This window comes from Flexibacter flexilis DSM 6793 (assembly GCF_900112255.1).
GTDB classification, from domain to species: domain Bacteria; phylum Bacteroidota; class Bacteroidia; order Cytophagales; family Flexibacteraceae; genus Flexibacter; species Flexibacter flexilis.
In genome coordinates this window covers 57,672-115,342 of sequence record NZ_FOLE01000004.1, presented here as the reverse complement: position 1 = coordinate 115,342, position 57,671 = coordinate 57,672, and the positions used below count along the sequence as shown (strand labels likewise).

49 protein-coding genes (2 of these 49 cut by a window edge) are annotated in these 57,671 nt (G+C 41.7%); 28 read left to right on the top strand and 21 right to left on the bottom strand.

The genetic code is table 11. From position 1 onward, the window contains the following. The 4 genes from BM090_RS08175 to BM090_RS08160 form a co-directional block, all read right to left on the bottom strand. Positions 1-8, bottom strand: the beginning of a protein-coding gene (locus BM090_RS08175) for an ATP-binding protein (protein WP_091510602.1). Its footprint begins 2,203 nt before the window's first position; only the first 8 of its 2,211 coding nucleotides appear in the window; its start codon is at positions 6-8; the stop codon falls past the left edge of the window. A 215-nt stretch (positions 9-223) separates the two neighbouring features. Next, complete coding sequence (locus tag BM090_RS08170; RefSeq protein WP_091510599.1) at positions 224-1,057, bottom strand: MBL fold metallo-hydrolase; 834 nt, start codon at positions 1,055-1,057, stop codon at positions 224-226. Between the two features lie 84 nt (positions 1,058-1,141). Further along, positions 1,142-2,581 (bottom strand): hypothetical protein, encoded by a 1,440-nt coding sequence (locus BM090_RS08165; protein WP_091510595.1) that lies wholly within the window; start codon positions 2,579-2,581, stop codon positions 1,142-1,144. Between the two features lie 342 nt (positions 2,582-2,923). Then, a complete protein-coding gene (locus BM090_RS08160; RefSeq protein ID WP_091510592.1) occupies positions 2,924-3,895 on the bottom strand; it encodes a hypothetical protein in 972 nt (323 codons plus the stop codon). Positions 3,896-4,051: 156 nt separating this feature from the next. On the opposite strand from BM090_RS08160, the gene BM090_RS08155 reads away from it, so the two are divergent. The 5 genes from BM090_RS08155 to BM090_RS08135 all read left to right on the top strand — a co-directional run bounded on the left by BM090_RS08155 (position 4,052) and on the right by BM090_RS08135 (position 9,960). Continuing rightward, positions 4,052-4,753 (top strand): VIT1/CCC1 transporter family protein, encoded by a 702-nt coding sequence (locus tag BM090_RS08155; RefSeq protein ID WP_091510588.1) that lies wholly within the window; start codon positions 4,052-4,054, stop codon positions 4,751-4,753. A 58-nt stretch (positions 4,754-4,811) separates the two neighbouring features. After that, the gene (locus BM090_RS08150) at positions 4,812-5,327 is read left to right on the top strand and encodes a Crp/Fnr family transcriptional regulator (protein ID WP_091510585.1); all 516 of its coding nucleotides are present in this window, start codon (positions 4,812-4,814) and stop codon (positions 5,325-5,327) included. A 25-nt stretch (positions 5,328-5,352) separates the two neighbouring features. Then, positions 5,353-7,236 (top strand): nitrilase-related carbon-nitrogen hydrolase, encoded by a 1,884-nt coding sequence (locus BM090_RS08145; protein WP_091510581.1) that lies wholly within the window; start codon positions 5,353-5,355, stop codon positions 7,234-7,236. Positions 7,237-7,262: 26 nt separating this feature from the next. Next, positions 7,263-8,138: a DUF58 domain-containing protein gene (locus BM090_RS08140; protein WP_091510578.1), complete on the top strand. Its 876-nt coding sequence runs from the start codon at positions 7,263-7,265 to the stop codon at positions 8,136-8,138. 82 nt (positions 8,139-8,220) lie between these two features. Beyond that, the gene (locus BM090_RS08135) at positions 8,221-9,960 is read left to right on the top strand and encodes a tetratricopeptide repeat protein (protein ID WP_091510575.1); all 1,740 of its coding nucleotides are present in this window, start codon (positions 8,221-8,223) and stop codon (positions 9,958-9,960) included. Between the two features lie 83 nt (positions 9,961-10,043). Here BM090_RS08135 and BM090_RS08130 read toward each other — a convergent pair whose 3' ends face one another. From BM090_RS08130 to BM090_RS08115, 4 genes are all read right to left on the bottom strand, one after another. Then, positions 10,044-12,158 (bottom strand): prolyl oligopeptidase family serine peptidase, encoded by a 2,115-nt coding sequence (locus tag BM090_RS08130; protein ID WP_091510572.1) that lies wholly within the window; start codon positions 12,156-12,158, stop codon positions 10,044-10,046. 53 nt (positions 12,159-12,211) lie between these two features. Continuing rightward, entirely contained in the window at positions 12,212-12,865 is a 654-nt protein-coding gene (locus tag BM090_RS08125) for an ABC transporter ATP-binding protein (RefSeq protein WP_091510570.1), read from the bottom strand. A 29-nt stretch (positions 12,866-12,894) separates the two neighbouring features. Further along, on the bottom strand, positions 12,895-14,136 hold the full coding sequence (locus BM090_RS08120; RefSeq protein ID WP_091510568.1) for an O-antigen ligase family protein: 1,242 nt from the start codon (positions 14,134-14,136) through the stop codon (positions 12,895-12,897). A gap of 85 nt (positions 14,137-14,221) precedes the next feature. Beyond that, positions 14,222-14,695, bottom strand: a complete 474-nt coding sequence (locus BM090_RS08115; protein WP_091510565.1) for a hypothetical protein — start codon at positions 14,693-14,695, stop codon at positions 14,222-14,224. A 131-nt stretch (positions 14,696-14,826) separates the two neighbouring features. On the opposite strand from BM090_RS08115, the gene radA reads away from it, so the two are divergent. Next, positions 14,827-16,212 (top strand): DNA repair protein RadA, encoded by a 1,386-nt coding sequence (gene radA, locus BM090_RS08110; RefSeq protein ID WP_091510563.1) that lies wholly within the window; start codon positions 14,827-14,829, stop codon positions 16,210-16,212. A gap of 11 nt (positions 16,213-16,223) precedes the next feature. Here the strand turns inward: radA and BM090_RS08105 are convergent, their stop codons facing one another. The 3 genes from BM090_RS08105 to BM090_RS08095 form a co-directional block, all read right to left on the bottom strand. Further along, positions 16,224-16,727 carry a GNAT family N-acetyltransferase gene (locus BM090_RS08105; RefSeq protein WP_091510561.1) on the bottom strand — a complete coding sequence of 168 codons (504 nt, stop codon included), beginning with the start codon at positions 16,725-16,727 and terminating at the stop codon, positions 16,224-16,226. A gap of 57 nt (positions 16,728-16,784) precedes the next feature. Further along, positions 16,785-18,647 (bottom strand): M23 family metallopeptidase, encoded by a 1,863-nt coding sequence (locus BM090_RS08100; protein ID WP_221405361.1) that lies wholly within the window; start codon positions 18,645-18,647, stop codon positions 16,785-16,787. Positions 18,648-18,815: 168 nt separating this feature from the next. After that, entirely contained in the window at positions 18,816-19,427 is a 612-nt protein-coding gene (locus BM090_RS08095; RefSeq protein ID WP_091510555.1) for a fumarylacetoacetate hydrolase family protein, read from the bottom strand. Between the two features lie 363 nt (positions 19,428-19,790). On the opposite strand from BM090_RS08095, the gene BM090_RS08090 reads away from it, so the two are divergent. From BM090_RS08090 to BM090_RS08065, 6 genes are all read left to right on the top strand, one after another. Beyond that, the gene (locus BM090_RS08090) at positions 19,791-20,270 is read left to right on the top strand and encodes an NUDIX domain-containing protein (protein ID WP_221405360.1); all 480 of its coding nucleotides are present in this window, start codon (positions 19,791-19,793) and stop codon (positions 20,268-20,270) included. Then, the gene (locus BM090_RS08085; RefSeq protein ID WP_091510554.1) at positions 20,260-22,140 is read left to right on the top strand and encodes a toxin-antitoxin system YwqK family antitoxin; all 1,881 of its coding nucleotides are present in this window, start codon (positions 20,260-20,262) and stop codon (positions 22,138-22,140) included. Before BM090_RS08090 ends, BM090_RS08085 begins: the two co-directional genes overlap by 11 nt. 36 nt (positions 22,141-22,176) lie before the next feature. Continuing rightward, entirely contained in the window at positions 22,177-22,749 is a 573-nt protein-coding gene (gene nadD / locus BM090_RS08080) for a nicotinate (nicotinamide) nucleotide adenylyltransferase (protein ID WP_091510551.1), read from the top strand. Positions 22,750-22,844: 95 nt separating this feature from the next. Next, entirely contained in the window at positions 22,845-23,735 is an 891-nt protein-coding gene (locus BM090_RS08075) for a hypothetical protein (protein ID WP_091510548.1), read from the top strand. Positions 23,736-23,868: 133 nt separating this feature from the next. Then, positions 23,869-24,687, top strand: a complete 819-nt coding sequence (locus BM090_RS08070) for a purine-nucleoside phosphorylase (RefSeq protein WP_221405359.1) — start codon at positions 23,869-23,871, stop codon at positions 24,685-24,687. Positions 24,688-24,863: 176 nt separating this feature from the next. Continuing rightward, the gene (locus BM090_RS08065; RefSeq protein WP_091510546.1) at positions 24,864-25,151 is read left to right on the top strand and encodes a hypothetical protein; all 288 of its coding nucleotides are present in this window, start codon (positions 24,864-24,866) and stop codon (positions 25,149-25,151) included. A gap of 60 nt (positions 25,152-25,211) precedes the next feature. Here BM090_RS08065 and BM090_RS08060 read toward each other — a convergent pair whose 3' ends face one another. The 3 genes from BM090_RS08060 to BM090_RS18740 form a co-directional block, all read right to left on the bottom strand. Continuing rightward, a complete protein-coding gene (locus BM090_RS08060; RefSeq protein ID WP_091510543.1) occupies positions 25,212-25,958 on the bottom strand; it encodes an EI24 domain-containing protein in 747 nt (248 codons plus the stop codon). Between the two features lie 239 nt (positions 25,959-26,197). Then, positions 26,198-26,428: a hypothetical protein gene (locus BM090_RS18745; RefSeq protein ID WP_245756700.1), complete on the bottom strand. Its 231-nt coding sequence runs from the start codon at positions 26,426-26,428 to the stop codon at positions 26,198-26,200. 76 nt (positions 26,429-26,504) lie between these two features. Then, positions 26,505-26,957 (bottom strand): amino acid kinase family protein, encoded by a 453-nt coding sequence (locus BM090_RS18740; RefSeq protein ID WP_245756699.1) that lies wholly within the window; start codon positions 26,955-26,957, stop codon positions 26,505-26,507. Between the two features lie 453 nt (positions 26,958-27,410). Between BM090_RS18740 and BM090_RS08050 the strand changes: the two genes are divergently transcribed. From BM090_RS08050 to BM090_RS08030, 5 genes are all read left to right on the top strand, one after another. Further along, entirely contained in the window at positions 27,411-31,253 is a 3,843-nt protein-coding gene (locus tag BM090_RS08050; RefSeq protein WP_091510539.1) for a TonB-dependent receptor, read from the top strand. Positions 31,254-31,278: 25 nt separating this feature from the next. Beyond that, the gene (locus tag BM090_RS08045) at positions 31,279-35,754 is read left to right on the top strand and encodes a hypothetical protein (RefSeq protein WP_091510537.1); all 4,476 of its coding nucleotides are present in this window, start codon (positions 31,279-31,281) and stop codon (positions 35,752-35,754) included. Between the two features lie 116 nt (positions 35,755-35,870). Beyond that, on the top strand, positions 35,871-36,923 hold the full coding sequence (locus tag BM090_RS08040; protein ID WP_177199878.1) for a PorV/PorQ family protein: 1,053 nt from the start codon (positions 35,871-35,873) through the stop codon (positions 36,921-36,923). A 149-nt stretch (positions 36,924-37,072) separates the two neighbouring features. Continuing rightward, entirely contained in the window at positions 37,073-37,543 is a 471-nt protein-coding gene (gene greA / locus BM090_RS08035; protein ID WP_091510529.1) for a transcription elongation factor GreA, read from the top strand. Between the two features lie 15 nt (positions 37,544-37,558). Then, positions 37,559-37,951, top strand: coding sequence for an HIT family protein (locus BM090_RS08030; protein WP_091510525.1), 393 nt, complete (start codon positions 37,559-37,561; stop codon positions 37,949-37,951). Positions 37,952-38,038: 87 nt separating this feature from the next. Here BM090_RS08030 and BM090_RS08025 read toward each other — a convergent pair whose 3' ends face one another. Then, positions 38,039-39,019, bottom strand: a complete 981-nt coding sequence (locus tag BM090_RS08025) for a pyruvate dehydrogenase complex E1 component subunit beta (protein ID WP_091510521.1) — start codon at positions 39,017-39,019, stop codon at positions 38,039-38,041. Positions 39,020-39,195: 176 nt separating this feature from the next. Beyond that, positions 39,196-40,200 (bottom strand): PorP/SprF family type IX secretion system membrane protein, encoded by a 1,005-nt coding sequence (locus BM090_RS08020; RefSeq protein ID WP_091510518.1) that lies wholly within the window; start codon positions 40,198-40,200, stop codon positions 39,196-39,198. A 286-nt stretch (positions 40,201-40,486) separates the two neighbouring features. Here BM090_RS08020 and BM090_RS08015 point away from each other — a divergent pair, with 286 nt between their 5' ends. From BM090_RS08015 to BM090_RS07995, 5 genes are all read left to right on the top strand, one after another. After that, a complete protein-coding gene (locus BM090_RS08015; RefSeq protein ID WP_143083919.1) occupies positions 40,487-42,514 on the top strand; it encodes a tetratricopeptide repeat protein in 2,028 nt (675 codons plus the stop codon). Continuing rightward, the gene (locus BM090_RS08010; RefSeq protein WP_143083918.1) at positions 42,471-43,661 is read left to right on the top strand and encodes a glycosyltransferase; all 1,191 of its coding nucleotides are present in this window, start codon (positions 42,471-42,473) and stop codon (positions 43,659-43,661) included. The genes BM090_RS08015 and BM090_RS08010 overlap by 44 nt, the downstream gene beginning before the upstream one ends. Before the next feature lie 162 nt (positions 43,662-43,823). Continuing rightward, a complete protein-coding gene (locus tag BM090_RS08005; RefSeq protein ID WP_091510509.1) occupies positions 43,824-44,534 on the top strand; it encodes a cell division ATP-binding protein FtsE in 711 nt (236 codons plus the stop codon). Between the two features lie 2 nt (positions 44,535-44,536). Then, positions 44,537-45,451, top strand: a complete 915-nt coding sequence (locus tag BM090_RS08000; protein WP_177199876.1) for a glycosyltransferase family 2 protein — start codon at positions 44,537-44,539, stop codon at positions 45,449-45,451. A gap of 3 nt (positions 45,452-45,454) precedes the next feature. Beyond that, complete coding sequence (locus BM090_RS07995) at positions 45,455-46,516, top strand: hypothetical protein (protein WP_091510503.1); 1,062 nt, start codon at positions 45,455-45,457, stop codon at positions 46,514-46,516. A 67-nt stretch (positions 46,517-46,583) separates the two neighbouring features. Here BM090_RS07995 and fsa read toward each other — a convergent pair whose 3' ends face one another. Together fsa and tsf are read right to left on the bottom strand one after the other, a co-directional pair. Continuing rightward, positions 46,584-47,243, bottom strand: coding sequence for a fructose-6-phosphate aldolase (gene fsa / locus BM090_RS07990; RefSeq protein WP_091510499.1), 660 nt, complete (start codon positions 47,241-47,243; stop codon positions 46,584-46,586). A 91-nt stretch (positions 47,244-47,334) separates the two neighbouring features. After that, entirely contained in the window at positions 47,335-48,168 is an 834-nt protein-coding gene (tsf, locus tag BM090_RS07985; protein ID WP_091510497.1) for a translation elongation factor Ts, read from the bottom strand. Positions 48,169-48,368: 200 nt separating this feature from the next. On the opposite strand from tsf, the gene BM090_RS07980 reads away from it, so the two are divergent. Beyond that, a complete protein-coding gene (locus BM090_RS07980) occupies positions 48,369-48,887 on the top strand; it encodes a hypothetical protein (protein WP_091510494.1) in 519 nt (172 codons plus the stop codon). A 55-nt stretch (positions 48,888-48,942) separates the two neighbouring features. Here the strand turns inward: BM090_RS07980 and BM090_RS07975 are convergent, their stop codons facing one another. Further along, the gene (locus BM090_RS07975) at positions 48,943-51,831 is read right to left on the bottom strand and encodes a S8/S53 family peptidase (protein WP_091510490.1); all 2,889 of its coding nucleotides are present in this window, start codon (positions 51,829-51,831) and stop codon (positions 48,943-48,945) included. A 179-nt stretch (positions 51,832-52,010) separates the two neighbouring features. Next, the gene (locus BM090_RS07970) at positions 52,011-52,514 is read right to left on the bottom strand and encodes a YfiR family protein (protein WP_091510487.1); all 504 of its coding nucleotides are present in this window, start codon (positions 52,512-52,514) and stop codon (positions 52,011-52,013) included. Positions 52,515-52,739: 225 nt separating this feature from the next. On the opposite strand from BM090_RS07970, the gene BM090_RS07965 reads away from it, so the two are divergent. The 3 genes from BM090_RS07965 to BM090_RS18145 all read left to right on the top strand — a co-directional run bounded on the left by BM090_RS07965 (position 52,740) and on the right by BM090_RS18145 (position 54,698). Then, positions 52,740-52,922, top strand: a complete 183-nt coding sequence (locus BM090_RS07965; protein WP_091510483.1) for a hypothetical protein — start codon at positions 52,740-52,742, stop codon at positions 52,920-52,922. 13 nt (positions 52,923-52,935) lie between these two features. Beyond that, positions 52,936-54,267, top strand: coding sequence for a tRNA lysidine(34) synthetase TilS (tilS, locus tag BM090_RS07960; protein ID WP_177199874.1), 1,332 nt, complete (start codon positions 52,936-52,938; stop codon positions 54,265-54,267). 251 nt (positions 54,268-54,518) lie between these two features. Next, entirely contained in the window at positions 54,519-54,698 is a 180-nt protein-coding gene (locus tag BM090_RS18145; protein ID WP_143083917.1) for a hypothetical protein, read from the top strand. Between the two features lie 130 nt (positions 54,699-54,828). Here the strand turns inward: BM090_RS18145 and BM090_RS07955 are convergent, their stop codons facing one another. After that, complete coding sequence (locus BM090_RS07955) at positions 54,829-55,296, bottom strand: DUF1573 domain-containing protein (RefSeq protein ID WP_091510477.1); 468 nt, start codon at positions 55,294-55,296, stop codon at positions 54,829-54,831. A 229-nt stretch (positions 55,297-55,525) separates the two neighbouring features. Here BM090_RS07955 and BM090_RS07950 point away from each other — a divergent pair, with 229 nt between their 5' ends. Further along, entirely contained in the window at positions 55,526-57,283 is a 1,758-nt protein-coding gene (locus BM090_RS07950) for a hypothetical protein (RefSeq protein ID WP_091510473.1), read from the top strand. 326 nt (positions 57,284-57,609) lie between these two features. Continuing rightward, positions 57,610-57,671, top strand: the start of a protein-coding gene (locus tag BM090_RS07940) for a TolC family protein (protein ID WP_091510467.1). It continues 1,273 nt past the right edge of the window; only the first 62 of its 1,335 coding nucleotides appear in the window; its start codon is at positions 57,610-57,612; the stop codon falls past the right edge of the window.

The window sequence follows — 57,671 nt, the reverse complement described above, 5'->3', positions numbered from 1 at the left end:
CTACTCATACAAAAAAGATTGATTGTGTTTCTTTACCACTAAAGCAATAACGCAATTCTCTACTAATATTACAAAATCTATTGCTGCTCTATAAAGTAATTTTTAATCCGAAATAGCAATAAAACTTTTCGGAAAATAGTTGCCCAAAGACAACTTACTTGGCAACTATTTGATCCGAAAATGCAATATTTAAAGTTGGATAAATCTATCGTAAAACAGAATATTATAATTCTGACAATTTGAACGTTTCTTTCACGCGAACTCCTTTGTCGGTGCGTTGCAGTGTCGCACACTCATTTACGGGGTCGTGTTCAAAGAAAAGGATATAGTCTTCCTCTACGGCTTTATTGAGCAAAGCTTCTTTTTCTACCATTGTTTGAAGTGGGCGCGTGTCGTAGCCCATGACGTAAGGCAGTGGAATATGTCCTACCGACGGAATCAAATCAGCTGCAAATACGATTTTACGCCCTTTGTAAGAAATAAGCGGCAACATTTGTTTTTCGGTATGTCCGTCCATAAATAATATGTCAATGCCGTCAAATGGACTGGATTGAGGCGATACCATTTTCAGATGCCCGCTTTCTTGCATAGGCATAATGTTTTCTTTTAAGAAGCTGGCTTTTTCGCGTGGATTTGGACGCACAGCCCAATCCCAATGCGCTTCATTCGACCAGTATGTCGCATTTTTGAAAACCAGTTCGAGCTTGTCTCCATTATAAGCCACACCGCCGCCGCAGTGGTCAAAATGCAAGTGTGTCAGGAACATATCCGTAATGTCAGAAGCCTGAAATCCTGCACTTTTCAGGTTGCCGTGCAAGCTATCCGTTCCGTGCAAATAATAATGTGATACAAATTTAGCGTCTTGTTTGTCGCCCATTCCATTATCTATCAGTATCAGACGGTTACCGTCTTCTATCAACAGGCTACGCATCGCCCACGAACATAAATTATTCTCGTCAGCGGGATTGCTTTTATTCCAAATACTTTTGGGAACTACCCCAAACATTGCACCGCCGTCGAGCTTAAAATGGCCTGTATTGATGGTATGTAATTTCATTGAATTAAATTGATGTAAAAAATAAAAAAACACGACAGTGTTTCCGAAAAATACAGAAATACTGTCGTGTATGCAAATGTTTTGTTATAGCAATTTATTGATAAATTTTTCGTCTAATTTCAAATGTTTGATTGGCGAGAAGTGATTTACATTTTGTTGTTTAAGCTTCTCTACCAAACTTCTGATTTTAGCGGCTTTGGCTCGTTTGTTGTCGCCGAGTGCTGCTTTCAAAATCTTGATAAACAATGAAATATGCTCGCTGCTTTCCTTGCCCGTCAGACGGATTTGGCGTTGTATGCTGTTGATGGATTGGTTAAACAAATCGTAATCATTGAGCATACAGTATTGCAGTGTCAGGAACAATTTAATTTCAATTTGTGCCTGACCATATTTTTTAAGACTAAGGTCGTTGAGCATATTGTTCAGCCAACGTGCCGCCTCTTCGTAACGATCTGCATAGAAGCAACTTAAGGCACGATATACCACGTAAGTCATGTATTTTGGCAAGTCATTTGCGTCCGAATCGTATTCCGCAAAAAGCTGCTTGTTTTCTTCGTACAACAAATGCTCCGTATCGGCACGTACATGGCGGTCGATTTTGGTAAGCAAGAATTGCGCTGGATAGCTGTACAAACTGTAGTTGGCCAACAACAAACCTGTCTTAATATTGAGGTCTTCAAAATACTTTTCAGCCTTGCGATATACTTTGTAGTGCGTATAATATTCCAACTTCAAAAATTCAAATACTATTTTCAAGTTATAGTAAATGGCATCTAGATAGTAGGTTTCAAATATCTTTTCTACGTTGTTAAGAATATCCTCAATTGGCTCAGCATCAGCGGCTTCATTTTCATTTTTATCTACAAAAAGACGATGAAAAATGCTGCAACAACTCTGATACACATACAAGCGGTGCGACTGATACAAGCCACCCAAATTAGCGATTTCTTTGTTCAGAAGTGAAAGTTCGAACTTGTCGATGTCGCTACCCGTCATGGTATAGTTACCATATTTTTTGAAGTATTCTGCCAACAAATCTTCGGATTTGTCCACAGCCAACATATACGCCACATGGCGGTTGTAGAGCTGCGAATAAGTGAAATGGTCTGGCGTGTTGATGTGTAACTTCTTGAGTGTCTTATAGATAATTGTCAGCTCGTTCGACAAGTCATAATCGAGCAACTCCTTTTCCAGTTTCTTGAGTGTGGCAATAGCAATAGCGCGTTTCTTGGTAAAAACGATTTCACTAATGTTGGCCACTTTTTTAAGCAAATCCGTGCGCGGATTTTCCATTTGTTGGAGCAAATACTCCTCAATTTTTTGGTTCAGACGCGAACGCAAAGTATAGTATGCGTTGGTGTTTACGTCCAGCTCCTCCATTATTTTGGCATCAGACATTTGCTTTTCGCGAATATAACGCAGCAAATGCGCTGACTTTTCGGCGTTACTGGCCAACAACGAATCGTAAATGGCTACATAATCGTTGGCGGATAATTGCTTTATAATATTTTTGAGTTTAGCCATAACCTTTTAAGGCTTAAAAAATCTGTACAAAAAACGTATGAAAAGGAAAACCTCACCGATGAAAACGCCTTCACAACCTTACATCGGCGATTAGGGCATAATATTAGTAATTTCTTCAAAAATATACACAATTTAACGGCTATTTTTTTTACTTTTTTTTGAATATGGAGGTAATTGATACATTGATTCAGATGAAACATGATATTTATTTGCTATATTCCTAACCAATAAAGCTAAAAATTACATTGTTTTCAAAAGAATATTCGACACATATAGCAAAAGCGATTGGCTTTTATACAAAACCAACCGCTTTTAGGTATAATAAGAGATGTCGTTACTGCGTTATTTGCTGATAATCAACTCCCGCAATTCTTCTACTTCTTTTGTAATTTCGGCTACTACCTCTGGCGTAATCGCCACATTATTAGCAATGCCCAGTACTGTAATGTCTGTAATTTCGCCTGCGTCGCTGAGTTTGGTAATATCTGGAAGCGTATCGTTAAGCGCAGGATCCTTTATTTCTACTTTCGCAAAAGTACCTTCCATGATCTTGAGTTTGTCAATAATTTCCTTCAAATCCGACTCCGAATGAATTTTTTCTAGTGCGGAAATTAAGTATGGTAAAGTTTTTTTCTGGTAACCAATCTGTGCCATAATGGATTTATGTGCTTTGTGTTGCGTAGAATCCGCCATGGACTTAGGGAACGACTTGTTCACTTGCGTGGAAAGATACAGGCCTTCCGCCCAAGCTCCTGTGAGCATAATGGCCGCCACATCAGCGCGTTTATTTTTGCGCAAATAATCGTCTGCCGAATAATACACTTCGCGTACAATATTAATGAGCGAATCTCTATTTTTAAGATTAGACTCAAAGCGCGTCATCAACGATGTCTCATAGTTGTTTAGCATCGAAAGTTCTTCCGATAATTTTTTGGTTGAGGCCAAACGATTTACCGCATCTTGCACCTGAAAATAAGAACAAGTATAACCCAAATCCGCCATGTAAACACCCAAATTCAGGGCTTGTTTGGTGGGAGTTGCATAATAATTTGTTGCATGATTCGGGTTGCTAAGCCATTCGTGCTTGTACGAAACTTTAGACAAACTAAGTTGTGTTACCACGTCCACGGGTGATGGCAAATTTGAAATACTCGTTTCTAATTTCTCGGAAATTTCAGCCGTTTGCACCGTATCTAATTTTATTTCTTTAACGGCTTTTTGCTCGTTACTGCCGCCCGAACACGCCTGCAAAGCAGCTATTGCCGCCCAACTCAATACCAAATTACTAAATAAACGTCCCGTAGAAGTTTTCATAATATTTTTTTACGCAAGAGAAAACAGTAAGAGAATATTGCGCCAATCTATAAATAAATTTTGAATAGCCAATATATCTGTTGTAATTTTGTTTCTGTCGTCTGTTTTGAATTTAATTGACCAAACAATATTTTTTATTTTATTTTTCATAAAAATATGCAACATCATTCGCACCCACACAAAGAAGAGCATCTTACCAGTTCACAATTTATCACTGATGTTGTTATTGGTATGTCTGATGGGCTTACTGTTCCTTTTGCGCTTTCGGCGGGTCTTAGTGGTGCTGTCGCCAGTACGAACATTGTAACTACAGCAGGTATTGCCGAAATCGTGGCGGGATCTATTGCCATGGGATTAGGTGGCTATTTGGCGGGCAAAACCGAACAAGAACACTATGCCGCCGAACTCAAACGCGAATACTGGGAAGTGGAGCATTTGCCCGAACGCGAAAAAGCCGAAATACGCGAAATTTTTGCCGAATGGGGCCTTAGCCCTCATTCTCAAGAACTTGTAGTAGAAGAACTGGCCAAAGACAAAGATAAATGGGTGGATTTTATGATGCGCTACGAGCTTGGTCTCGAAAAACCCGACGTGAACCGTGCCCGCAAAAGTGCCCTCACCATTGGGCTTTCGTATGCTATTGGCGGTATTATTCCGCTTACGCCCTATTTCTTTGCACAAGACGCGCTGCATGGCCTGATGTATTCGTGTGCGGTGACGCTGTTGTGTTTGTTTGCTTTCGGTTATTTCAAAAGTAAAATGACTGGCCAGCCTCCTGTTTGGGGTGCTGTGAAAGTTACACTTATCGGTACATTGGCGGCAGCGGCGGCCTTTGCGGTAGCGCATTTTATAGAATAAAATCAGTCATTTACCGCCGCGATATTTTCAATTTACTATCCTTACTTATAATTACCAGATGCTCAATCCCTTTCGAAAATCATATAACGCAGAAGAGTTAGATATTTTTCGTTTTTTGCAAAAAGCAACACTTTTTAGCGAGCTTACGCAAGACGAATTGTATAACTTTCTGCCGTATTTGTATTTGCGCCAATACAAAGAAAATGAGGTTGTTTTTTTTCGTAACGACCCAAGTCAGGCCTTGTACATTATCCAAAAAGGCCAGATTTCACTTAGCATTACCCTAAGCGACAAAACCGAATATCTGACCAGTGTAAGTACCCATCAAACGTTGGGCGACAATTCACTTATTCCCAATGCCAAACGCATTTATAATGCCATCGTTACCAGCGAAGTAGCCGAAATGTATGTGTTGCCGCAAGCCAATTTATTGGCGGTATTTGAGCGCGACGCACGCATCAAAGCCAAAATGTACGCGGCACTTTCCACGTCTTACAATCAATATATGGTCAATTTGTTCAAAGCCTACCAATCATCTTTTGGTTTCTTTGATTTGAGTACGGCCTACAAATAATTTATTCCCGAAATTTCAGAAGTTAATGCCTAACTCCCTCACATACATCGCAGGCGCAGCCCTGAACCAAACCCCATTCGACTGGACAGGTAATTTCAATAACATTGCAGAAGCCATCGAGCAGGCTCGCCGCGAAAAAATAGCCGTTCTTTGCCTTCCCGAACTATGTATTTCGGGTTATGGCTGCGAAGATACTTTCCTTTCCGAATGGCTACCCGCCAAAGCCCTTGAGCAATTGGCCGACATCGTGCCACTGTGTCAGGGCATTACCGTAAGCGTAGGTTTGCCCATTCGCCTCGAAGGACTTACTTACAATTGTGCCGCTCTGATTCACAACGGGCAGTTATTGGGCATTTCGGCCAAGCAATTTTTGGCTAATGAAGGCGTGCACTACGAACCGCGTTGGTTTACGGCTTGGCCTACACACAAACGCATCGAATGGGAATGGCAAGGCCAAAAATATCCGTTTGGCGATGTAGTTTATGATGTAAATGGCCTGAAAATCAGCTTTGAAATATGCGAAGACGCTTGGCGCGGCAACTTGCGACCTGGGTTGGAGCATTGCGAAAAACACGGCGTAAAACTCGTCCTGAATCCGAGTGCTAGTCATTGTGCTTTTGGCAAAACCAAAATCCGTGAAAAAATCGTGGTCGGCGGCAGCCAGCAAATGAACTGTACTTATTTGTATGTCAATTTGTTGGGCAATGAAGCTGGCCGCATGATTTATGACGGAGAAATTATGATTGCGCAAAACGGCCATTTGGTGCAGCGCAACAACCGTTTTTCTTATAAAAATGTAAACTTGGTGAGTGCACCTGTGCACCTGACAGACGCGAGCCTTACGCCTGTTTTGCCGCTCAATGACGACGACCAAGACAAATTTACGGAGTTTGCCGAAGCCGTTCCGTTGGCACTTTTCGACTATATGCGCAAAAGCCACAGCAAAGGTTTTGTACTGTCGTTGAGTGGTGGCGCGGACTCGTCGGCTTGCGCCGTGTTGGTGGCCGAAATGGTACATCGCGCCTTAGCCGAAATCGAGTTGGAAGGCTTTTTGCAAAAAATAACGTGGCTGAATACCGAACCGTTGGCGGGACTTCATGGCGAAATCTTGGAAAAAGCCATTGTAAAACAGTTGCTTACGTGTGCGTATCAGGGTACGCGCAACTCCTCAGAAGATACTTTTGCTTCTGCTAAAAGCTTGGCCGATTCGGTGGGAGCTTTATTTTATGAATGGAAAATAGATGAAGAAGTAATTTCTTATACCCAAAAAATAGAAAATGCCATTGGCCGCGCCCTCACATGGGAACACGACGACATCGCCTTGCAAAACATACAAGCCCGTAGCCGTTCGCCTATCATTTGGCTGCTGACCAATGTGCGTAACGCCTTGCTTATCACCACTTCCAACCGCAGCGAAGGCGATGTTGGCTATGCCACAATGGACGGCGACACGTCGGGCAGTATTGCGCCGATTGCAGGCGTGGACAAAGATTTTATCCGTCATTGGCTCGTTTGGGCGGAGCAATATTTGGGCTATTATGGCTTAAATTATGTAAACAATTTGGCACCTTCGGCGGAATTGCGACCGCTGGAACGCGTGCAAACCGACGAAAAAGATTTGATGCCTTACCATATTTTGCGCGAAATAGAAGTGGTTGCCATTCGCGACCGCCGCTCGCCTGTGGAAGTTTACACCGCGCTTCGCACCCAAAATCTGGAAGATGACGTTTTGCTTAAAGCACACATTATCAAGTTTTTCAGGCTATGGACGCGTAACCAATGGAAACGCGAACGTATTGCGCCATCGTTTCATTTAGATGATTTTAATGTAGATTCGCGGAGTTGGTGTCGTTTCCCGATTCTGTCGGGCGGCTTTGAGCAAGAGCTGAAGGCATTGGAACGAATGTAAATTTTACACCCAAACCACAGGCTGGCATGAAAGAGATTTTGCAGAAAATTCGCAAGTTTGAAATACAAATTCGCAAGGTAATAGATACGCAAATGCAAGGCGATTACCATTCCGTTTTTAAAGGAACAGGGTTGGAATTTAATGACGTGCGCGAATACCAATACGGCGACGACGTGCGAACGATCGACTGGAACGTAAGTGCCAAAGGCGACGGAACGTATGTAAAAACATTCAAGGAAGAAAAAGAACAAACCGTATTTTTCTTGCTGGACGTGAGTGCCTCGCAGGAAATCGGCAACACGCAACGCAAAAAATTGGACGTTTGCCGCGAAATTTGCGGCGTGTTGGCACTGTCTGCCGTGAAGGAAGGTAGCCATGTGGGTGCGCTTTGTTTTTCGGATAAAAAAGAGAAATACATCAAGGCGGGCAAAGGCTTGCATTACGCGTACCGCATCATTACGAGTATTTTTACGCTCAAACCCGCTTCGCTCAAAACCAATCTTAACACGGCTATTTATATGGCGTTGAACATTATTCGCCGCCGAAGTGTTATCATCCTGATTTCTGATTTTATTGACCAAAACTACGAGCACGCCCTCAAAGCCTTAGCCCGTCGGCACGATTTGGTGATAGTACACGTAACCGATGCGCGTGAAACGAATTTTCCAAAACTGGGCATTATTCCCCTTTACGACAAGGAACGCGGTAAAACCGTTTGGGTTAATACCTCCTCGGCGCAGTTTGTGGGCGGCCTGAGTGAGCAGTTTAGCCAAAATAAAGCGCAGCTCGAATCGTTTTGTAAGAAAAATCAAATTAATTATGTGGCCATCAATACAACCGAGGAATATATTCCTGCACTTATCAAAATGTTTAGGATACGCAACAAGCGTTCTAAGGCTTAATTTGTGTTAAACGGTTTGTATTATTGCCAAAACTGCGATACATTTCGCAACGTTTTTTGTAGTCTATCCAATTAATTTTACTTTGAATCTGAAAACTGGTTATATATCTCGTAAATGGTTAGCGGCGGCGTTCTTGGCCAGTATGTTGGCTGTGAGCACTCCCACACAAGCACAACGCGCCCGCAAAGGCGACGTTTCGGCAGCTAATCGCACGGCAGCAGAAGAAAATTTTGTAGAGGCCATGAAATATGACCTACTCGAAAACTACGACAAAGCCCTCTCTTCGCTGGAAAAAGTATTGCAATACACGCCTGACAATGCGGCGGCGTATTTTAAAATGGCTGAAATTAAGTTGAAAAAAAATAGAGTGCCTGAAGCAGTCGCCGACGCGGAAAAAGCACTCAAGCTTGACGATTCCAACGCCTATTATTATACGCTTTTGGCGCAAATCTACGAAAAGCAAAACCGCTTTGCTGATGCGGCCAAAATCTACACGCAACTGACCAAGAAGTATCCTTCGGACATCGAATATTATTACTTGCAGGCTGGCGCGTACATCAACGATGGGCAATACAAAGACGCATTGAAAGTATATGACCGTTTGGAAAAAGAAACAGGACTAAGCGAAGAAATTTCGCGTTCGCGCCAACAGATTTATTTGCGCACCAACCGCCTCGACGATGCCGTAAAAGAAGGCCGTAAACTCATGGAATCCTATCCCGACGAGCCACTTTATCAGGTAAGTTTGGCCGAGCTTTTGGCCGCCAACAACAAAATAGAAGAGTCGGAAAAACTGGCAAAACAAACACTGGTGCAGTTTCCAGACGAGCCACACGCCCAACTGCTTCTTTCGGATATTTATAGAAGCCAAGGCAAAACCAAAGAAGCCAACGACTATTTGACGATGGCGTTTGAAAATGGGGAGTTGGAGGCTGACGAAAAAATACAAATCCTTGATATGTATCGTGTTAGAGGATTTTCTACTCCCGAAGAAAAAGAATTTGTATTGAAACTTTCGCGCATAATCGTCAGCACGCACCCGAACAGTAGCCGCGCTTTAGCCTCTTATGGCGATTTTCTGAAATTGGCTGACCAAAAGAAAGAAGCCCGCCAACAATATCTTCTTTCGGCCAAATTAGATGCCAACAACGATAATTTGTGGGCTAATATCGTGGAAACGGATTTGGAAAATAATGAGTTTGACAGCACAGCTAAGCACACGGAAGCCGCTTTAGAATATTTCCCGAATAATGTGGCCTTTTGGTATTACAATGGCTTGGCGCATTTGATTCAAAAAAATTATCTGAAAGCCATTACAGCCTTAGAACAAAGCAGACGTTTGGCCTTCGGCAATGATAAAATGCTATTGGACATTTACGCGCAACTCGGCGACGCGTATCATTCTACCAAAGACTACAAAAAGTCGGACGAATCGTATGACGCTGCGCTAAAAATTGACGATAAAAACGCCCACGTGCTGAACAATTACAGCTATTATCTGTCCTTGCGCAAAGACCATTTGGGCAAAGCCCGCAAAATGGGTGAAAAACTTGTAGAAATCGCGCCTAACGAAGACACGTATTTGGATACTTACGGCTGGGTGCTTTATGTGGACAAAGACTATACCGCCGCCCGAAAATATTTGGAAAAAGCCGCTCAAACCTCTAAAAGCGGCGTAGTAATTGAGCATTACGGCGATGTGCTTTACCAGCTCGGCGACAAAGAAGCCGCTTTGGTGCAATGGAAAAAAGCCAAAGAACTCGGCACGGAAGACGATGCGCGACTGAGCAAAAAGATAGCCGATAAAAAGCTATACGAATAAGAAATTTACATTGTTTGTAATAATAAAATGCCCCGCCAAATGTATGTCTGGCGGGGATTGTTTTTTGTGTTAAAATCAAACTGTTATTTCAAGTTTGGCAGTTGCTTAATGCCCATATTGAAAAGCGTAAATGCCTGAATATCTACATTTTCCTGAATGGTGGCGGCTACGGATTTGCCTGCGCCGTGTCCTGCGTTTACGTCTATACGAATCATCACGGGGTTTGCGCCGCTTTGTTTGTCTTGCAACTCCGCCGCAAACTTAAAGCTATGCGCAGGAACTACGCGGTCGTCATGGTCGCCAGTGGTTACCAACACCGCAGGATATTTCACGCCTTTGCGCACGTTATGCACTGGCGAATAGCCTTTTAGGTACTCAAACATTTCTTTGTTGTCTTCGGCTGTGCCGTAATCATAACCCCAGCCAGCTCCCGCCGTAAAGGTGTGATAACGCAACATATCCAACACGCCTACCGCAGGCAATGCCACTTTCATCAGGTCGGGGCGTTGCGTGAGGGTCGCGCCTACCAACAAACCGCCGTTTGAGCCTCCGCGAATCGCCAAGAAGTCCGAAGACGTGTATTTGTCTTTTATCAAAAATTCGGCTGCCGCAATAAAGTCATCAAACACATTTTGTTTGTGAAGTTTCGTGCCTGCATCGTGCCATTTTTTGCCGTATTCGCCGCCGCCCCGCAAGTTGGCTACCGCGTACACGCCGCCATTTTCCAACCAAACCGCGTTGGCAATGCTGAAACTTGGCGTAAGGCTAATGTTAAACCCGCCGTAACCGTACAAAATGGTTGGATTTTTGCCGTTAAGCTGTGTTCCTTTTTTGTAGGTAATAATCATCGGTACTTTTGTGCCGTCTTTGGACGTATAAAATACTTGCTTCGACTCGTAGTCTTCGGATTTGAAATCTACTTTCGGACGCTGATAAACAGCCGAAACGCCCGTTTTTACTTCAAATGAGTAAATCGTCGAAGGCGTGGTGTAATTGGTGAACGAATAATAAAGCGTTGTTTCGGTTCTTTTTCCACCAAAGCCGCTGGCCGTTCCCAAACCTGGTAATTCTACATTGCGCAGCAATTTGCCTTGATAATCAAATTGTTTGATAACCGAAACGGCATCTTTCATGTAATTGGCGAAAATATAACCGCCGCCTGTGCTGGGGCTAAGTACATTTTCGGTCTCGGCGATAAGGTCTGTCCAGTTGTTTTTTTCTGGTTTGGCCAAATCCACCACGATTACTTTTTTGTTGGGAGCTTGGTAATTGGTAGCTACCAACAAACGACCGCCTTCATTATCCAACACATCAAAATCATTTTCAAAATTGTCCACGAGTGTAATAATCGGGCTGTTTTGTTTCGTTAAATCTTTGATATACAATTCGTTGCCAGAAGTAGAGTTGGCCGCCGAAATCACTAAATATTTGCCGTCTTCGGTTACAGAACCGCCCACGTAACGACGTTTTTTATCCAAACCAAAAACAACTTGGTCGTCTTTTTGTGCCGTTCCTAATTTGTGGAAATACAATTTATGTTGGTCGGTTTTAGCCGAAAGTTCGCTTCCTTGCGGTTTGTCGTAGCTCGAATAATAGAAACCTTCGTTGCCGCGCCACGCGATGCCGCTAAATTTCACGTCCACGAGTGTCGCTTCTAATGTTTTTTTCGTTTTTGCATCAATAATCATGACTTTGCGCCAATCGCTGCCGCCTTCCGAAATGGAATAGGCGCAAATGTTGCCGTCTTTGGAAAAATCAACGCTGGCAAGCGAGGTTGTGCCATCTTTGGAAAAAGTATTGGGGTCAAGAAAAACCTCTTCTTTGCCTGCCGCATCTTTGCGATACAAAACCGACTGATTTTGAAGGCCGTCGTTTTTGTAGTAATACGTGTAGCTGCCTTCCTTGAACGGCGCAGAGATTTTCTCATAATTCCAAAGTTTTTCCATGCGCTTTTTGAGTGCGTCGCGGAACGGGATTTTTTCCAAATACCCGAAAGTAACTTTGTTTTCTTCTTTCACCCACTCGGCCGTTTGGGCGGAGCGGTCGTCTTCAAGCCAACGGTAAGGGTCAGCGATTTTTGTACCGAAATAAGTATCTACTTGCGTGCCTTTGGCAGTGGCAGGGTACGTGATTTTTGTTTGGGCGTTCATGGTCGAAATGCTACAAACCACCGCCATTGCGGTTGTTATTTTTCTCATTTTTAGGGTTGATAATTTTGTAAAAGGTAGTTGATAAATAATTGAAATTCAAGTTATTGTACTACAAGCCCATCGCGCATCGTAAGCGTGCGGTCGGCCATCGCTGCCAACTGGGGGTTGTGTGTTACTATTACAAAAGTTTGATTAAGTTCTTTGCGCAGCTCAAAGAAAAGTTCGTGCAATTGCTGGGCATTTTGTGAATCTAAATTGCCGCTGGGTTCGTCGGCGAAGATAATGGCGGGATTATTGACCAACGCACGCGCTACCGAAGTGCGCTGCTGCTCGCCGCCCGACATCTGCGAAGGCTTGTGATGTAGCCTATCGGCCAAACCCAAACGCTCCAGTAGTTCGGTGGCTTTGGCTTGTGCCTTGGCGGGTTCTGCGCCGCCCAAATACGCTGGAATACAGACGTTTTCTAAGGCCGTAAACTCTGGCAAAAGGTTGTGAAACTGGAATACAAAACCAATGTTTTTGTTACGGAATTGTGCTAAATCCTTGCCTTTCAGCCCCACGACTTCTTGGCCATTGATTTCCACTTTGCCGCCGTCGGGTTTGTCGAGTGTGCCCAAAATCTGCAAAAGCGTACTTTTGCCAGCCCCAGACGCGCCCACAATGGCCACAATTTCGCCCGTTTGGATACTTACGTCTATGCCGCGCAACACCGACAAATCGCCGTATTTTTTTTGTATGTTATTTGCTACTAACATCGTATATTTTTATATAATTCAAGTCTTTTTTAAGACGAATAAGTTGAATTTGTTTCTTTATTTTTTTGTTCCAAAAAGAAAAATATAATTGAGTTAAAAAAAGCAAAAAATACAATGCCTTTTTGTATCGAAAAGATATTTTCGGCCAAACAATTAACTGCAATATATAACACAAAGAAAAAGTAAAAAATACTTTTGTGTTTGTAGGCAAATATGAGCATATAAACGAACCAACTAATTAGTACAATTAAGCCCATTATTCCAGCATCAAGCATGGCTTGTAGATATTGATTGTGTGCATTGTAATTGTCGCGTTGGCCTAAGGTGAAATTACTCTTATTATAATAATTGGCTAAAGCATCATTGCCAGCACCTGCGCCATATCCCCACACGGGGCTTTCTTGAATAGTGGCAATAGCCGATTTCCAAATAAAATATCTGATTTCTATACTGTTATATTCGTCCACCGTTTGTGGTGTTACATTCTCAAAGTTTAAAGTGAATAATTGCTTGGTCATATGCGATAATTTTTCAGAACCAAACAATACACAAATCATTGATAATAAGCCAACTATTACAAATAGTATTGCTTTTTTATTTTTGTTTAGAATGGCCATGATACTGTAAATAACGGCAATGAGCATTAGCCCAATAATGGCAATTCGTGCATTTAAAAAGAATGTAAAAACAAGCAAATAACTTGCTATTAGTATGTTTTTTGTGTTAGTTTTTTCAGTAAAAAATAGTAAAAATAATATTGATAAACCTGTATGTAAGGCCACATAACCACGATGCAAACCAACAAAATGCACTAAACTTTGTCCTAAAAAAAACTCATAATGCCAATACGACCCCATAAGAGTATAGCTACGATAAACGCCAACTGCTATGCCCATAATTGGTAACAGACAACAGGCAATTACGAAAGCCCATAGCACAGAAGATATTTCTTTTTTGGAGAAATGTAACCCCGAAAAACAAACGGGTAAAAGCAGTAATGTAGCCTTTTTTTCTAATTCAAAGCCGTATGCTTTTGGGTTGGATGTCCATAATCCCGCAATAAGATATGCTCCAAAAAAGCTAGAAAGAAACCAGATATTTTTGTTTTTTAAGAAATAGTAACTCCTGTTTTTGATATGAAAAATAATGGTCGAAATAGCAAGAATAACAATTAACACACTATTTAAACCGACGAGCTTCGGGAGAGGAATTGTAAAGGCTATGGCTAATAATAAGTTGTGTTGTAGTTTTGGTAAAGAAAATAAAGACATTTAGATTGTTGGTTATAGAAATTTTATCAAATGATGTTGGTAAAATTTTAATGGTTAGCGTAGATGTATATTGAAATTAATTGTATTAAAAATATTTTTTGTTAAGCAATTCGCTCACAATCACGGCTTTACGCACCGAATTAGGATTGCGCAAAAGTTTGGCATACGGATTAGGCTTTTCAGCCGTATTATATTCTTTGAAAATAGATTTTTGGAAACTCTCCACCGCTTCGGGTTCTATGGATTCGTAACGTTGTACTTTGGCTTTGCGGCGTTTACGTTCTTGCTTGTATTCGCGTTCCGACACGTCCATATTTTCCGCTTCTATGTTGCGGTATGTTCCCGTATAGCTTTCTTGCTCAAGGTTTTGCGGTTGCGGCGAGTTTTGCTCTTGTATCTGTTTGAGCAGTTGCTCAAAGCTCACTTGCGGAACGCTGGCCTTTTCGCCTTGTTGCGAAGCGGCTTCTTCTTTTTGTTTCTTTTGCGCGGCGCGTATTTGTTTGAAAATAAAATACAAAATACCTAATACTATATAAATATACTTAACTTTAAATTCCATAACACAAAATGTTTTTGGTGAAATTATTTGTTTGAAAAATAGCCATAAAAGCCATTTTGCCCAATACAAATGTTACCAAAGGTACTAAAAAAGGATTTGTATGCTATTTTTACCGCCGAAAGTTTAAAGATATGGCCAAACAAAAGACCTCGTATTTTTGCCAAAATTGTGGCGCAAGTTCTCCCAAATGGATGGGCAAATGCCCTTCGTGCGGCGAGTGGAACACGTATGTAGAAGAAATTTTGCAGAAAGACGACGGCAAAACTTCTTGGAAAGCTGCCGCCACGGCTGGCCAAAGTTCGAGCCTACAAATCGCCAATAAACCCCGTCCAATCAACGAGATACAATATCAAGAACAGCCCCGCATTTCTACCAACGATGCCGAACTGAATCGCGTGTTGGGTGGCGGTATCGTGCGCGGTTCGTTGGTGCTGATTGGTGGCGAACCTGGAATTGGTAAATCTACACTGATGTTACAAATTGCGCTGAGCCTTAGCCACTTGAAAGTGTTGTATGTGTCGGGTGAAGAAAGTGAACAACAAATAAAAATGCGTGCCGAACGCATCGCGGCAGGAGCAAGTAACTGCTATGTGCTGGCCGAAACAGGTACGCAAAATGTTTTTAAACAAATCGAAACATTGCGCCCCGATGTGCTGATAGTGGATTCTATCCAGACGCTGCATTCCTCGTTTATAGAATCGGGGGCGGGTAGCGTCTCGCAGGTGCGCGAGTGTACGGCGGAGCTGCTCAAATTTGCCAAAGAAAGCGGAACGCCTGTATTTCTGATTGGCCACATCACCAAAGACGGCAGTTTGGCGGGGCCTAAAGTGCTGGAACACATGGTGGACACGGTGTTGCAGTTTGAGGGCGACAGGCATCTGACCTACCGCATTTTGCGCACTATCAAAAACCGCTTTGGTTCTACCTCCGAACTGGGAATTTACGAAATGTTGGGTTCGGGGCTTCGCCAAGTGAGCAATCCTTCCGAAATCTTGATTTCGCAGCGCGAAGGCGATTTGAGCGGCGTGGCGATTGCGGCTTCTTTGGAAGGAAACAGGCCGCTATTGATTGAAACACAGTCGCTTGTGAGTATTGCCACGTACGGAACGCCGCAACGCTCCAGTACGGGTTTTGATGCCAAACGCCTGAATATGTTGTTGGCGGTGTTGGAAAAACGTGGCGGTTTTAGGCTCGGCGGACAAGATGTGTTCCTGAATATTGCGGGCGGCCTGAAAGTAGAAGATCCCGCCATGGACTTGGCTATTTGTGCCTCAGTGGTGTCTTCGTACGAAGATGTGGCTATTCCGCAAAATGTGTGTTTTGCGGCAGAAGTCGGGCTTGGTGGCGAAGTTCGCGCTGTGAATCGCATCGAAAATCGCATTGCCGAAGCTCAAAAATTGGGTTTTGAGGAAATTTATATTTCGCGTTACAACCACAAAAGCCTTGACCCGTCGGCCTACCAAATCAAAGTAGTAACGGTTACCAAACTCAATGAAGTTTTTGAAAGACTGTTATAGACGAAAAGGCATTACTTGGGTAGTAATTTCTCGTAGGCGCGGCGCGCACTTCCTCGAAAATATACTTCGCCGCAATACGTGTAACCCAATTTGTCTAAAATGCGGAGCATCGGAATATTGTCAAAATTGGTATCTACTTTGATGCTATATGTTTGATTTTCAATAGATAAATTTTCTATCATTTTAAATAAATACGTAGCGATTCCTTTTTGCTTGCTGGCCGCAGAGGTTGCCACGCGGTGTATTACCACATATTCGCCTTCGCTGAGCCATTGGCCTTCGATGGTGTTGTAGGCGGGTTCTATACCAAAAATGATGGCCGCATAAGCCAAAATATTTGTGCCGTCTGTCAGTACATACGCCCAACCGTTGTTCAAATCTTCCTGAATGGATTGCGGGTTAGGGTAGCCGTCTTGCCATTGTCGGCTGCCATCTTGTTTGCGTTGGGCGATGGCTGCTTGCAATATTTCCCAAATAATGGGAAGTTCTGAATCAGTTGCTTTTCTTAAAATCATATAGCATTAAATGAACAAAACCGCCGAGATTATCAGCGGTTTTTCCTTTCTTAAAAATTACTGAATATTTCGTTTTATTTCGGTGATGTTGCCTGCGTTGTCGGTAACGGTGAGCACAAAATCGCCCGAAAGTGGCATTCCTTTTTGGCGCGGTTCGGCAAACAACAAATTCTGTTTGTGTTCGTAGGTCATCAGCAACCATTGGCCGTTGAGCATTGCCCTAAAACTTTTTATGCCCGACAAATTATCGTAAATGTGTACGCGAATGGCATTGCGCGAGATAACCGCAGGCTTGATTTTGGGCGGAATGGAGTCGGTTGCCAACCTGAAACGCCCCAGCGATTTGGTCATAAAACTAATGGCATCGCCTTCCCAAATTCCCCCGACATATTTTAATTTTTTGGAGAAAGTTTCCATATAAACCGCCGTTTTGCTGCGGTCGAATACTTCTTTTACGGGTTTAAAGCCCAATTTCATGGCACTGATAAGAGGAATCAGCGGGTTGTTAATGGTAATGGTGCCTTCAGGTTCGTTGTGTTGCATTTCCAAATACAGCGTGTCGAACAGCACTATTTGTTTGGTTTGTAGCCTGAGCGCACCCAACAAAAATTGTAGGCTTTTGTTCGGGGGAATTACTTGTTTGAAATGAAAACGATACAAAGTAACCGTGTCCGAGCGCACCGAATCGGGCAAACCGCGTCGCATATCCCACAAAAACACTGCTTCTTTTTCTTTCACGTAGCTAAGCGGGACGCGAAATTGTTTTTTGCCCGAAAAAAGCGTTAAGAAATCTTTTTTGCTATTCAAAACACTCATTTTCAGTGTATTTTCAAAAAGTTGATGCTTTTGCAAACGCGGCTTTAGCACGCCCAAAACAGGCGCAAGTTTGAGGTTGGGTTTTGGGTTTGCGCCCTGCAACATTACGTTGAGGTGTGTGCCGTTGCGATTTGCGTCCCAAGCACTAATCATAAGCGTATGCGGCAACGTGTCTTTGATGGTAATATAACCCATTTTGTCGTCGTCGCGTTCGGGTTTTTCGGGGTGGCCGTCGGCCAAATAACAACGCTGAAAACGCTCCCCTGAAATTCTATAATGCTCATAATCAATGAGTACATTTATTGTTCCCGACTCATCGAAATGGAAAGTTTCGAGGCTGTGATAAAAAACTTCTCGGCCATCCAAGCGCACTTCCAAGCAGGTAATGCCCGCACGTTGCGAACCGTTGTTGATGCGGTCGCGCACGACAACTTCCACCCCAATTTTGCCGTGTACTTTCACGGGTTTGGCGATGGCGTATTCGTCTTGGTCGATGCGTTTGGTAAAAAATTCGGCACGGCCAAAAGCATCATTTACGCGGGCGTTGATGTCAAGGGTTTTAATGGCCATTTTCCCGAAATAGGGGCGTTGCGTATCGGTAATTTCCTTAAACCCAAAAAGCATTGGGTTTAGAATGTTATTCAACGAATCCCGAATTTCAAAATGCAGGTGCGGGCCGCCCGAACCGCCCGTATTGCCCGAAATGGCAATTACTTCGCCTTTTTTGAAGTTAATTTCATTTTTGTTGGGAAATAAATCTATCTCGAAAGTTTCGCGTTCGTATTGGCGCGAACGCACGTATTCGGCCAATGGTTCTGAAAATTCTTGCAAATGCGCATAAACCGTCGTCAGGCCGTTGGGGTGGCGCAAATAAATCACATTGCCGTAGCCGCGCGTATCCACTTCCACACGCTGCACGTAGCCATCGGCGGCAGCGTACACAGGCAAGCCGCTCGCCCAACCCGTCCGAATATCCAAACCGCCGTGATAGTGGTTGGTGCGCAACTCGCCCATGTTGCCAGTAAGGGAAGTGGCTTGGCCAGGGTTGATGGGATACATAAAATAGTTTTGGGGATAGCGCGAAACCATTTGCGCTTGAGCCATATTTACACCTAACCAACAGAAAATCAACAAAATAGCTCTTACCGAATACTTCATAATAAGCAGAAAAACCCCAACAGCAAAACCGCTGACATACAGGGCTTTGCCGTTGGGAAATATGAGAAAAAAGTAAGTTTGAAAGAAATTTAAACTACCTACAAAATCAGGATTTTATTTTACCAAAAAGTCGAGCATTACTTCGCCCTCGATGGCCGCTTCCAATCGGTCGCCAATCTGCACGGGTGCAACGCCTGCGGGTGTTCCCGTAAAAATAAGGTCGCCTTTTTTGAGCGTAAAGAATTTGGACAAATACGAAACGATGTAATCGAAACGATACATCATCATTTGCGTATTTCCTTGTTGGCGCAACTGGCCGTTTACATTCAAACTAAAGTTAATATTTTGCAAATCAGTAAATTGACTCACTGGCACGAAATTAGAAACAGGCGCAGAACCATTAAAACCTTTGGCAATTTCCCAAGGCAAGCCCTTTTCTTTGAGTTTTTGTTGCAGGTCTCGCGCCGTAAAGTCGATGCCGATGGCCAGTTCGTCGTAGTATTTGTGGGCAAATTTTTCGTCGATGTGCTTGCCTTCTTTGCAAACTTTGAGCACGATTTCTACTTCGTGGTGAACGTCTTGGCTGAAATCAGGGTAATAAAAAGGCGCATTTTCGCGCAAGAGAGCCGTGTCAGGTTTCATAAAAACCACTGGCGATTCTGGGCGTTCGTTGTTAAGTTCTTTTACGTGGTCGGCGTAATTGCGGCCTATGGCAAATATTTTCATGGTACACAAAACAGAACAGAAAGACACTGGTGGCCAAGTGCTTGGCGCGTGTTTTTTGTTCAAAATTTTAGATGAAACAAACGTTTACTTCGATAATAGGCCAAAGTTAGGGGCTTTTGGGGGATAATGTGCCAAAAAATCAAAAATTAAGGTAAATTTAGGGATAGTCGATCCTTAAAATAACAACCAAAAAAGGGAAATGGGTTTTGCATTGTTTTTTTGTGAAATCGTTCTGTGAAGAGAAGTCTTGAGACTGTAGTGTTTCTTGTTAAAATTATTTTATAGGGCTAAAAAAGGATTGTTTCTCTAAATAAAATCAGGTAGTTGTCGTTTTTTTTGTACAAATTCGCGTTTTATAACGAGGTGTATTCTGCCGAATTATTTATGAGTTATTGCTACGAATATCCGCGCCCAATGGTTTGTGTTGATGCGCTTATTATCAGGAAATTATCTGAAAATTTGCAAGCAGAAGTGCTATTGATTCAGCGAAAAAAAGAACCATATAAAGGTACGTGGGCTTGTCCTGGTGGCTTTTTAGAAATGGAAGAAACGCTCGAAGAGGGTGCAGTCCGCGAATTGAGAGAGGAAACAGGCTTGGAAGGTATTGAACTAACACAATTTCATGCTTTTGGCGATTTGCATCGCGATCCAAGAGGCCGTAACATTTCTATTGCGTTTTATGGTTTTGCCACTGTGCAACATCAACCCCAAGCCGCCGACGATGCAGCCAATGCAGCATGGTTTGCTGTAAATCAGTTACCAATATTGGCGACAGACCATGACAATATTATCGAAAAAGGACTCAAAGCCGCAGGAATAGAAGGCTTTTATTATGAGAGATAAAAATATTATAACTTGTTTGTTGGTAGTAATGCTGTGGGCGATTGTACAAAATACAATGGCTCAGCATACGGCTGCCAATATTCCTACCAAACGAATGGTGGAATATTATGACAAGGCTAAACATAAACCCAAGCAAGTTTATTTTGTAATGCAAAATAAGCCCAGCATACAACACGGCGATTTTGTGGAGTATTACTATAATGGCCAAACCAAAACGCAAGGCCAATATACCAAAGGCAAAACGACGGGTTATTGGGAGTATTTTTATGAAAACGGAAAACCCAAAATGAAGGGCACGCTGCGTAATGGCGTGCAACAAGAATCTTGGAAATATTTTTATGAAAATGGCAAATTGAGCCGTAAAGGTATGATGCGCGATGGCCAAAAAATTGGTCTTTGGGCATTTTATTATGAAAATGGAAATGCCAAGAGCGAAGGCATTATTGAAGACGGCAAAAATGAAGGCCTTTGGACGTATTATTACGAAAATGGAAATAAAAAAGCAACTGCGCTTTATGTGCGCGGGCGTGGTTTTTATAAGGAAGTCTATGATACTGGCGAACCCAAAATGCAAGGCATTATTGACAACGGGAAGAGCGATAGCCTATGGCAGTATTTCCATGAAAACGGAAAACTCAAAGCCGAAGGTTTGGAAAAAAATGGCGTAAAACAAGGGAATTGGCGATTCTATCATGCAAATGGCGTGTTGGCTAGCGAAGGTGCATATAGCAATGGCGAGCTAGACGGCAACTGGAAATATTATTATGAGTCGGGCAAACTCAGTTCGGAAGGCCAACAGCAAAAAGGACAAAAACAAGGCCATTGGCGGCTGTATTATGAGTCTGGTAAATTCATGGGCGAGGGCTTTTTTGAGAATGGAAATGGGCCTTACAAAGAATATTACGACAATGGTAAATTACGGATAGAAGGATATTTGCAAAATGGCAAAAATCACGGCCTTTGGACCTATTATTATGAGGATGGCGTAGTAGAAGGTCGTTGCGAATACCTCAATGGCGAAGGTTTGTATAAAGGAATGTACCGAAACGGCACAATCAAAATGACTGGCAAGCTCAAAGATGGCCAGAAAGTAGGGCAGTGGTCATTGTATAACGAAGATGGTTCATTTGCAGGCTATTACAAAACTTTTTATAATAAAGAATTGCCTGTAAGTAAACATAATCCGGCTCCTGCCGATACGGTGAAGCCACTTCCTGTGGTACACGTAAAACCGACGGGAAAGCCTGATTTTATTCAAAAGAAACGTTTGCCTCGCTATTTTGTAAAACGCATCAATGAGTCGAAAGGGTTAATGCTTTCGTTCAATCCGCTGCCGATTATGTTCAATGAATTGCCCATCAGTATAGAATATTATTGGCATGAGCGTTTGGGTTATGAGTTGCGTTATACGGTTTTGCGCAATCCGTTTTTTAGCGAACATGGTGGCACTATTCAGCCCGATAGGTTGTATAAAAATGGCTTTAATGTAGATTTCAGACAAAAACTTTACCACCCTAATGGAGGCGCAGGTAGTTTTTATATTTCGCAGGAAGTGCGTTTCTCGCAGGTAGATTATTCGGCGAAAGTAACAGAAATGACAGACTCTTTAACCTCTTATTACAAAGAGTATAAGGCCAATGAAACTAGGATAGAGTTGGCTGTTACGGCAGGGAATCGCCTTTTTTGGACATTGAGTCGGCATTTAACGCTTTCCGCGGATATGTATGCAGGCATTGCGGCGGCTTATCGCCAAACGAATGTCCCTGATGCATTGGTTTTTCAGCAAGTGCGCACCAGCAAATATTCGTTTCCGTTACGCTTTGGTTTTTCGATCGGCTTGCTGTATAGCAAACATGGTGTTTTTGATTAAAAATAATGGTCTAATAGACTATTAGTTTGTTTTTATATGAAAATAGGACTTTTTTTCGGCTCTTTCAATCCCATTCATATTGGGCATTTGATTGTAGCCAACACGATGGTAGAAACCACTGATTTAGACCGTGTTTGGTTTATTGTTTCGCCTCAGAATCCTTTCAAGAAACAAAAGGATTTGCTGCATGAGTTCGACCGCCTTGATATGGTCGAAAAAGCCATTTTTGATAATGCTAATTTTTCAGTGTCGGACGTAGAATTTGCCATGACACGCCCAAGTTATACCATTGATACGCTATTGCTTTTGCGCCAAAAATACCCAAAACACGATTTTGTTTTGATTATTGGCGGGGACAATTTGGCCGATTTTCCGAAGTGGAAAAATGCCCAACAGATACTTGATGAGTTTGGCTTGTATGTGTATCCGCGTCCGCAGTCGAAGCCTTCGGATTTGCAAATGCACGAACGCGTACGCATGGTAGAAGCACCGCTGCTAGATATTTCTGCTACGTTTATTCGTAAATGTTTGCGGTTGGGTGCATCTGTCCGCTATTTAGTGCCGCAAGAAGTAGAGCATTACTTGCTTCAGAAGAAATTTTATTTGTAAATACCTCCTTTTTTCTGCGTCAAAATGTGTTTATTCGCGCCCCCAAATGGGCTGGGCGAAAGCATTGTTTTGTCTTTATTTATTAAAAACTATTTATGATATACCTAATAATCAGCATTTTACTAACAAGTTCTTTTTTTGTTATTTTTAGTTTGTACCAAAAATACAATGTTTCTACGATACAGGCTTTAGTGATAAATTATATCGTTTGTCTTATCGAAAGCTTGTTTTTTATTGATGATATGAGTGCCGTAGAACATTCGGTACGAAATGCCTCCGAGTGGATAGTTTGGGGCTTAATCTTAGGTTTTTTATTTATTTCGATATTTTATTTGGTGGCTCTCACCACCCAACGCATTGGGCTTACGGTGGCCTCTGTCGCCGCCAAAATTGCGATGGTGATGCCTGTGCTTGCCGCTATTTTTATTTTTAGAACCGCCGAACATTACACTTGGCCTAATTATTTGGGGGTCGTGTTGGCTATTGCGGCGGTGGTGTTGGCTTCCGTGAAGGAGCAGACGGCGCAACAGCAATCACAAATTCCTGTTTGGCAAATGGTACTGTTGCCTGTGGGCGTTTTTGTGGGCAGCGGCATGATAGACACGCTTTTTGCTTATACTAGTAACACGCATTTGCATTCGGATGCGGACAGGGCATTATTTTCATGTACTTTGTTTGCGATGGCGGCTTGCTTGGGTGTTGCTTGGGTTGGGATTCGTCTGGTAACTGGGCAAGAAAAATTGGCTTTGCGCAATTTGGTGGGCGGTTTGGTGCTGGGGATTCCTAACTATTTTTCGGTTTATTTTTTGCTAAAAGCCTTGCACGCTTACAACAATGATGGTGCGTTTGTGTATCCTGTGGCCAATATTGGTGTAATTTTGGTTTCGGCGGTGGTGGCCATGTTTGCTTTCAAAGAAAAACTTCTTTTGCTGAACAAATTGGGCTTGGCTTTGGCGGTGCTGGCCATTGTGCTGATTGCGTCCTGATTTTCTGAAAGTGTTATTACTTATCAAATAAAAACCTATTACATTAGCCGCCATAGCTAGTCGATTGTGCGGCTTTTTTTTAGATAAATTTTGTAAAATGGTGAAATAAAAACACCAATTTGCCCCAAATCACATGAATATTATTGAACAAATAGAACAAACTGCCGAATTTTTGCGCGGCAAAGGGATTACAGCTCCAGAAGTAGGCGTAGTGTTGGGTACTGGCCTTAATGCGTTGGCCGAGCGCATGGAAGTAGAAGTAAGTGTAAGCTATTCCGAAATCCCCAATTTTGTACCTGCTACGGTGGCGCAACACAAAGGCCGCTTGCTGTATGGTACGATTGCAGGGCGCAAAGTCTTGTTGATGCAAGGCCGCATGCATGCGTACGAAGGTCATACTTTTCAGCAAATTACGTTCCCGATACGCGTAATGAAATGGCTGGGAATCAAAACTTTATTATTGTCTAATGCGGCAGGTGCATTAAATCTTTCTTACAAAAAAGGAGAAATAATGTTGCTCAACGACCACATCAATTTGCTGGGGAGTAGTCCGCTGGTAGGCAAGCATTTAGACGAGTTTGGCGATCGTTTTCCAGACATGAGCCAACCTTATTCGGCGGATTTATGCGATAAAATCAAGCAAATAGCACAAAGTAAAGGTATTGCTATACACGAAGGCGTGTACGTGGCCGTGCTTGGGCCTCAATTGGAAACCCGCGCGGAGTATCGCTTTTTGCGTATGATTGGCGCGGATGCGGTGGGCATGTCCACAGTGCCAGAAGTGATTGTTGGGCATCAGATGGGATTGCGTTGCGCAGCGATTTCGGCACTTACCGACGAGTGTGATCCTGATAATTTACAATCTGTAAACATAGAGGAAATTGTGGCAGTGGCTGCGCGAGCCGATGTCTTATTGGCCGAAATTTATAGCCAACTTATTGCATTATGTTAAATAAGTGCAATGAGTGTGCTTTGTTATGGCGAAAAAATTCAACAAAATAACATAAACTTTGTGCGGTCTCGTATGAGTTTATTGTTTTTTGTTGTATTTTCGCGGATATACATTTTTTATTGTAGTAGTTTTTTTACTAAAGAGGAAAGTTTGATAATTTTAATTGATTAACAAAAATGACACATAGCATTCCAGAGGACAAACTCAGGCTTATTGCTGAGATGGACAAAAAAATCGGTGAATTTATGCAGAAGCGTGCCGATGTGGTTAATCGCATCATTTATGAAACATCTACGCTCAAAACTGGCGATTTTGTGAAGATTTATGATGGCGAGACTTACGTTTGTACAGGTTCGGTAATTCAGCCTCTTTTTTTGAAGCGAAATGGTATCATTACCTACCGCGTAAAGCGCGAAGACGGCGAGATTTTCACAAATGAAAATTACCGTTTAGTAAAAATTTAATATGAATTATTGAAGCCCAATCACATATTTTTTTATGTAATGCGATTGGGCTTCAAAGCCTTAACTTGCTTTCTTTTGTAAAGTATTGGCCGCAAGCCCTGCCGCCGTTACGCTCAAGACGATGCCCACCAATGCCCCGATTATGGGTATCAGTAACAAAAAATTCCAAACTATACCGTTGGCAATAGCCAATCCCTTGTGCTTTTTAGTCCAGGCCATGCTGTCCTTGCCGTTCAGCCCATGAAACTCGTGCCGATAGTCGAGCATAGCCGCACCCCAAAAGTAAGAGTCCACGGTTAGCAGCAGCAATGGCGTGAAAATATTGATAATCGGGATAAAGGCGATCACAAAACAAGCTGCTGTCAGGAATAATTCGGCTACAAGGCTACGCAAATTCATGTACAAACTACGCATAAAATTATTCCAAAATACGCGTATTCCTGTTGGGCTTTTTTGTTGTGTATCAATCTCTTGTACTTTCTCGGCGATAATGGAAAGTAGGGGCGAAAACAAGGATAGCACAAAGTATTTGTAAAATTTGAGCATGAGCGTTATTATCGGAATGAGCAACAATACTATCCCAATTTGCTTGAGCAAACCGCCTTGCCAGAGGTTTTCTCCAAACCACAAAAATAAGTAATTGTTCAGTGCATCAGCCAGCCACCAAGCTGCATAAATTCCTGATAACCAGAGTATTATACTGAATAGCCCAGTCCATAATACAAAATGCCAAAGTCTGTGTTGGGAAATAAAAAACCATGCTTTGGGATAGCTGCGTATGCCTTCAATAAAATCGTCTATAAACATTTTTCGGGTTTAAAAAAATATTTGAAATTTTATAAAATAAACAAAAAATCGTAATGAACCAATGGTTTTTGGCGTGCTTTTCCTATTTTTTCGGCGGCTTTTCTGCATTGTATTCCGCCTTGCCAATGGCTAGCACTTGGCCATTTTCTTGAGCTATGCGCAAATATCTCCTTTCTGAAAATCTTCGTTCATACGCACCACACCGATTGGCAGAATACTAACAGCTTTGTTTTCAGAGGTTAAAGCCGTTGTTGCACCTTCATTGATGTAAATAATACCTTTGGTGTAGCCTTCTGTATGGGCAATCCAGCGTTTTGCGGGGCTGCTGTGGGTGTTTGTGGAACAAAAAATGTACCAACTGGTTTTCCTTGCAAAATTTGTTCGACGACGGTAGGTTGTTTGCCATTCGCGATGTGTACAGCAATGCCCAAACGCGCTAATTTTTTGGCTGTATTGCTTTTGGTAATCATACCGCCACGCCCTGCACCTGATTTTTAGCTAGAAATGAAGGCAGAAAATTTAACTTATTAGGCTCTATTCGGCTGATTAACTGTGCGTTAGGGAGGAGGTAGGCGCGTTGTAAATGCCATCAACGTTAGCCAGGATAAGTACGGCATCGGTCATGGCTGTAACAAGGCCTGCCAGTTCGTCATTATCCGTAAACATAAGTTCTGTTACAGCAATAACATCATTTTCGTTGACAATAGGCGCAATATTTTGTTTTGAAAATGCGTTAAAACATTGCTGCATGTTTAGATAATGAAGCCTATCTCTGAAATATTCTTTGGTTACTAATACTTGAGCACAATGCAGATTTAGTTTGGCAAAGCCTTCTTGGCAGGTTTTCATGAGTCGCACTTGGCCAGTAGCAGCCCAAACCTGACGTGCTGCGACAGGCTCTTGATGTTGGGCAAAAGGCTTACGCCCTTCTGCCACTGCTCTCAAAGAAACCAGAATGATTTCGTAGCACCAAGACTTGACAAGGGTAATTTGCGCCATTGTTTAGGTATCTAATTAACCATTGGTTGTGGTGGGTACATTAGATCCAACTTTGATAACAATTCTTTTATAGGAAAGCATATTAAATGAAAATATAAATAAAATAGCGGATTTTTTTTGATTGAAACACAATATAAGCGACAATCTACTATTAAAAAAATATTAAGAAATGATTAAAGAAAATTTTGTACTATGAAGAATGATACAATTATTTTACTACAGTGTATATTGTGATATATTTTATACTATATTTATTTGTATTGCAAATAAATATAAGTTTTTGTGTTGATAATCAGTATGTTGTAAGATATCGTTTGTTTGATATATTGCAAAATAAAAATACATTGGCTGAAAAAAATGCAGGATTTTGTATTGCTTTTGTGAAATCTGCTACCTATCTTTGAAACCTTCTTAACTATCAAAAATGTGCGCTAACCCTAACAAACAGAAAGTATGATGAGAAAAAGATTACTCATTATGGGCCTGTTTATCCTTGCATCGTTGGCTACCTTCGCTCAGAATGGTAAGTTGGCGGGCTACATATTGGATAAAGACAAACAGCCTGTTCCCTTTGCGACAATCAAAGTTATGTCAGGTGGACAACTCAAAGGCGGCAATCAAGCCGAACTTAATGGCCACTATTCGGTATCACCTCTAACGCCAGGTTCTTACGACGTGGAGGTTTCGTGTGTTGGTTATCAGACCAAACACGTACGAGGCGTTGTTATCAATTTAGAGACAACAACCTCTCTTAATATTACACTTCCTACTGATGCAGAAATTTTGCAAGTAGTAGATGTTGTGTACGAACGCCCATTGGTTGACAAAGACCAGACATCGGGTGGTGCGAAACTCACAGCCAAAGACATTGCCAAAATGCCTACGCGTAGCGTAAACTCATTGCTTTCTACGCAGGCAAGTGTTATGTCTGCTGATGATGGTGCTGGTATTAGTGTGCGCGGTAATCGTACTGGTGATAATATCGTTTTTGTTAACGGTGTTCGTCAATATGGTGGCTCAAACCCTCCAGTGGAATCTATCGAAGAAATTTCGTTGATTACTAGTGGTGTACCTGCTCAGTATGGTGATGCCTTAGGTGCTGTTATTAACATTACTACTAAAGGTGCTGCGGAGAAAACTTCGGGTAGTGCTTTCTTGGAAACCTCACGTCCGTTTAATAAATGGAATCAAGAAGTTGGTGGTGTAACTCTTACAGGACCACTGGTTAAACGTAAAGCTAAGTTGGACTCAACGGGTGCTGTGAAAAGTAATGCAGGTACATTGCTTGGTTATTTTGCGACTGTACAGTTTAATCATAGCCGCGAAAGCAATCCTTCTTACACTGATTATTGGAAAGTAAAAGACAGTGCTTTGGAATTGATGAAGAAAAATCCTATTTTCTTCTCGTCTGAGGCCTCTAACTTCCGCAGTGTTTCGGATACATTTTCTCTTAAACAATTTGAGAAAGTGAAATATCGCCCGAATAGTGCCAGTGGAGGTGTTCAGTTGAATGCAAGTTTTGATTTTCAACCAACTGAAAATTCTATTTTGACTGTTGGGGGTAACTTCAATTATACCAATTCGCGTAATTCAGCAGGTTTGACTTACAACGTGTTTAACTATGATAATAACGACCAAAATATAACGTATGACTATAATGCGTTTGTTCGTTTCCGTCAGACATTTAAGCATATCGGTGGTGCTGATGCGAAAAGTGCTTTGGTGAAAAATATTTTCTATCAAGTGCAAGCGGATTATTCTAATGTAACTAACATTACGCAAGACGCTGATTTGAAAGATAAACTATTTCAATACAGCTACTACGGTAAATTTAAAGATAAAAAAGCGTTAGCTGATTTTGATACAACAACTAACCAAGGTTGGGCGTTGGCATCAAATTTTGGAGATACACTTAGCTTAGTGCATAATGATGGTACTACGGAAAGAATAGCTTTGGCTGGTAAAAAATACTATGTAAAAGGAAGTAGCATTTTGCAGGGTTTTGTCAGCGATAATGATCCGCTTAACTCAGGCTTTACTTTTACGCCTGATGGCCCGAATGCGATAGGCGGTCGTTACAACACGATTATTCAAGATTATACAGGAGGCTCTTTTTACAATCTGGATGCTCTTTCTGTTTTGGGCGGTGCTGTGAATGGAAACGGTATTTATATGGGTTCTATGTATCAATCAGGTCTTAATGGTAATATAGCTGGAACAGATGCTATTATTTCAGGGTCAGGATCTGATTATACCTTGGGTCAGCAAACAACTCGTTATCGCAAGACAAACCAAGAGCAATACAGAGCATCATTGCAAGCGGGTTTTGATATTAAAAATCACTCAATCCGTATTGGTGGTGAATTTGAACAAAGAGTTTCATCTCAATTTGCTGTAAGAGGTAATTTGTGGCAAGCAGCCAGAAACCAAGTGAATACTCATATTTCTACAAGTTTGTTGACTGCGGTAGTGGATGAAAATTCTCTTAAGCACTTGGCTGATGGTAGCATCTTGGTAAGTGGCGAGAACCTTGCTAATGCAGCTCTTCAGACCACGTTTGACAAAAATTTAAGAGCAAAGCTCAGTCAGGTAAGAGGCAAAGAAGTGGCAATTAATGAGTTGATTAACATAGACGAAATTGACCCTAATTTATTGTCGTTGGATATGTTTAGTACTTCAGAACTTTATTTGAGCAATACTAGTCCTTATACTACCTATCAGGGGTATGATATTTTTGGCAATAGAAAAAGAGGTTCTAAAGGCAATGCAGCTTTTTATAATTTCTTTACAGACCAAACCTACATGGATGCATTCCGTCCGAATTATTTGGCTGGCTATATCCAAGACAAATTTGAAATCAATGACTTGATTGTTAATGTTGGTTTGCGTGTGGATAGATTTGATGTGAATCAACCTGTTTTGAAAGACAAATACTCTTTCACCAATTTACAATTGGTTGGCGAAACTGATTTCTCTCAATTTAGTAACAAGTCTCCTGTTAAACCAGGTAACGTGGGTGATGATTGGGCAGTGTATGTTAGTTCTAATCCTGATGGTGTAGAGCAAAGCAAACTAACTGTGGTTGGCTATCGCAATGGAACTACATGGTATAATGCCAATGGGACAGAGGATAATTCTATTCAGCAGAAAATTATTGCAGGTACTGCTTATCCTTTTTTTAACACCAATAGTTTGAGTGAAAGTGCTAAATCTTTGCAACAAAATAGAGGTATTACTGTAGATGCATTTAAAGATTTTAAGCCTCAAGTGAATTTTATGCCTCGTGTTGCGTTTTCGTTCCCTGTATCAGAGCAAACAAACTTTTTTGCTCACTATGATATTCTTACGCAACGCCCTACGCCAGGTTTTAATTATGCGAGTCCATTGCAATACTATAATTTGAGACAATTGTCAGGTGTTCAGACGCTTGGTAATCCAGATTTGTTGCCACAAAAGAAAATCGACTATCAAGTTGGTTTTGATCAGCAAATAAACGATCGTTCAGCTCTTAAATTAACGGCATCTTATAGCGAGATTAAGGACTTGATTCAGATTGTCAACGTAATAGGCGCTTATCCTACTGCTCAGTATCGTACTTACGGAAATCAAGATTTCACGACTGTAAAGAGTTTGAGTTTAGAATATACGCTTCGTCGTTCGGAAAATTTCCAAGCATCGGCAAGTTATACGTTGCAATTTGCAGAAACATCAGCTTCGGATTTTGCAGGCCGTTTGTTGCAAACTTCTACACCGACGCTTCGTAACGTTGTAGCATCTAATGATGATCAACGTCATGCTATCAAACTTAATTTGGATTACCGTATCAATAAAGGTGATGCAACTTCTGCTTTTGGTAAAATATTTGAAAACATGGGTGTAAATGCAACATTCTATACTGGTTCTGGTTTGCCATATACTGCTAACAGTGCACAATGGGGTGCTAATGACCAAATCAAGGGCGGTATTAACTCTAGCAGACTTCCTTGGAACAATCGTACCTCTTTGCGTATTGACCGCAATATTGAATTTGCTCAAGAAGGAAAGAGAAAGAAAATTTTGAATGTTTATTTGTATATTCAAAATGTGTTTAATGCTAAAAACACATTGAATGTCTATGACCGTACGGGTTCGGCAAGTGATGATGGTTTCTTGTCTTCTGATTATGGTAAACAAACGGTAGCCAGCACGTTGCCTAGTCCTGAGGCTTATGTTATGTATTATAATATGGCATTAGCTAATCCAGATTTTTATGTTACTCCACGTAGAGTAAGGATTGGTTGTTCATTTAGTTTTTAAATCTTAACCAAAACCCTTTTCAATCATGAATAAACGTAGTTATTTGCATGGAATTGCCCTTGCGCTGATGCTCTCAATGGGAGCTCAGGCAAAAATGGCACCAACACAGAATAATAATTCTAATAATCCTCCCAAGCCTTCGCCGTCTTTACCTACTGATGTGGTAATTCCTACTTCGGAGTGTAGTCGTGGTACGGCAAGAGCGGAGCTTGATATCAATAACGTCCGCACTTTGTTGCTGAATAGAGGCGATATGTTTTGGGACGGGGCTTCAAGCCCTCGTTACGAAGTACCTAAAGTTACTGATCCTGCTCAACCTCGCAGACATTCACTTTTTTCGGGTGCAGTGTGGGTTGGTGGTATAAAAACAGGTACTTCCCAACAGTATGTTTGTGGTATTACTTTCGGTCAAAGTAATCAAACGGCCTATTTCCCTGGTCAGTTGGATGATGGTACTGGAGCTAATAATCTTGCACTTACCTCTCAGAGCCGCTGCAATGCATGGAATCATTTGTTTAAAGTGAATGCCGCTACTGTCAATACCTTTAAGGCCTATGTAAAGGAATTGGAAGATGCAGGCAGGAATTTAACACAAAACCCATTGCTTGAGGAAGAAATGGATCTGGTCGATGAGTCAATTCGTAACTGGCCTGCGAAAGGGAACGAGTTTATTGACCCAGCCAAATATCCAGGGCTTCAAGCACAGTTAATTTATGATGCTGCCCGATTTGTTGATTTGAATAAAGATGGTATATACCAACCTGATCAAGGAGAGTTTCCTCGTCTTCCTGGTGTTACTGATTCTGTAGGAAACCAAGCAGGCGCAGATCAGGTTGTATTTTGGATAACCAATGATGCTGGTGGTAAGAAAAGTAACGGAGGGGTAACCCCTCCGGCCATTGGTATGGAGATACAAACAGAGGGCTTTGCTTATCAGGCATCAGGGCCTCTTAATACAATGACATTTTATCGCCAAAAACTAATAAACAAAGGCAATGTTACATTGGATAGTACTTATTTTGCACAATTTATTGACCCAGATTTAGGTAATGCTAATGATGACTATGTTGGTTGTGATGTAGAAAGAGGTTTGGGGATATGCTATAATGGAGACAATGATGATGAAGGGGTTTCTGGCTATGGTCAAAATCCACCAACCATTGCTGTGGACTTTTTCAGGGGTGCAGTAGCAGACCCTAATGATGGTATAGATAATGATAGGGACTGTGAAGTAGATGAAGAAGGTGAGCTTATTATGATGTCGAGCTTCGCTAAATTTACGAACGGTGCTGGTGCTGGTGTAGGAGATCCAAATACTCCAGCGCAGTTCTATAATTTTCTAAAAGGTCGTTGGGGTGATGGGCTTGCCATGACCTATGACTATAAAGTCGGAAGAACTCCAGTTTCAACATCTGCTCCAAAAACAAAATATATTTTCCCTGGTTCATCGGATTTGACTCGTGGTTGGTCTATTGGTGGTACTTGCCAAAATCCTGTATTGACAACTGGTCCTAATTTTACGCTTAGCGAATGGTCGGAAGCTACTGTAACAGACAATCCTCCTGGTGACCGTCGTTTTGTGTCGTCAGGTGGTCCATTTACACTTTTACCAGGTGCTGTAAATGAATTGACAATTGGTGTTGTATGGGCTAAAGCTAACTCAGGAGGAGCACTAGGTTCATACAACTTGTTGTTACAATCTGATGATATTGCTCAAAAAAGTTTTGATAATAACTTCTCAAGACTTCAAGGCCCGAACGCTCCTGATATGGAAATTACAGAACTTGACGGTGAGTTAATTATTAGCCTTACTCCCGATGAGTATTTGGGTAAAAACACAGAAACTTATCAGGAAAGAGATCCAAGCCTTAAAGCTACAGACGGTGATGTTTATTATCACTTCCAAGGTTATATGCTCTATCAATTAGCAAATAGCGCAGTTACAGACCTTACAGACCCTACGCAGGCACGTCTTATCATGCAGTGTGATGTGAAAGATGGTGTTAGTAAAATCATTAATCAGACGTATGATTATACAATTGATGCTCTTGTTTCTCAACTAAAAGTAAATGGCGAAAACAAAGGTATTAAACCATACTTGACTGTGAAAACAGATGCGTTTACTGGTGCTAAATTGATTAATCATAAAAAGTATTATTACCACGTGAAAGCCTATGCTTACAATGGTAATGCGAAGAATGATACTAAATTTATTGAGGGGGATATGAACCTTGGCATATATTCTGCCATTCCTCATAAAGTTAATCCTGAAATATATGGAACGGATATCGTTTCTAAGTCTGGCTATGAAATGCCTGTAACAAGGTTATCGGGTAGTGGTAATAGCGGTAACACGTTGGCTTTAAGCGAAAATGATGAGCAAGAGATTGTGAAGAATTTTCATAAATCTGAGCTTTTGTACCAAGAAGGTGGTGCGCCTGTTACCGTTAAAATATACGATCCTAAATCTGTAGTTAGTGCACAGTATAAAATAGAAATTACAAGTCGTTTGGCTTACAAACCTGTGGGCGGAGAAAAACTTCAGATAAACGATACGATCGAATCTTCTTTACCTGCTTCTGCATTTTCGACAACGAGTACATTAGTAGGTTCCCTTTGGGTGACACCAGCTAGTGCTTCATTCCCGCAAACATCAGGTAGAGCTGTTGTGGTGAGAGAAGTTAATACAGAAGATAGCCTTGTCAATGTTGATGTAAAATTGCTAAATGGAGACGAGGGTGGAACATTTATTGTTGTTGGTGAACAACGTCAAAATAAATCCACCAGTACAGGTAATAAGGCTGGTCAGTTCGCAGCGTACACTTCTAACAAAGGTGCTTTTAATGTTCGTCGTAATAATGGTTTGATTACCAATTTTGCTACAGCAGAAGAGTTCGTGTCTGCAGAGTATGTTACATTTATTGATCTGAAAGATAATACACCTATATATCTGAAGAAAACATTGACTATTGGTGGTGATGAGTTAATCCCTAACCGTGGGTTGGCTGTATCTTTGAACGATGCACATAGTCCGAGTCAACGTGTTTACGACGATTATACAAATGGTTATTTGGCTACTTCAGGGCTTGAATTCCCTGCAACTGCCCTATATCGATGGCTTGTAACAATTCCTGATGCTACTAACGGGGGAGCATTTCAGTTTCAACGTTCGTATAATTCTGATGTTGCTAAAGATGCAGCTCTTTTGGAGAAGATCACTTATGACGACCCTGCCTTGATATGGACAAAGGTATTAGACGGCTCATTCTTCCCGTATACTTACGCCAATGTTTACTCTCCTGATGCAGCTGGTGGAGGTATAGCCTATTATGATCCTTCTTCTATTCCTGATAGAATCTTTGATGTGTTAAATAACAGAACGTTGTATAACATGGGTAACGTGGATATTGTGTTTACTAATGATAAATCGAAATGGACTAGAGTGCCAGTGATACAAGTAGATACAGGATTGGTTAAATTACAGAACTTCAAGAGTAGATTACGTTCCTTGAACGATAATTTTGAAACTGATTTGAATGCAAGATCTCCATTTGATACTACACAAATTTCTCGTGGTATGTCTTGGTTCCCTGGCTACGCCATAGATTTGGATAGAGGTATTCGCCTGAACTTGATGTTCTCAGAATCTTCACTGGCAGATAGAGTGAATGGAAATAACCTAAAATGGGAGCCTACCTCTAAAGTGGCTCTTGCTGCTGCTAAGTCGTTTATCTATGTAGTTCCGACTAAGTACGATGAAGGTAAAGGGATGGAGTATAAATTGGACAGTGTTTATAATGTTATCAAAAACATTTCAAGCCCAAATACAGCAAGAGATAGAGCTTATCCCGTTCTGATGAAAAATATCTCTTGGGTTGGTGTGTTAGGATTGTTGGATAATCCATTGGTTTCCATTGATTACTCAAGAAGTAATCCTCTTCCCAATGAAGCAAAGCTTAAATTGAGGGCTAAAAAATCTTATACCCCTTATTTGTATGATGCGTCTTCTAATGCGTCAGAAAAATCTACACGGGCTATTCCAACGTATTCAATATCTTCGCAAGGAATGGAAGCTAAACGCAATGAAACTCAAGTAGCGAAATCTGCTTTGGATTTGATTCGTGTGGTACCGAACCCTTATTATGCGTACTCATCTTATGAAACTTCTCAAGTAGATAATCGTGTGAAAATCACGAACTTGCCTACTAAATGTAGAATTCGTATTTATAACTTGGGTGGCTCGCTGATTCGTGAATATAATGTGGATTACTCTAGTGTAAGTGGCAGCCAACAATGGAGCCAGTTGGAGTATGATCGTCCAGCTTCTTCATTGGGTTCTAACCGCCTTACTTCTCAAGATTGGGATCTGAAAAACCAAGTAGGTATTCCAATTTCTTCTGGTGTTTACCTTATTCACATAGATGCAGGTTCATTGGGAGAGAAAACAGTTAAGTGGTGTGGTGGCGTTCGTCCAATAGACCTTGATGCATTGCAAAATTAATGATAATCATCGTAGTAGAGATGGATATTATAATCCACTCTCTACTACTTTAATGATGAATTAAAATCTTTTTTCAAATGAATAAAAAACTAACTGCATATATTATTGCCGCCACGATGTCAGTTGCGACACCTTTGATGGCTGGTAACGATGTTAAAAGAGGGCAGGGCGGAGCCTCTGAGCTTCTAATTAACCCTTGGGGACGTAGTTCTGGTTGGGCTGGTGCTAATACAGCGTGCGTGCGTGGAGTGGAATCGATGAATTTGAATATGGCGGGGCTAGCCTATACCTCAAAAACAGAGTTTGTCCTTTCTAACGTACGCTATATGAGCGGCTCTGGTATTCAAGTTAATTCTGTTGGGCTAGGCCAAAGACTTAGTGAAACGGGCGTTTTAGGTGTTTCTGTAACCGCAATGAACTTAGGGGATTTTATAGAAACTACTTACGAATTGCCTGATGGTACTGGCTCCTCTTTTAAGCCTCAGTTTTTTAACTTAGGAGTAGGTTATTCCAAACAATTCTCGGGTTCTATCTCTGCTGGTGTATTGGTGCGTTTGGTTTCTCAGTCAATCCCTGATGCAAATGCCTTAGGTGCTTGTTTTGATGCGGGTGTACAATACCAAACTGGTGCAAGAAAACAATTTAAGTTTGGTGCGGCTATTCGTAACCTAGGCCCTAAGATGCAATATCGTGGCGATGGCTTCTCTTTCAGAGGTACTCGCGACCAAATTGGATTGACTGTTCAAAGCCGTACAGCTCAGTTTGATATACCAGCATTGCTAAATATTGGTGGTTCTTACGACTTTCAGTTAGCCCCAGAACATCGCCTGACACTTGCTGCAAACTTTGTATCAAATTCTTATACAAAAGATAATTTGCAGTCTGGTCTTGAGTACGGATTTGGTGATTTAGTACAAGTGCGTGGTGGCCTGAACTATCAAAAACAAATCTTTACTTCAAATAAAACAGATGCAAATTCTGGCCCTACTTTTGGTGCAACCCTGAATTTGCCATTTAGTCTTTTAGGAACAAAGAAAACAACAGAGGAAGGTGCTACTGCCGAAACTTCTCCTGAAAAATCGCACCGTAGTTTAGGTTTTGATTATTCTTTCCGTTCTACAAACCCATATAGCGGTACGCATACCATTAGCTTGATTTTGAAATTATAAAAAAAAAGCATAGTTTTGCAGTACGAAAAAGAACGGTCATCAAAAGGCCGTTCTTTTTTTTAAAGCCTATTAAATCGCTTTAGCGCATTTGATTTGGGCTTTTATTTTTTTATGAAAGTCTTTAATTTTTTAAAAGAAAATACAATACTATGGCAATTTCCTATTATACAGAGGAAGGGTTAAAAAAACTCAAAGACGAGTTACACGACCTTAAAATAAGAGGCCGCGCCGACATGGCTCGCCAAATAGCAGAAGCAAGAGATAAAGGGGATTTGAGCGAAAATGCTGAATATGATGCTGCCAAAGATGCTCAAGGTTTGTTAGAATTAAAAATCTCGAAACTGGAAGACATCGTGGCCAATGCTCGCGTGATTGACGAAAGTAACATTGATACCTCCAAAGTGTCTATTCTATCGAAAGTAAAAATTAGAAATACGAAAAATAACGCAACGGTGATGTATATGCTTGTTGCTGAAGAAGAAGCAGACCTAAAAGCTGGTAAAATTTCCGTTAAATCGCCGTTTGGCAAAGGTTTGTTGGGCAAGAAAGTAGGCGAAATTGCCACGATTCAGGCTCCTGCGGGCAGCGTTGAGTTTGAAGTAGTCGAAATCACACGATAAATAAACATTTGTGCTATGGCAACGATCTTCTCTAAAATTATTTCGGGTGAAATACCTTGTTACAAAATTGCTGAAAACGACGATTTTTTGGCTTTTTTGGATATGTTTCCTGTGGCTGAAGGTCATACTTTAGTTATTCCCAAAAAAGAAGTGGACTACATTTTTGATCTCGACGAAGAAACATACGATAAGTTGTTTGCTTTTTCTCGCACAGTGGCGAAAGCCGTTCATCGTGCTATTTCATGTCGCAAAGTGGGTATTTCGGTGATTGGCTTGGAAGTGCCGCATACGCATGTGCACCTTGTGCCTATCAACCAAGTAAGCGACATGAATTTTTCTAAACAGAAGCTCACGCTCACTAAAGAGCAATTCATAGAAATACAAGAGAAAATTAAGAGTTATTTATAACAGTGTTTTAGTTGTATATCTCTCTAATGCAAAACGCCGCTAATTCTATTAAAGAATTGCGGCGTTTTTTTATGGTTTTATTCCAAATTATTTTTTGTAAAGCACTGATTTTACAGCTTTTACAGTTCTTTCTATATTTGGAAGAATAGCATCTATCAATGTAGGCGCGTAAGGCAAAGGCACATCGCGGCTTGTTACTCGCATTACTGGTGCGTCCAAATAATCAAACGCATAGCGTTGCACGTGGTAGGCAAGTTCCGAAGAAATAGAAGCCAAAGGCCAAGCCTCTTCCACGACTACCAAACGGTTTGTTTTCTTTACAGAAGCCACAATTGTAGCATAATCAATCGGACGAACCGAACGCAAGTCGATTACTTCCGCCGAAACGCCTTCTTTTTCGAGTTCTGCGGCTGCGCCTAAAGCTACTTTCATCATTTTGCCGAAGCTGACAATGGTTACATCAGAACCCTGACGTTTTACGTCGGCCACACCAATCGGAATCAAATATTCTTCCAAAGGAACTTCGCCTTTGTCGCCGTACATAAGTTCTGATTCCATGAAAACCACTGGGTCGTTGTCGCGGATAGCCGATTTGAGCAAACCTTTAGCATCGTAAGGGTTAGAAGGCACTAGCACTTTCAAGCCTGGCGTATTGGCATACCAATTCTCAAAGTTTTGGGAGTGTTGCGAACTCAACATACCAGCGTTACCCGTTGGGCCTCTAAATACCATTGGTGCGCTGTATTGGCCGCCCGACATGGACATAAGCTTAGCCGCCGAGTTAATTACTTGGTCTATAGCTACTAACGAGAAGTTGAAGGTCATAAACTCGATGATAGGACGCAGGCCATTAGCCGCAGCACCTACACCAATGCCCGCAAAACCAAGTTCAGCAATAGGCGTATCAATTACACGCTTAGCACCGAATTCTTCGAGCATACCTTGACTTACTTTGTATGCGCCATTGTATTCGGCTACTTCTTCGCCCATCAGAAATACGGTCTCATCGCGGCGCATTTCCTCAGACATGGCTTCGCGTAGGGCTTCTCTAAATTGAATTTCTCTCATATTGTTGGGGTATTGTTGTTCGGGTAGTTATTTTGTTAATAATTACGTTGTGAACTTTATAAGTCGTAAAAATAAGGGAATGCCCTAAAATACCAAAATCTTTTACCCAAAACAGCAATCACATTTTTGTTCAAATTTAAACTTAGACTTGTGCAAACGTTTACTATCTCAATGCCTTACAATTTTGGGCAGGGTAGGCCAGGCCCTCGGTAGGCGCGTCCGTCTCCAAATACATACACCAGCCCGATTTCGTGCGAACCGCCTCCCAGTGGCGTAACGCCCGACAAACTAAGGTCGTAACTGTAACCAATCGTTAGCCCGTCAAAGCTCATGCCCAGCATGGCGGCAATGGCATCTTGGTTGATTTTCTGGTATTTGCTTAAGACTGGTAAACCTCTGTACCACAATCCAGTAACTAATAGTTCGTAGCGCAAATAAGCTCCCAAATCCAGTTGGTTGGCGGTGCCCTGATGCTGAAATTGCGCCATAAACGTAAGATTGCGCGTCAGCTCCTCGTTGCGTTTGAGGCGGTGCATATCCTCCAGCGGAATTTGATAACCTGCATTGAGGCTATACCGAAACGGTAATTTTTGACTTTGGTCTATGCCCACATCTGGCCGCAAAAGATGATGTGCGGCCAAACCCAACCACATTTTATCCGAATATAACACAGCTCCCAAACTTCCGTCAAAATATTGTTTTGAAGTATTGCCGCTCTGTACGGGGTCGGCCACAGGGCTATAAGTACCGTTGCCGCTGTATTGGTAGCCGTAAGTTAAATCGCTGATATTGAGGTTACGGAAAGACATGGCCGCCTGCGCACCCGCCGACACTGCCCATTGCCGCGACACGCGCAAATGATAGGCATACGAGCCGCTTACCGACGTAGTATTCCAATTACTGCTGTTGCTGGTGCGGTGCAAAAGAAGCCCTACGCCGCTTTGGTATTTGGACAAATATGTATCAAAAGAGGCGTTGTAGCTCGTAAAAGGAGCAGGAACGCCCGTCCATTGGTTGCGGTAGTTGGCCGCCAAGCGGCTTTTGTGCAAAATGCCTGACATGGCAGGGTTTTGGTACAGGGGTGTGGCGTAGATTTGGGTAAATTGCGCGTCTTGGCCGTAGCTCGTAGTGGTCAAGAAAAACAATAATAAAAAGGTATAAGTGACTGATTTGTAATTCATAATGCTTTTTAGTTCCTTCCAGTAAAATGGAGATGTTGTGTTTAAAACGCCTCTAAAGAATAGAACTTGTAAATGTACTGCAAAATTTTTCTTTGCAAAATCTTCACTTACACCTAACTCTCTCTTCTTTTTGGGGAGAAAATAGCAGCAAATGAAGGCATATTGTACAAAATCACTTTGTTTTATAAGAAAGTTATTTATTTTTGTTCGGATTTGACTGTAATCAAGTTCAATTTTTATCTGAAAAAGTTAAAGAGATCGCTACCAATCTTTTACGATAACGACTATGATGTATTTACTTTTTTTTGTGATTGTGGGGCTGCGTTTGTGGTGGCTGATTCGCAAATACAATGCGCAAGGCGTTGAGCCAGTGAATCTGACTTTGCAACGCCGCGATTTTAAATATCCGCCTTACACAGACCTTACCGACGCAGGACTTTGGGACAAACGCCGACAACAATACGACTTTGATACCACCAATAAGCGTTACGGTCAGGCGATTAGTTTGTTTAATGAAATGAAAACAAAGGCATTGTTTCGCACGGGTTATGAGTCTGATGAGTTGGCACTTTCAGCTAAACTCAAGAATTTTTCAAAGAATCCAGCGAAGCATTTTTCGGCTATGTTGCTATTCTTGCTAATGAGTGTGGCGGCTTGGGCGCAGTCGGCGGCAGACGTTTATAAACAAGCCGAAAAAAGCTATAAAAACAATGAGTTTGCCAATGCTGCCGAGTATTACAAACAAGTTTTGAACTTGGATTCGTCGTACAAACAGGCCAGTGTTTTGTACAAAACAGGACTTTGTTATCAGAAATTAAAAGATTGTAACGTAGCCAAAGGCTTTTTTGCGAGAGCCTTACAAGCAAGCCCTGCCGATGGTGGCGCGTCCTCTATCAGCAAATTTACCGAAAAAATAAAGGCTTGTGGCTTCTCTGTCAGCGACTTGACTTTAAGCAATGCACTTAGTTCGACCGATGAGCCACTGGAAAGTTCAGCAGTTGCTACTACCAAAAATACTGATGCTGCCAAAAATTATTACAGCGAAGGCGAGGATTTGTACGACCGCAAAAAATACAGCGATGCCATCGAAAAATTTAGTGCGGCACTGAAAGCCGATTCGAGCTACAAACGCGCAGCTACGCTTTACAAAATAGCGTTGTGTTATCAGAAAAAGAAAGATTGCGACGAGGCCAAACGTTATTTTTCATTGGCATATGTGGCCAATCCCGAAAATGGTGGCGCATCTTCGCTTTCCAAATTCAAGGAAAAAGCAAACAAATGCGGTTGGTCGGAAGCTGATGTGGCAACTGCAACAAGTAGTGCGGAAGCCAGTGTTACGGACGAACAAGCAGCTCCACAGCAACCCAAATCTAAGTCAGGGTTTTCATTTGTAAGTTTCTTGTTTAGCATTTTGTCGGGCTTTATTGTTGCGTGGATTTTGTTTAGAATTTATAAAAAAACAAATCAAAATAAACGTGAAAAAGAACTAAGTCAAGCAGTTACGACCCAGATGTTTGATGAAAATACTTGGGAAATTCTGAAGGGAAAATACCCAGCCGATAAGGTGCAAAAAGTACGCGATTTGTTTGAGCAAAAGCATCAACAGGCATTGGCAGCCGAAAGTCCCGCCGAAATTGCCGAACTACATTGGTATTTGCAACAACTCAAAGAAACGCCCGAAGCATTTTTTGACAATGAACTGACTACCAGTTCGTTTATACCATTGATGACCAAGTTTGAAGGTGCGTTTTATTGTTTCTTTACGGCAGAATTAATTCCTGAAGGTCGTTCGGCAGTTGTAGAAATTCTGCACCCCAGTGGTCAATCGCGTAAGGTGTGGGCATTGCAACGGATTGCCAGCAAAATACAAACGGGAGCAAATGTAAAAGTGCGTGTACATCGCGTAAATGGCCAATGGGTGCATTGGAGCAAAGACTTGACTTGGAGCGATGCACTGGCTACGCAAGCCGAAAATGCGCGCAAACAAGCCGCTTGGCAAGGCGAGGCGCAAGAAGTCCAAGTGTTCAATTTGTTTGAAATTTTTACAGAAAAATATACGAATTATATGTCGCCGCACCCCGATGCGTTGGTGCAGGCCGTTCTGACCTTGCGCGACAACAATGGCGGCTCAAACCAAACAGGCTATAACCCTGATTATACGCCACCAACAGGCGGAAATTATGATTCGGGCGGCAGCCGCATGGGCGACGTGCTTACAGGCATGATTATCGGCTCTCAATTGAGCGGAGACCGCCATCATCACCATCACCATGATTATGACCGCGACAACGACCATTACAGAGATAACTCCTAAACGACGTATCAGGGCGGTTTTTTATGCAGTCAATGGCTTGGGCTTGGGGCATCTCACGCGCCTTATTGCGTTGTGTCGTGCCATGCAAGCCCAAAACCCTTTGTTAGATGCCCTGTTTATTACCACTTCCGAAGCAGATAATTTGCTCAATAAATATGGTATTCCATACGTGCATTTGCCCAGTAAAAATTTGGCCTCGCAATCTGGTAGCTTGACTTACAGGCGATTGGCGCGGCTCTACTCGGCGGTTGTCAATCCTGTTTTTGATGTATTTCAGCCCAACATTTTGGTAGTGGACACGATGGTAACAGGTTCGATGCAAGACCTGCTCAATGTGCTGCGGTTTGGTAATTTTTTCAAAGTCTATGTACATCGGGCGCGAAAACTCGAAGCCTACGAAGATTATACGATTCAGGCACAACGCTTTTACGATTTGGTGCTTACGCCGCATTACCGCGACACGGAAGTAATCCCAATGCCTGCGGGGTTTAATGTGCCGCTTTATTGGTCGGGGCCTCTGATGCTTACGCATCGCCACGAGGCGCACACACGGCAAATCGTACGCACACGTTTTGGCATACAGGAACACGAAAAGTTGGTACTCATTTCGTTGGGTGGGGGAGGTGATGACACCAATCCGCAAACCTTAGATTTTTTGCTCCGAATGCTTGCCCCAATTCCTGATATTAAGTTGTTGTTTGCAGAAGGTTTGTTGCGAAAAGAAGCGTATCAGGGGCTTGGTAATGTATTGGTTACCAGCGAATATCCCGTTTCGCGTTTGCTTGATGGCGTGGATTTTGCTTTTGCGAGTGCGGGCTATAACACTTTTCACGAACTGCTGTATTTTGGAGTCCCGACGATGTTTGTACCCAAGTTGCGCGGCTACGACGACCAAGTGTTACGCGCCACACGAGCCGCCGACAAAGGCGCGTGTTTGGTGGCCGTCGAAGACGAAAATTTTGAGGCGATAGCGCAGCAGCATTTGGGCGTTTTGTTGGATAATGAAAAACGCCAGCACATCGCGCAAGCGGCTTGTCAGTACGTGCCCGAAAATCACGTACAAGAGGCCGCAGATGCTATTTGGCAGGCTTGGCAGCTTTGGGATAATCCGTTGCCACAAGAACCAATATCGCCGCAAGAAGGGTAAAAGGTTTATTGTCTTGCTATATTAAAGATTTGAAATTCATATCAATATTCCCAGTTCTATTGCTGGGGCTTTTTTCGGGGGCTGGCCTGTGTTTTTATTTTTTGTATAACCAAAATACTGTAAATTTGGCTTTTCTTTAATGCTGAACTTAGATTTTTGCGTATGTCATTTTCTTCTGAACCCGTTGTGAGTTTGCGTGATGCGGCCATTTTTCAGGACGACAACCGCGTGTTGGACAATGTTACTTTTGATATTTCCAAAGGCGAGTTTGTGTATTTGGTGGGGCGCACGGGCAGCGGTAAAAGTTCTTTGCTCAAAACCCTGTACGCCGATTTGGATTTGCGCTTAGGCGATGGGCAAGTGGCCTCGTACCCGCTCCGCGACATCAAACGCAACCAAGTGCCGTTTTTACGCCGCAAATTAGGCATTGTGTTTCAGGACTTTCAGTTGTTTTATGACCGCACTGTTGCCGAAAATTTGGTGTTTGTGATGCGTGCGACAGGCTGGACGGACAGTGCCAAAATCAAAAAACGTTTGGCCGAAGTGCTTATGCGCGTGGGTTTGGGTTCGGTGGACAACAAAATGCCGCATCAACTTTCGGGCGGTGAGCAGCAACGCGTCGTGATTGCGCGTTCCCTTATCAACGAACCTGTGCTAATGATTGCCGACGAACCGACGGGCAACCTTGACCCCGAAGTTGGCGAGGGCATTATGCGTTTGTTTTTGGAGATTAATAATAGCGGTACGGCGATTTTGATGGCTACGCACAACCACAAATTTTTACAAGATTTTCCAGCCCGAATTTTGAAATGCGACAATGGCCGCGTGCTTGACTCGCAAAAAGAAAAATTCGGTTTGACTAATATTTGGTAAAAGTGCAACAAAGCCCTAAAGCGCAAGGAATTTCCGTACTTGTTCCTGTGTATTGTTATGCCATTGAGCCACTGATTCAGCAACTCGTAACACAACTTAGCCAGCTTGCAGTGGCTTGGGAAATTCGCTGTTATGATGATGCTTCAACGGCTTTTTTCAAGCAAAAAAATCAAAATATTATTTCGTATAAAAATTTGATTTACAAAGAATTGCCCGAAAATGTAGGGCGTTCGCGTATCCGAAATTTGCTTGCAAAAGAGGCGGCTTATCAATGGCTTTTGTTCATGGATTGCGATTCGCTTTTGCCCGACCAAAATTATATTGCTCGTTACGCAGATGCGATGGTTTCGGGTGCAGCGCAAGTTTATGTGGGCGGCACAGTTTACGAAAAAACATTGCCTTCGCAAGCCGTTTCGTTGCGTTGGTATTATGGCCGAGCGCGCGAACAAACTACGGCGGCACAGCGCACCGCACAGCCTTACGAGCGGTTGACGCTGAATAATATGCTCATTTCGGCGCAGACTTACGCCCAATTTCCGTTGGACGAAACCCTGACCACTTACGGCCACGAAGACACGCTTTTTGGGTTTTTGTTGGCACAAAATGCCGTCGCGATTCGGCATCTGGACAATCCCGTATATCATGTGGGACTGGAGGAAAATCAGATTTTTATACAAAAAACAAAAACGGCTACCCGCAATCTGTATCGCATTTATACGCAATACGGTTTGGGTGGCCAAACGCGCCTTTTTCAGGCGTTTTTATTCTTGCAAAAATGGCATTTAGTGGCCTTATTTGCAGCGTTTTACAAAATATCAGAACCTTTTATTGTCAAAAATTTATTGTCGGCTGCGCCTTCCGTGCGTCTGTTGGATTTGCTCAAACTGCACACGCTTTGCCAGGCCGCCAAAACTTAGGATATGAACTTACGAAAATGGTTTTTAGTGGCGTGGCTACTTTCGTGCCTTGTGCCTGCGGCAGTGGCGCAAACCGATTCTACATCGGCGGAAGAGTCGTTGTGGGACATAGTGAAAATGGCAACAGTGGACTGTGCCATCAAAGCAGGCGAACAGCGCGTTTTTTATTATCGTTTGGCCGAAGACGACAGCCTTTATTTGAACTACACGCACCAAAAAGGGGAGGCCTTGGGCTTGGTGGAAGTGAAGGTTTGGAAAGGGGAGAGTCTTTTACAAAAAGCTGATTTAAAGGATTTTAAAGAAACATTAGCCATCGAACATAAAGGTATTTATGCCATTACGTTGGCCAATGCGTCCAAGGCAGATATTGCGGGAAAGTTGCAAATTTCGCGCCGACCAGCTTACGAAGAAAGCGTTAAGTTTGATGTACGTGTGCCGCTCAAAGTAATGACGGATACCACGTTTCTGTACGAAAAAAAGAAAGTTTTTGTAAAAAATGACACTACCGCAGAAGAAGTGATGAACCGTACTTTTATGGTCAGCTCGATGGTGAATTTGCGCCAAACTTCGCGCACAAATGTAGAATTTAAATTGCCTGCGGAAACGGCTTTTTGGGCGTATCATTTGAGCGTTTCGGAGGAAACTAATGTGCAGTTTGATAAACTTACGTCCCAACTTGGCAAAGGTGCGGCTACGTTGTTAGCTTCCTCTAACCCCCTGACAGCCTTTGCGTTGGGTACGGTTAGCGTGTTGCCGTCGGTGTCTGTGGGTGAGGACGTGGACTATTACATTTTGCCCAAAGACCAGACCCAAGCCTTTATGGAAGATAAGCCTTTCAAGTCCTTCAAAAAAGGGCTGCGCGTGGTAACGGATTATGCCCGACTCATGCCCGACGAAGTACCGAACAAAGGGCAAATGGCTTTTGGATTTTATAACGATAATTTTGTGGAAGGCGTGAAGGCTACGTTGCGTATCGTGGCCATCAAAGTAAAGCCGCGCTATGAGTGGCGTACGTATCGCAAACCCATTATCGCGAAGCGTTCTGAGCCGTCGGTTACCGAATAATTTTTTTAGACAAAAACAAAAAAGCTCTCAATTACGAGAGCTTTTTTGTTGCATAATAAGCTAATAATTAGCCGTTTAGTTTTTTGTGATCGGCAAGGAACGTCGCCAAACCGTTGTCGGTTAGTGGGTGATTCAAAAGGCTTGTAATCACGTTGAGCGGACAAGTAACCACGTCTGCGCCGATTTCTGCACACTTGATAAGGTGCATAGTGTGGCGAACGGAAGCAGCCAAAACCTCCGTAGTATAGCCGTAATTGTCATAGATTTGAACGATTTGCTCGATAAGATTCAAGCCGTCAGTTCCCACGTCGTCGAGGCGACCAATGAACGGAGAAACGTAAGTTGCGCCAGCTTTTGCAGCCAAAAGAGCTTGGCCAGCCGAGAACACCAAAGTACAGTTCGTGCGCATATCGCGGTCGCTAAAGTATTTGATGGCCTTCACGCCGTCGCGAGTCATCGGGATTTTGATAACGATTTTTTTAGGGTCAATTTCGTAAAGTTCTTCTCCTTCGCGAACCATGCCTTCAAAATCAGTGGCAATTACTTCAGCACTCACTTTGTCGTCCACGATGTCGCAAATTGCTTTGTAATGTGCGAAAATGTTGTCTTTGCCTTTGATGCCTTCTTTGGCCATTAGAGAAGGGTTGGTCGTTACACCATCAAGAATGCCCATTTCGTAGGCTTCGCGGATTTGCGCCAAATTGGCGGTATCAATGAAGAATTGCATGTTGTTTTGGGGGAGTTAAATGTATTGGAAAAGATAGTTTGGCTCAAAAAAAAGCCCCGACAATATCGGGGCTTCTATTTATAAATGCAGACTAAGCACCTACGCTGATACGCTTAAATTCTTGAACTGTAAGACCTTTGCTTACGCTATCAAGCATTTGCGCAACTGTTTGGCTAGAATCTTTCACGAAGTCTTGGTTAAGCAACGTGTTATCTTTGTAGAAACGGTTAAGTTTGCCCAAAGCGATTTTCTCAAGCATAGCTTCTGGCTTACCTTCGTTACGCGCTTGTTCTTTACCGATTTCGATTTCTTTTTCAACGATTGATTGATCAACACCGTCTTTGTCCACAGCCACTGGGCGCATTGCAGCGATTTGCATAGCCACATCGCGACCGATTTCTGTAACGTCAGCACCATTTACGTTTTTCATTACCACCAAAACGCCCAATTTGGCACCATTGTGAAGGTAAGGAACTACTTTTTCGCCAGCTACTACATTGTAACCAGTTACCACGATTTTTTCACCGATTTTACCTACAAATTCAGTGATAGTTTCTTGGATAGTTTTTTCGCCCAAAGAAAGTGCAACAAGCTCTTCAGCAGTAGCAGGTTTTTTCTCTGTAGCTACTGCCATAATTTGTTGACCTAAGCCAAGAAATTCAGCAGTTTTAGAAACTGGTTCAGTTTCGCAGTTCAACGCAAAAACAATACCTTCGGTAGCGTCAGCGTTGGTATGAATAAATACAGTACCTTCTTTTGTTTCGTTGTCGGCACGTTTGAGGGAGATTTTCTCGCCTTTTTTGCGAAGAATTTCAACAGCTTTGTCAAAATCGCCATCTGCTTCAGTGAGGGCTTGTTTGCAATCCATCATACCCATGCCTGTCATTTGGCGTAGTTTGTTTACGTCTTGTGCTGTAATAGCCATTGCTTTATTGGATTTATTGAAAATTTATAGTTGAAATATTAACTGAAATGCAATTTGGTTAATAAGGCCGCAAATCTCTTAATTTATATTCTTAAAATCAATCAAATAGTATTTTTTTTTATTACATAGCCTTTATTTAAGTATGCGAAGGTGGAGTTTTGGTCAAAAAACGGTACTTTCGGACATTAGATTTCTGGACAATGGACAAAAAATGGACAATTTGGGTGGGTTTGCTTGGGCTGATGTTAGGGCAGTCTTGTAATCCGTTTGCCCCAAGTCTGGACGATGCCGTTATTGATCGTGCGGCTTTGTTGGGCAATAGACAAACTGTGAAAGGAATGTTTGAGTGGTTTAGGAACTCTTACGAGTTGCGCGATACGCTTATGTATGGACAGATTATTGGCCAAAATTTTAAATTTACGTATAAAAATTTTGCTAATAATAACGATGAATACTGGGACAGGGCCAGCGAAATGCGTTCTACTTCTAATATGTTTCGGTCTGTAAAAAGCACGACTTTGCAATGGACGAACTATGTTATTGCTGATACATTGTATTCGGATACCTTGGCTAGTGTGGAGCGATATTTTAACCTAACCATAGTGCAAGACGATCAAAATATTTATAGGGGAACGGGCAGTGCCAAACTTACATTAGTACGAAATAAGTTTTCGAACGATTGGCAAATCGTGGATTGGTACGACAAAAGCGATTTTTAATCAAAAAGGGACATTGAAAAATCAACGTCCCTTTTTGAAATGGTTGCTAACCAAGCTATTTAATAGCTACTTTCTGTACAGAAATGCCATCTTTATTTTGCACTTTTAGTGTATAAACGCCGTGCGCATATTTCTCTAAATTCAAGCGTATGCTCGTATTGTCGGTGTTGTTGTTGTACACCTGACGGCCTAATCCGTCGTATAGTTGAACGGTAGTAGCTCCAGCGGCAGGTACTTGAATATTAAGTACATTTTGTGCGGGATTTGGCCATACGTTCACTGCAATTGTGTTGGCTGTTGGTTTGCGTGTAGCAACCAACGAATTATATTTAGTGATAGCAGCATCAGCAGCACTTTCAATCATTGGCAAGTTTTCGCCACCTACCAATGCAAATGCCACTTGAATGGTTTGTCCAGCAGCCAAAGTGTAAGGTCCAGAACCTACGGTTTGTGATATGTCTGCTACACCAGCGGTATCTTTAGAAACTGCGCCAGATATTGTTTGGAATTTTTCGCTATCGGTAAAGCCATTATACACGCCTAGTCCACCATCAGTGCCATCGTTCTTGAATGCATAGTGATGTGGTAAAGCATTGGTATTGAGCGATACGATCCCTGCAAATAGACCATTCGTTTCAGTATTTTGCACATATCCCATTCGCTTGGCCGCAGACCATTTTGCTTTGTCGAGTGTGCCGCCATCTGATACATCAAAGTCCGCGTACAATCCCAAATAGAAGTTGTAGTAATTATTATTAGAATTATTCTTTATATCGTACACGACCATTACATAGTTGCTGTCGGCTATCGTAGTCCAAGCATGAGTGTTTTGGGTGATTTCGATATTTAATGGTGCTGTTGCTGATGTACCATCATCGTTAAACTTGGCTACTACGTCGTAGGCCGAAACAGTGCTTGGTATGGTAGCTGTTGCGCGGCTAATATTACTGAAATCTTCGTCCCACGCACCAGAGGCTACTGCTCCACGTGCGCAGTTGGAGATGCTGTCCGTAGCAACACCCGCAATAAGACTCATTTCATAAATCATATTGGTTTTTTTGTACTGAAAGCCCATGCCAATAGAGGCATCCGAATCCATAAAGCCCAAATGCCCCCAGCTACCAGCGGTTGTAGTAATGTTGTTTACACCAATATTGACATAATCTTGATTTACAACAGCTGCAAAATATTCAAAATCAGTATAAGTACCGTCCGCGTAGGTTAGTTTGAAATTAAGGGTTGTATTCAGTGGCGTTGATGGGTTAATTACAACATCAAATCCATTGTTAGAGAGTGCTTTCGTTTCGTTGGTAGCCATTGCCCCAAGTGTAATGGTTGGGTTTAATACAGTAACGTAAGCCGTACTTGTCGTAGAAAGAGTTACGGTCATGTTAGTAGAGGGGTTCAGTAAGTTTATAAATGAACCTCCTAATTTGACAGTGTCTCCAGCAGTGATGTTGTTGTCTTCGTCTGCAATACCCAATGTAACATACTTAAGCGCAGGATTTGATTCTGTTACAGCTCTGTACATATTGATGCGGCCTTTGCCCAATTTGTCCCTATAAGTGGCGTTGCCTGTTACGCTGTAAATATCATCACACGTAGAGCGAAGCAAGGCTTTTACTTGAGCAGGGGTATAGTTAGGGTATTTTGCGCAAATGACACCTACTGCACCAGCCGTGATAGGAGAGGCCATAGACGTTCCGCTCATGGTGCCATAGCTATTATTCCACAGCGTGCTATAAATATTATTGCCAGGAGCACTTACGGATACTTTGTAGCTATAGTTTGAGAAACTAGCTTTTCTGTCGTTGTTTTGGGTGGCTGCTACCGAAATAACCCCGTCGGCATAGGCAGGAACAAAGTCTGTTTGCACATTGTTGTTTCCTGCTGCGGCCACTACCACAGAGCCTTTATTTATAATGGCATAATCAATAACTTGTTGGATAATTCCATCTGCTGTGCCTGCGCCACCCCAAGAGCAGTTGATTACTTGTGCACCATGGTCTGCTGCATAAATAATACCCTCATAGCCAGTGAGTACATAGCCAACGCCACCTGGCCCGCGTGTATCGTTATCGGCGGCGCATTTAATCGGTAAAATTCTGCATTTGAATCCTGTGCCAGCTATTCCTGTGGCATTGTCTGTATGTGCTGCCGCCAAACCAGCTACGTGCGTTCCGTGTCCGTTGTTGTCGCCTGTTACGGTAGGGTTGTTGTCTTCTGCCAGTGTGTCAAGGTTGTAATCAGACCCACCTAAATCCCAGCCTCTGTAATTATCTACATAGCCGTCATTATCGTTATCTATGCCGTCAATGGGGTCCGCTGTATTATATTGAATATTGCCTATCAAATCTGGGTGGTCCCAGCGAACGCCCGAATCCACGATGGCAATAGTTACCGTTGAGTCCCCTTTTTGCGATTCCCATGCCTCTTTGGCTTTAATGACATTAAGGTATCCATTTTGACTTGAAATATTGGCATCATTAGGCGTATAAGAAGGTGCAAAAATGAAGTGAGGTTCGGCATTTACCAATGTTCCTGTTGCTAATAAATCATCAATAGCACTTTGCACATTGATGGGGCTGCTAAAGCGAACTTCATAAATCAAAGACAAGTCCACCAAGCGTTTGCCTTCGCGGTTGCGAGCATTGGCTGCTGGGGCTTGATTATGAGGGAATTTTTTACGAATAACACCGCCTAAATTGCTAAGGGTTCGTTCTAATGCAGCTACATTGATACTATTTTTGCCGCAAGCTGCTCTATAACTGTCGTGGACTCTAATCACCACACGGTCGTGTAAATATTCTGAGCCTTTAGGGATTGTGTATTGTTTCGAGGGTTTGGCATAAGCACTTGCCCCCGTGCCGTTGCCTGCTACCGTATTGGTAGAGACTGCACCAGCCAATAAAAGAGCCAATGCATAGGAATAGTAATTTTTCATAAGGCTTAATTAGCTAAGTAAAATATTAAATATTTTTTTAACAAAGCTAATAAGTTTGCTTATAAATAAAAATTCAAAATATTAGTTGGCTTGACAGGAGGCTAAATAACGGTAAAGAAAAAAGCATAAATGCGCAAATTTTAACATGATGCATTTATGCTTTAATATTCTGATTATAATTAAATTAAAATAGCCAATCGCAGTAAATCGCTGGATACTTTTAGTCCTGCTTTTTCGGTGGCATCTTTGTTTAATTCAAATTTCCAACGGCCATCTTTTAATACAAAATTAATCCCGCTGCCTTTGTCTGCCAGCCCAGATTTCTCCGTAATAATCAAGGTGTTTTTTCCTGAAACTTTGGTGATTACATCCGCGAGAAGCTTACTTTTGCCCTGAGGAATGTACAATACTTGGCAGTTGTCTATGTCGGAAACTTTATCGAATGTTTTTACTATAATCTTTTGACCACTAACATTTTTGTTGGCGACAGACCGCTCCAACTCTTCCACAATGTCAGCATTGCCCAATACACCAATGACAAAATCTGAATTTACATTTGGCCATTGAATGTATTTAATAAAATTCATAATAAATACACTGTGAAATTTGTGGTCGGAGTTTTGAGCATAGGAATTGAAACTAAATAAAATAATAGTGAAGATAATTTGTAGGTGTTTTTTCATATTTTAGTCGGAAAAGAGAAAGGAAGATGTTTGATTGCAATTGTTGTGATGGCGTACTTTTGTGTTGTATAGGTATTACTTGAATTGGGCTTTTATAAATATTTATATTTGACTAAGTTATAATTTTTCATGGCTTAAATCAAATATTTATAATAGAGTTATTTGTATTCAAGTAAAAAACGACTACAAAGGTACATTTTTTTTTAATATAACTATTTTTATTACATGAATTTTGAAGATTTTTTGGCACAAAAAAAGATAAATAGTCAATCTTTTTTTACAAAAGAGCCTGCCCGTTGGCTGGAATGGAAACAGCTTTTTGAACAAATTCACCCCGAAAGCTTTGTATTGCAAAAGAAATTTATAATTAATAAAATTCGCAGATTATATCCTTTTTTAGATGATTAGCAGTATTTTGTGTATGGAGAAATTGTTTTCAGATTATATAAAATCTGCTAAATTGTTTGAGGAGCAAACGCCTTTATTGGTGGCTGTAAGTGGAGGGTTAGATTCGGTTGTTTTGTGTTATTTATTACACAAACTCGCTTATTCTTTTCAAATAGCACATTGTAATTTTCAGTTAAGAAACAACGAATCAGAGCAAGATCACGGCTTTGTACAAGGTCTGGCCGAGCATTTGGCTGTGCCTTTTCATGTTATCAGATTTCAAACCAAAGATTTTGCCCAACAACAAGGGCTTTCGGTTCAGGAAGCGGCACGCACGCTGCGCTACCAGTGGTTTGAACAAACACGCCGCCAGCACGAACTTTCTTTTGTACTAACAGCACATCACGCCACCGACAATACCGAAACGCTTTTGCTCAATTTGGTGCGTGGTACTGGCCTCAGCGGGCTGCATGGTATTCCGCCGCAAAATGGCCAGATTATAAGGCCTTTGTTGCCGTTTTCGCGTGCGCAACTGTTGGCCTACGCCCAAGAAAAGGGTTTGCAGTGGCGTGAGGATAGTTCTAACGCTTCCGATTATTATACCCGAAATAAAATTCGCCACCACGTGTGGCCAGTGTTGGCGAGCATTAATCCCAATTTAGACCAAACCATTGCGCAAAATATAGCACGCTTTCGAGCCGCCGAAAATTTGCAAAATGTGTTCATTGGTCAGTTGAAAAAAAAGCTCTTGCAATCTACGCTCGAAGGTTGGCGGTTTGCCGTGGCAGAGGCGGCGGCATTGCCCGAACCCGCGTATGTGCTTTACGAAATTTTGCGGGAATGGGGTTTTAACGCAACGCAAGTTCATAACTTGCTGCAAGCAGGGCAGGGGCAGGCAGGAAAGCAGTTTTTTTCGCCAACGCATACGCTTTCGTTAGTGGATAGTTATTGGCTCATCACGCCGCAAATCACAGATTGGGAGCGTGTTTGGATTGAAGAAAATACGGCAATAGTTCATAGCCCGATGGCTGTGCTACATTTGAGATTCTTGCCCGAAATTCCGCCCGAAATCCCCCGACTTGGCGTAGAGGAAATATGGCTTGATGCCGACAAATTGAGGTTTCCGCTATTGCTGAGGCGTTGGCAGATTGGCGATAAGCTCAAACCCTTAGGCATGGCAGGCCGCCAAAAGAAAGTAAGTGATTTGCTGACTGATGCCAAATGGAGCAGGCCAGCTAAGCGACAAGCCTTAGTATTGTGTAACAATGATGATATTGTGTGGGTTGTGGGTTTGCGTGGGTCGGAGTTGTACAGGGTGTCGGCACAAACCAAACGCGTATTGAGGATTGATATAGAATATTTGTGATGTAAAATGTGATTTTTCTTGCAAAATTTATATTATTCAAAAAAACGCAAAAAATAACGAGGTTTATTGCAATAGATACCAAACGTTTGCGTTGGTTACTAATGCAATGATAGAAAGAAATAAATTTTATTAAAAAAAACTTAAAAGTGTTGATAATGATGTAATTAGCCCTTGCTTTTGAGTTTTCTTTTGCTTAACATTGTCGTAAGCTAAAGAAAATATAATCTAACAATCTAACCCATCTTAGAATTATGAAATGTCTCATAGACCAAACCGTTGATGATGCCGTACGTCGTAACATACGTGCTGATGTGGTAGCTCGTTATTTGCGCATGAAATACCGCATGAGTATTGATGTGGCATCTCTAAAAAATAGAATGGCGATGTTCAAACGCCAACGAGAGCTTAAAATTCCAGCTTTCAATTATTAAAAAAAAATATGAAGTAATCTTGATTACTCATTTATTTGTAGTGTTTCACAATTTTTTTTTGACATAAAAAAGCCCCGCATTGAGAGCAGGGCTTTTTTATTTTATGAGATGTGGCAGATTGCAAGCCAAATTATTTAGCAGGCTCAGCCAAAGGCGCAGCAGGTTTTGTCAAAACTTCACCTTTGATCGTAAGGATAACAGGCGAGTTTGGTACGTTAGCTGTTACAGTTACTGTTTTGTTGAAAGCACCTACCGAACCAGCATTGTAAGTAGCTTTGATAAAGCCGCTTTTGCCTGGCGCAATTGGTTCTTTTGTCCATTCTGGCGTAGTACAACCGCAAGAAGCTTGCGCGTTAGTGATTACGATTGGCTCGCTACCATTGTTTTTGAAGTTGAAAACGTGTGATTGCGGTTTGCCTTGCTCGATTTTACCGAAGTCAAAGTTTGTCGCTTCCCACTCAAACGAAGGGCCTTGTACGGCTGGAGCTGCTGCCACTTCTTTCTTTACTTCTTTTTTGCCTTTTTTAGGAGCTTTTTGTGCGTAAGTGCTTACAGATACACCCAAAGCCAACGCCAATAATAACAATGATTTTTTCATAGGAAATAATATATTTAAAAGAGTTTACTGGTTTTTATATGGCACAAAGATAAACCAATAAATCCGAACCCTGTTGTTAATGGCTTGCTAATAATTGTTAAAGTTTTGTTAAAAGTGAGCAGTGTTAAAATTTATTTACAAGGCTTGTCACCCTTTTTGTGCTCGGCAAACGTCTTGTATATAATTGACAATCAAAATAATATCTATACAATCTTAATCTATTTGGTTTATGAAAAAAGCACTACTTTTATTGGTGTGCCTATTGGGTACGCACACGCTTGTATTGGGGCAGGGGAAGTTTGACATAGACTCATTTAATATACAAACTCAAGTATTTATATTAAATTTAGGCACCCCCCATTCGAAGTCTTTAATAGCCAAACCAATGTATAGATTACCTAGAGGCGAAGGCAAACATGGTTTAAAGGCAAATTCAAATCAACCCATTGCCTTTCAATTAGTGAACGGCAATCCGCTAAAATATCGCTATAAGCTGGATTATACATTTATAAACTTATTTTCTGACCCACAACAAAGTACGGCTATTGATAGCGTTTTTTTTAAAACTGCAAAGTTGCCAGAAGTGCACAAAACAGTTAAATCAACTACTAAGACTTATTTATCACTAAAAAATACACAACAATATAATTTAATTATTAGATTGATAGATAGTTTAACTAAAGAGAATGCTCTCCTAAGTACAAAGAGTTTGGTAAGTTTTAAATTGGATACAAGCAAACTACGAAAAGTAGAAAAAATATCACAAAAACAGGCAGTTGAAAGGGTCGTTCAGTCTGAACATTATAAAACAAAATACAAAGAACTACAATTGCAATCTTTTAAATATCAGAAAAATAAAGACTTAATCTGTCGTAATATTATTGATTTTGTTGATAGTCAATATTGTTTTATAGATATAAGTAAACTTAATACTACTTATAAGAAGGAGATAGAGCTATTTTCAGTGAATATGAAACATATTGATAATATGAAAAATGTTCGTCAGTATGCGGAAGAAAACATAGAAAAAAATGTGTTAAAATTATTAAGACTAATGCTTGATACTAATGATATCATACAAGATTATCACAGTATTTCGGCTGTCTTCTTACAAAAAAGCATTAATTTACGTTATAAAATGGATGTCCATTTGACTGCACTTGCACAAGAAGACTACTTAGATAGTACACAAGAAGCAAACATAATGGGTATTGCTTCGCAAATTAAAATACTTTTAAATGACTTGCATGAACTTGACCAAGTAGTCATTAAATACCCATCTATGCTTCCTCGATATTACGAATATCGTAAACAACTCATAGATAATATTGACTATATTAGAGAAAAGATATTATTTATTCATTCTATCCAAAAAAACACCTACCTGTTGCCGATAGATGTAAACGGGAAAAATATAGATGCGTTGCGTATCAAACTCCGCCGCTACCGCAAAGATACTGATGCGACAACTCCACTTGATGAGTATAGCTATACAATATGGCTGAAAGGTGGATTGAAATTTGATTTTAGTGCTGGTGTTTTTATCTCTTCTTTAGTAGATAAGGAATATAGCTTACAAAAAGATACCGATACCAATAACAGTAATAATATGATTATAAAGCAAGCCAAAAAAGGAAACTTTGATTTTGGCTTTGGGACGATGCTCAATATGTCTTTACGGACGGCAGGCTGGATAAAGCCAAGTTTTAATGTGGGCTTATTGCTTAAAACGCAACAAAAATTTCAGATGCTTGTTGGGGGAGGCGCGATTTTTGGAAAAGAAGAGCGTTTGGTTTTGCATGCAGGGTTGGCCGTCGGGCAAGTTGCTGTGCTTGATAATGGTTATGAGGTTAATTCGTCTTACAATTTAGGAACCGCAACTAAACCCCCTACTACGGATAAATTTATGATAGGTTCTTTCTTTGGCATAACCTATAGCCTGACTAAACCTAAAATTCAAAATCCAATTACCCCTGAAACCTATTAAATTCTAATTCCCCTCTACCTCATATATACACCCCCACGCCGCAATTACATTGTTGTCAATGTTTTGCGGCTTTTTATTTACATACGGTACGCGACTTTGTGGAATGGGTAGGCCTGTGAAGCGATTCAGTAAAACACCTTTTTGGCACACTCCGCAAGCTCATATCTACGCTTCGGCGGCTTTTTGTTGGCCTACAAATACCCGTGTTATACTTTTGGGCAATCAAAAGAAATGGCGGTCGAAACACCCTTCGGAAACTTTGTACATTTTTTTTGTTTCCTAAGTTTTTGTATTTTACCTTTGCTGTATAATCATCAGGAACACAAATGAAGCACTTCATATTTACTACACTGCTCACCTCGTCGGTGATGCTGGCAAATGCTCAAAA

Excerpts from the sequence above, each read along its gene's own strand:
- BM090_RS08170 (WP_091510599.1), bottom strand. The coding sequence starts at position 1,057 with ATGAAATTACATACCATCAATACAGGCCATTTTAAGCTCGACGGCGGT.
- BM090_RS08165 (WP_091510595.1), bottom strand. The coding sequence starts at position 2,581 with ATGGCTAAACTCAAAAATATTATAAAGCAATTATCCGCCAACGATTAT.
- BM090_RS08160 (WP_091510592.1), bottom strand. The coding sequence starts at position 3,895 with ATGAAAACTTCTACGGGACGTTTATTTAGTAATTTGGTATTGAGTTGG.
- BM090_RS08155 (WP_091510588.1), top strand. The coding sequence starts at position 4,052 with ATGCAACATCATTCGCACCCACACAAAGAAGAGCATCTTACCAGTTCA.
- BM090_RS08150 (WP_091510585.1), top strand. The coding sequence starts at position 4,812 with ATGCTCAATCCCTTTCGAAAATCATATAACGCAGAAGAGTTAGATATT.
- BM090_RS08145 (WP_091510581.1), top strand. The coding sequence starts at position 5,353 with ATGCCTAACTCCCTCACATACATCGCAGGCGCAGCCCTGAACCAAACC.
- BM090_RS08140 (WP_091510578.1), top strand. The coding sequence starts at position 7,263 with ATGAAAGAGATTTTGCAGAAAATTCGCAAGTTTGAAATACAAATTCGC.
- BM090_RS08130 (WP_091510572.1), bottom strand. The coding sequence starts at position 12,158 with ATGAGAAAAATAACAACCGCAATGGCGGTGGTTTGTAGCATTTCGACC.
- BM090_RS08125 (WP_091510570.1), bottom strand. The coding sequence starts at position 12,865 with ATGTTAGTAGCAAATAACATACAAAAAAAATACGGCGATTTGTCGGTG.
- BM090_RS08120 (WP_091510568.1), bottom strand. The coding sequence starts at position 14,136 with ATGTCTTTATTTTCTTTACCAAAACTACAACACAACTTATTATTAGCC.
- BM090_RS08115 (WP_091510565.1), bottom strand. The coding sequence starts at position 14,695 with ATGGAATTTAAAGTTAAGTATATTTATATAGTATTAGGTATTTTGTAT.
- radA (WP_091510563.1), top strand. The coding sequence starts at position 14,827 with ATGGCCAAACAAAAGACCTCGTATTTTTGCCAAAATTGTGGCGCAAGT.
- BM090_RS08105 (WP_091510561.1), bottom strand. The coding sequence starts at position 16,727 with ATGATTTTAAGAAAAGCAACTGATTCAGAACTTCCCATTATTTGGGAA.
- BM090_RS08100 (WP_221405361.1), bottom strand. The coding sequence starts at position 18,647 with ATGGCTCAAGCGCAAATGGTTTCGCGCTATCCCCAAAACTATTTTATG.
- BM090_RS08095 (WP_091510555.1), bottom strand. The coding sequence starts at position 19,427 with ATGAAAATATTTGCCATAGGCCGCAATTACGCCGACCACGTAAAAGAA.
- BM090_RS08085 (WP_091510554.1), top strand. The coding sequence starts at position 20,260 with ATGAGAGATAAAAATATTATAACTTGTTTGTTGGTAGTAATGCTGTGG.
- nadD (WP_091510551.1), top strand. The coding sequence starts at position 22,177 with ATGAAAATAGGACTTTTTTTCGGCTCTTTCAATCCCATTCATATTGGG.
- BM090_RS08075 (WP_091510548.1), top strand. The coding sequence starts at position 22,845 with ATGATATACCTAATAATCAGCATTTTACTAACAAGTTCTTTTTTTGTT.
- BM090_RS08070 (WP_221405359.1), top strand. The coding sequence starts at position 23,869 with ATGAATATTATTGAACAAATAGAACAAACTGCCGAATTTTTGCGCGGC.
- BM090_RS08065 (WP_091510546.1), top strand. The coding sequence starts at position 24,864 with ATGACACATAGCATTCCAGAGGACAAACTCAGGCTTATTGCTGAGATG.
- BM090_RS08060 (WP_091510543.1), bottom strand. The coding sequence starts at position 25,958 with ATGTTTATAGACGATTTTATTGAAGGCATACGCAGCTATCCCAAAGCA.
- BM090_RS18745 (WP_245756700.1), bottom strand. The coding sequence starts at position 26,428 with ATGATTACCAAAAGCAATACAGCCAAAAAATTAGCGCGTTTGGGCATT.
- BM090_RS18740 (WP_245756699.1), bottom strand. The coding sequence starts at position 26,957 with ATGGCGCAAATTACCCTTGTCAAGTCTTGGTGCTACGAAATCATTCTG.
- BM090_RS08050 (WP_091510539.1), top strand. The coding sequence starts at position 27,411 with ATGATGAGAAAAAGATTACTCATTATGGGCCTGTTTATCCTTGCATCG.
- BM090_RS08045 (WP_091510537.1), top strand. The coding sequence starts at position 31,279 with ATGAATAAACGTAGTTATTTGCATGGAATTGCCCTTGCGCTGATGCTC.
- BM090_RS08040 (WP_177199878.1), top strand. The coding sequence starts at position 35,871 with ATGTCAGTTGCGACACCTTTGATGGCTGGTAACGATGTTAAAAGAGGG.
- greA (WP_091510529.1), top strand. The coding sequence starts at position 37,073 with ATGGCAATTTCCTATTATACAGAGGAAGGGTTAAAAAAACTCAAAGAC.
- BM090_RS08030 (WP_091510525.1), top strand. The coding sequence starts at position 37,559 with ATGGCAACGATCTTCTCTAAAATTATTTCGGGTGAAATACCTTGTTAC.
- BM090_RS08025 (WP_091510521.1), bottom strand. The coding sequence starts at position 39,019 with ATGAGAGAAATTCAATTTAGAGAAGCCCTACGCGAAGCCATGTCTGAG.
- BM090_RS08020 (WP_091510518.1), bottom strand. The coding sequence starts at position 40,200 with ATGAATTACAAATCAGTCACTTATACCTTTTTATTATTGTTTTTCTTG.
- BM090_RS08015 (WP_143083919.1), top strand. The coding sequence starts at position 40,487 with ATGATGTATTTACTTTTTTTTGTGATTGTGGGGCTGCGTTTGTGGTGG.
- BM090_RS08010 (WP_143083918.1), top strand. The coding sequence starts at position 42,471 with ATGATTATGACCGCGACAACGACCATTACAGAGATAACTCCTAAACGA.
- BM090_RS08005 (WP_091510509.1), top strand. The coding sequence starts at position 43,824 with ATGTCATTTTCTTCTGAACCCGTTGTGAGTTTGCGTGATGCGGCCATT.
- BM090_RS07995 (WP_091510503.1), top strand. The coding sequence starts at position 45,455 with ATGAACTTACGAAAATGGTTTTTAGTGGCGTGGCTACTTTCGTGCCTT.
- fsa (WP_091510499.1), bottom strand. The coding sequence starts at position 47,243 with ATGCAATTCTTCATTGATACCGCCAATTTGGCGCAAATCCGCGAAGCC.
- tsf (WP_091510497.1), bottom strand. The coding sequence starts at position 48,168 with ATGGCTATTACAGCACAAGACGTAAACAAACTACGCCAAATGACAGGC.
- BM090_RS07980 (WP_091510494.1), top strand. The coding sequence starts at position 48,369 with ATGGACAAAAAATGGACAATTTGGGTGGGTTTGCTTGGGCTGATGTTA.
- BM090_RS07975 (WP_091510490.1), bottom strand. The coding sequence starts at position 51,831 with ATGAAAAATTACTATTCCTATGCATTGGCTCTTTTATTGGCTGGTGCA.
- BM090_RS07970 (WP_091510487.1), bottom strand. The coding sequence starts at position 52,514 with ATGAAAAAACACCTACAAATTATCTTCACTATTATTTTATTTAGTTTC.
- BM090_RS07965 (WP_091510483.1), top strand. The coding sequence starts at position 52,740 with ATGAATTTTGAAGATTTTTTGGCACAAAAAAAGATAAATAGTCAATCT.
- tilS (WP_177199874.1), top strand. The coding sequence starts at position 52,936 with ATGGAGAAATTGTTTTCAGATTATATAAAATCTGCTAAATTGTTTGAG.
- BM090_RS18145 (WP_143083917.1), top strand. The coding sequence starts at position 54,519 with ATGAAATGTCTCATAGACCAAACCGTTGATGATGCCGTACGTCGTAAC.
- BM090_RS07955 (WP_091510477.1), bottom strand. The coding sequence starts at position 55,296 with ATGAAAAAATCATTGTTATTATTGGCGTTGGCTTTGGGTGTATCTGTA.
- BM090_RS07950 (WP_091510473.1), top strand. The coding sequence starts at position 55,526 with ATGAAAAAAGCACTACTTTTATTGGTGTGCCTATTGGGTACGCACACG.